Raw genomic sequence first — 55,588 nt, forward strand, 5'->3', positions numbered from 1 at the left:
AGGCGTCCGGGCTCGATCCCGGATGTGCTGCCCCCGCAACGGTGCGCATGCGCCCGGCTCAGGCCGGCGCCCGCCAGCCCGATACCAGCCTGCTTCGATACCTGACACCGCCCGGCATGGCCCGGCCCTCATCGAGGACGCAGCGTGGCCCCGGGTGTTTTTCAAGACTGGCGTGCGGGGACGCGCGCCAAACAGGGCCTCATCATGCTTCCTCCCCTACCGCGTCGCCTCGCGACCGTCTGCTGTCTTTTCCCCCTGGCCGCCACGGCCCAGACCTCCACCAACGCCCCCTCCGTGCCTGCGCTGCAGGACATCATCGTCACGCCCAGTCGCAGCCCCGAACCGATGACGGACGCCATCGGCGACGTCTCCGTCATCGACCGGGACCAGCTGGCGGCGGCGCGCGGCGACAGCCTGGCGGAGATCATCGGCCGCGCGCCGGGCATGCAATTCACGAACAGCGGCGGGCCGCAGACGCAGACCAGCCTGTTTCTGCGCGGCGCGAATTCGACGCATACGCTGGTGCTGATCGACGGCATGCGGATCAACGGCTCCACCGCCGGCGGGGTCAATTTCCCCGCCATCGACCCCGCCATGGTCGAACGCGTCGAAATCCTGCGCGGCGCGGCCAGCAGCCTGTACGGCTCGGATGCCATCGGCGGCGTGGTCAACATCATCACCAAAAAGGGCGAACAGGACCGGCCGCTGTCGACCTGGTCGAACGTCGGCTACGGGACGAATGAAACCGCCCGGTCCAGCCTGGGCCTGTCGGGCGCTGCGCAAGGCTGGGACTACAGCTTTTCGGCCAGCGCGGCGCGCAGCAAGGGGTTCGATGCCCAACGCCCCGCCTATTCCAATGGCATTCCCAATGACATGCACGCCCCGGACAGGGACGGCTATCGCAGTCATGCGGTATCGGGCACGCTGGGGTATCGCTGGGCGCCAGGCCATCACATCGGACTGAGCGCCTACAACGGCTACACCGATGGCGATTTCGACGCGTCCTATTTCGATCCGACCACCTACAGCAGCCGTCCGCTGGGCAATGTCTACAGCCTGTACCGGCAACAGGCCTACGCCCTCACATCGACCGATCGCATCACGGATGCCTGGGACAGCGTGCTGCGCTTTGGCTGGAACAAGGATGCCACCGAGTCCCGCGACCCCATGGCCACCAACCTCACTGCCAGCCTGCGCCGCACGTTCTCATGGCAGAACAACTGGCAACTCCTGCCGCAGCACCGCCTGTCTCTGGTGACCGAGCGCATCGAAGAACGGATCCAGAGCGACACCCGTTATGACCGGACAGACCGGAACACGAACGCCGTCGCCCTGATCTACAAGGGCCGTATCGACCGCCTGCGCACCCAGGCCGGCATCCGCAACGACCACTACACGGACTATGGCAATCAGGCCACCGGCAGCCTGGGCATGGATCTCGACCTGACGGACAACTGGCAGATCGGGGTGGCGGGCAGTACCGGCTTTCATGCGCCGACTTTCAACGACATGTACTATCCGGGCTCGATCAACCCGGATCTCAAGCCGGAAAAATCGCGCAACATCGAGGCCCATGTCGCCTACATCGGCGAACAGACCCGGGCCCGGCTGACCCTGTTCCAGAACAAGATCCGCGACCTGATCGTCTGGGACAATGCGGCCTTCAAGTCCAACAATCTCGACAGCGCGACCATCCGCGGCATCACCCTGTCGGGCGAACATGACTTCGGCCACACCACGTTGCGCGCCAGCGCCGACTTCCTGGACCCGCGCAACGACGATCCCGCACCCGGCATCAACAGTCAGTTGATCCGCCGCGCCCGCCAGGTGTTCCGCGCGAGTGTCGAGCACCGGATCCAGTCGCTGAAACTGGGCGCTGAATACCAGTACACCGGCGACCGGTACGACAACGTCTACAACGCCGCCACTTTCAAGACGGAGCAGACCCGCCTCGGCGGATTCGCCCTGATCAACCTGACCGCCGCCTACGACTTCAGCAAGTCACTGGGTGTGCAGGTGCGCTGGAACAATGTGCTGGACAAGGACTACGTCCTAGTCGACGGCTACGATACGCCGGGCTCCAACGTGTTCATCAACCTGTCCTGGCGGATGTAGGCATGGCACGACGGGCAGCCAACGGCTGCGGGCGCGCGCGACGGCAAACGCACCGCCTGGCGGCGGCCCTCTGCCTGAGCCTGATCGTCGCCTGGGCCGGTCTCGCGCGACCGGCCGCCGCTCAGGCGCGGACCGCGCCCCCGCCCCGCATCGTCACCCTGGCGCCCAGCGCCACTGAACTGGTCTATGCCGCAGGCGCTGGCGCCGACATCGTCGGCACCGTCCTGCGCAGCGACTACCCGGCCAGCGCGCTTGCCATCCCGCGCATCGGCGACGGCATCCAGTTCAGCGAGGAGGCCATTCTGGCCCTGCGCCCGACCCTGGTGGTCGGCTGGCAGCCTTCCGATGCCTCGCGCGCCCTGGCGCAACGCCTGGCTCCGCTGGGCGTGCCCCTGGTTTATGCCAATCCGAAATCGCTGGACGAAATTCCGGCCCTGATCCGCGACCTGGGGGCGCGCCTGGATACCCGGGCCGCAGCCGACCAGGCCGCGCGCGGGCTGACGCAACGCATCCGCGCATTGCGCCCGGCCAGCCTGCCGCCACAGACCATCTTCATCGAAATCAGCGCCGACCCGTTGTACACCCTGGGACGGGATCCTCTGACCAACGACCTGCTGCAACGCTGCGGCGGCCTGAATCCCTACGCGGGCCGCGCCGTCGCCGCCCCGCAAGTCAGCGTGGAATCCGTGCTGGCCCTGAATCCGAATGTGCTGATCATGTCGCCTTACGGCGGCGAGACCCTGACCGCACGGCGCGCCTGGTGGGCGCAACATGGCCTGACGGCGGCCCGCACGGGCCGCATCTACGCTATCGATCCCGACCTGCTGCACCGGCCCGGGCCGCGCCTGGTCGACGCAGCCGAGGCGATCTGCGCGGATCTGCGGCACAGCCGCGGCCTGCCGTGACGTCCTCCCGCCTGAGATAATGGCGCAGGCGATCGACGACGTGCAGCGGCTCGTCGATCTGGCGATGCAGCGCTGGGGACGCATCGACGCGCTGGTCAATTCCGCAGGACACGGCCCACGCGCGGGCATTCTCGACATCACCGACGAAGACTGGCACACGGGCATGGAGGTCTATTTCCTCAGTGCCGTGCGCCCGGCCCGGCTGGACCGACAGCCTGCCGGCAACCAATGCGCGGCGAGACAGCGTGCCGATGAAACGCTACGGCAAGACCGAGGAAATCGCCGCCACCATCGCCTTCCTGCTGTCGGACGGCGCGGGCTACATCACCGGCCGGAACATCCGGGCCGACGGCGGCCTGACCCGTGCCGTGTGACCCCCGGCCACCCGTCCGAACGACGCGGCACAGACGCACAGGACCTATTTCTCCACGCGGACCTGCGTGAGGACAAGCCTTTGCAAAACGCAGATCGGCAAATCGATTATCCTTGTAAAAGATTGTCTTTTCGTGCTCCCCCCGCCCCCGGATTCTCACACGCTCATGACCTCCCCAGACCTCCTCACCATTGCTGATCGCGTCTTCCACTCCCGCCTGGTGGTCGGCACCGGCAAATACCGCGACTTCGAACAGACCCGCGAAGCCATCGAGGCCAGCGGCACCGAGATCGTCACGGTCGCCATCCGCCGCACCAATATCGGCCAGAATCCGGGTGAACCCAATCTGCTGGATTTCCTGCCACCGGACCGCTACACCATCCTGCCGAACACGGCCGGCTGCTACACCGCGGACGACGCCGTGCGCACGCTGCGCCTGGCGCGCGAGCTGCTGGATGGCCATAATCTGGTCAAGCTCGAAGTTCTGGGCGACAGCGGCAACCTGTTCCCCGACATGCCGGAAACCCTGGCCGCCGCCCGTACGCTGGTGGCCGACGGCTTTCAGGTCATGGCCTATTGCAGCGACGACCCGATCCAGTGCCGCATGCTCGAAGACATCGGCGTGGCGACGGTCATGCCTCTGGCCTCGCTGATCGGTTCGGGCATGGGCATCGTCAATCCCTGGAACCTGCGCCTGATCATCGACCAGGCGAGCATCCCCGTCCTGGTGGATGCCGGTGTGGGCACGGCCTCGGATGCCACCATCGCCATGGAACTGGGCTGCGACGCCGTCCTGACCAACAGCGCCATCGCCGGCGCCCGCGACCCGATCGGCATGGCGCGCGCCATGCGCCTGGGCGTGGAAGCCGGGCGAGAAGCCTACCTGGCCGGCCGCATCAAGCGCAAATACTACGACGCAGACCCCAGTTCACCGACCGAAGGCCTGCTGCCCTCGACCCGGGCGGCCTGAGTCTTTTCCTCGCGCGCCGGCGCGGACCGCCCGCTCCGGCAGCCCCATCCGCACGGAGCCTGCGATGATCCCCAATACCCTGTCGATTGCCGGCGTGGACCCCTCGGGCGGGGCCGGCGTCCTGGCCGACGTCAAGACCATGAGCGCCCTGGGCGCCTACGGCATGGCCGTGATTGCTGCCCTGACGGCGCAGAACACCCAGGCTGTCACGGGCATTTCCCCCGTGCCTCCGGAATTCGTCGCCGCCCAGATCGATACGCTGTTCGCCGATGTGCGCGTGGACGCCGTCAAAATCGGCATGCTCGGCCAGGCCGGCGTCACCCGGACCGTGGCGGACCGCCTGGCGCACTGGAAACCGGCGCACCTGGTGCTCGATCCCGTCATGGTCGCCAAGAGTGGCGACCATCTGCTGGAGCGTCAGGCCGTCGATGCGCTGCGCGAAGGCCTGATCCCGCTGGCCACTGTCATCACCCCCAACCTGCCCGAGGCCGGCGTGCTGCTGGAGCAGCGTTCGGCCGACACCCTCAAGGACATGCGCCGCGTCGCCGAGCGGCTGCGCCGGTTGCTGGCCGATGACGGCGAACGCTGGGTCTTTCTGAAAGGCGGCCACCTGCCCGGAGACGACACCATCGACCTGCTGCACGACGGCGACCGACTGATCGAGCTGCCGGGCCGACGCATCGATACCCCCAATACCCACGGCACCGGCTGCACGCTGTCGGCGGCCATGGCCGCCTTGCTGCCACGTACCCCGGGCGTCCCCGACGCCGCGCGGCACGCCAAAGCCTGGCTGGAGCGCGCCATCGCCGCCGCCGACCAGCTGCAGGTCGGCGCCGGACACGGACCGGTGCATCATTTCCACGCCGTGTGGCCGGGCCTGCAGACCTGACCCCGCACGCGTTCCGCCCGAGGCGCCTGCTTCGCCGCCGCCACCGTGCGGCTGGTCTTGCGACGCTGACCGGGGCGGACGGCTGGCCTATAATGGGTCGCAACTCAACCCGACTGCCTCACGCGACATGAACGTCAACGACATCACCGACGCCGATCGTGCCCGGTTCAACATGGTCGAACAACAGATCCGCCCCTGGAACGTCCAGGACGAACGGGTCCTGCAAGCCGTGTTCGACATGCCCCGCGAACGCTTCGTCCCGCCGCAACTACGCGCGCTGGCCTTCGCCGACACCGAACTGCCGCTGGTGATCGATGGCGTCGACACGCGCGAGACCATGCTGTCCCCCAAGGTCGAGGCCAAACTGGCCGAGGACCTGCAATTGCAGCCCACGGACTGCGTGCTGGAAATCGGCACGGGCTCCGGCTACCAGGCCGCGCTGCTGTCGCGGCTGTGCCAGCAGGTCACCAGCATCGAACTCGAAAGCCGCCTGTCGGCCTTCGCCCAGGCCAATCTCGCCCGCAACCAGATCGACAACGTCACCCTGGAAACCGGCGACGCGCATGCCGGCTGGGGCACCGCCGAATTCGATGCCATCCTGATCACCGGCGCCGTCCCCTCGGTGCCCGACGCGCTCAAATACCAGCTGGCCGTAGGCGGCCGCCTGGTGGCCATCGTCGGCCAGTACCCGATCATGACGGTATGCCGCATCACGCGCACCAGCGCCGCCAACTTCGACACGGCGTATCTGTTCGACACGTACGTCAAACCCTTGCGCGGCACGGCAAAATCCCGCTTCAAGTTCTGACGCGCACAACGCGTCATCTCATTGCGTACGCCTCGCATGTTGTCGTGCGGGGCGTATTCGTCCGAGGGGACGTATTCCTCTACGGGGACGTGTTCCTCCGAGGAGCGTGCTCGTCGTCTCAGAGGCGTCGAGTACGACGGGACGCGGCGGGCCTCAAGGCGCGCGATCAGGCCCTGATCTTGCGCAACAGTGTCGTGGTCGAGCGCTGATGCTCGAACGGAATCGCCACGGCATCCCCGCCCCAGCCACGCACCACGGGGGTTTCCGGCAACGTATCCATGTCGTAGTCACCGCCCTTGACGATCATGTCGGGCCGCAGGGCCTGGATCAGCGCCAGCGGCGTGTCCTCGGCAAACAGCACCACCCCGTCGACACAGGCCAGCGCGGCCAGCAACGCCGCCCGGTCATCCTGGCTGTTCAGGGGCCGGTCGTCGCCCTTGCCCAGGCGGCGCACGGAATCATCCGTATTCACCCCCACGATCAGCGAAGCGCCCAGCCGGGCCGCCTGATCCAGGTAGGTGACATGCCCGCGATGCAGGATGTCGAAGACCCCGTTGGTGAAAATCAACGGGCGCGGGAAACGGCCTTCGCGCACAGCCTGCACGCAGGCCTCGCGATCGAGGATCTTGGATTCGAAACGCGCCGGCACCGTCATCAGAAACCGCCTCCTCGCGTCAACGCCCAGATGGCCACTCCCAGCCCGACCGCCAGAATCCCGCACAGCACGGCCAACAAGTGATTGGACCGGTTCTGGGCACGGCGCAGCCGTTCCAGCTCAGCCCGCATGGCCGGCCCCGCGTCGGGGTGATTCAGGCGCGCATACGCCAGCCGCGGAATCTGAGGCAGAATCTGCGCCCACTGGCTGGCCTCTTGATCGAGACGCTGGCGCAGACCGCGCAGACCCACGCGCTGATGCATCCATTTTTCGAGGAAAGGCTTGGCCGTCTGCCACAGATCCAGATCCGGATCCAGCTCGCGGCCCATGCCCTCGACATTGAGCAGGGTTTTTTGCAGCAGGACCAGTTGCGGCTGGATTTCGACATTGAACCGCCGCGAGGTCTGGAACAGGCGCAGCAGCACCTGCCCGAGGGAGATTTCCGCCAGTGGCCGGTCGAAATAAGGTTCGCAGACCGCCCGCACGGCGCCTTCGAGTTCCTCTTCGCGCGTGGTGGGCGGCACCCAGCCGGACTCGATGTGCAACTGCGCAACCCGGCGATAGTCGCGCCGGAAAAAAGCGAGGAAATTCTGCGCCAGATAGTTCTTGTCGAACTCGGACAAGGACCCGACAATGCCGAAGTCCAGGGCGATGTAGCGTCCGAGGGTTTCCGGGTCGTCGGACACGTAGATATTGCCCGGATGCATGTCGGCGTGGAAAAACCCGTCCGAGAATACCTGCATGAAGAAAATCTCGACCCCCTGGCGGGCCAGCAGCGGAATGTCCACACCCAACGCGCGCAAACGGGCAACCTGACTGACCGGCACCCCGCGCATGCGTTCCATGGTGAATACCTGACTGGCGCAGAATTCCCAGACGACTTCGGGCACCCTCAGCAGATGGGCGCGGCCGGTCTCGGGACCGAAATTGCGCCGCAACTGGCTGCAATTCGCCGCCTCGCGGATCAGATCCAGCTCGTCGTGCAGGTATTTGTCGAACTCGGCCACGACCTCGCGCGGCTTGAGTCGACGACCGTCAGGCACCAGGCGCTCGACCAGGCCGGCCAGCGCCCGCAGCAGCAGCAGATCCCGCTCGATGGCTTCGCGCATCCCCGGCCGCAGCACCTTGACGGCAACTTCGCGGCCATCGTGCAGCACAGCAAAATGCACTTGGGCAATGGACGCCGAGGCCACAGGGTCCCGCTCGAACCGGGCGAACAGGCGCTCCGGCGTATCGCCCAGGGACTCCCGGATGATGTCGGCGGCCTGATCGGAGGGAAACGGCGGCACGCGGTCCTGCAACCGGGCCAGTTCGTCGGCGATATCCTGCGGCACCAGATCCCGGCGCGTGGACAGGACCTGGCCGAACTTGACGTAGATCGGTCCGAGGGTCTCCAGCGCCAGCCGCAGGCGTTCGCCGCGCGGCCGGCGCGGGCGGTGTCCCAGGCAGACGATTCTGAGCAGCGCATGCGCCCAGGTGTGCTGAATGCCGGACAGGACCAGCTCATCGAGCCGATAGCGCAGGCCGATCCACAGAATGTAGGTCAGGCGCAGGACAGTCATCATGACCCGTGCTCCAGCTTGCGCACACGGGCATCGAGCTGGCTCAGACGAGACTCGAGGGCCTGATGGTCCGCCATCCAGGCACGCAGATCAGCCCCCGGCGTCCCCATGCCGGATTCCTCGCCCAGATATTCCGCCAGGTTGTCCTGGGCCCGCTGCACGGCCAGTTTGAGGCTGCCGGACAATTCGCGCGCGCCCCGGGTCAGGCGCACGGCCGCCACATCGCCCACGACGCGGGACAGGTCGTCCTCGACATCCCAGCGCAGTCCCTGCGCCAGCTCGGACACCAGATGCGCCAGGCCGGCGTCCCCCTGGATCCGGGCCAGGCTCGTGATGCCGGTCAGCCCCTCGTCGCGCCAGACGCCGGGCAGGTCGCGGCGACGCTCCGGCGGGATGGACAGGACAACATCGGGCACGATCGACCGGTCGCAGGCCTGCAAGGTGCCATCGGATGCGATCGTACCTTGCAGGGACCAGGGCTCACCCGCCGTCAGCCGCACAGATTTTCCGGCCTGGGCGGCCAGCCGTTCGCATGCCCAGGGCTCGCGGCGCAACAGTGCGTTCAGGCCACGCAGCAGGACATCGGCAGGCGCGGGAAAGGGCAAGGGGAAAGGAAAGGAAAGAGACATGATCATGGACAACAGGGCCGGGCACACCGGTCGGGCGCAAGTCCCAGTTTACCGGTTTTGCACGTTCCGTACGCACGTCGGGCAATAGACCCCGGCCCGGGGCAGGCCAGGAAAAAAAGGCCGACCACCCCAGAGCACGGGGTGGTCGGCCAGGAGAACCGGCGCGACGGATCAGCGCGCGTTGGTCTGCTGGATGCCGGCCAGCAGCCAGCCAGCGTCCTGGGCCTTGTACAGGTTCCAGACCTCCTCGAAATGGAAGGCCTCGGCGCCAGCCGACTCGCGCAACATGCCGGAATAGCGCACACTGGCCAGGTGGCCGCCCGCCACGGTCTCGATCCCCAGCAATTCGGCATTCAGCAGGATCACATCGGTGCGGTTGCCTTCCTCGGGGCTGGGCAGGCGCGGAGAAATCTCGGCCAGCAGATCATCGGTCAGGAACTCGCGCAGACCATCGCGATTCCCCGTGTCCCACAGGGACTGCACGTGCCGGAACTGCTGCTTGGCCTGGTCCAGGAAGGCCGGCACATCGAAGCCCTGGGGGATGAACCAGGATGGATCCTGAACCTGCACGGAAGGCGCCGCCTCGATCACCGGGGCGCGGGATGCGTCCGGGGCCACCCCCGACGCCGGTTGACCCGGCATGTCGAAACCCGCCTCCCGGACGGATGACTGACGGTAGCTATGACCCGATGCGGTGCCGGCGGCCGCCAGCGGCCGCTGGGCGCCGCGCAGACGACGCACCAGGAACATCACGGCAAAAACCACCAGGCCAATCAACAGGGCGCTGGAGAGGAATTCGAGGAATGCGCCGGACAGCCCCAGGCTGGACAGCAGGGCGGCAATCCCCAGACCGGCGGCGATCCCGGCGATGGGGCCCAACCAGCGGGACATGCCCGATTTGGCCGCGCCGGCGGCGGCCGTGCCCGCTGCAGCGCCGGCCGCCGGCGGCGCAGCGCGCGGTGTCGTCTGGGCGGCCGGCGGCGTGACCGCCTGACGCTGCTTGATGACATTGGAGGACTGACGGCCGAAATTCAGACCACCGCCCATGCGACGGGCATGCGCGTCCTGAGTGACGGCCAGCAGCGTCAGGACTGCGATCAGCATCACGGAGGCGAGGGCCCAGCGGGGCAATCGAAAGCTCATGGAGTCTCCTGGGGAGTAACAGGGCCGAGGCAAATTTCGGCAACCTGACAGAAAGCTGAACAAGATTGAAAGTTACCACAGAATCCGCGACATCGCAGAACGGAAACATCTACTTGCAACCTGAAGGCGTGACTCCCGTTTGCCGCTGACGCCGTGACCTCTGCCCCTGGATGGCGAGACGTCCTCCTGCCCACGGACACGCGCGATGTCACAGCGCGGACATGCAAAGACCACCCATCAGGCGGCCTGTCAGCATCCGGAAAGGTCTCCGGCCCTAATCCAGGCGCACACCCTCGTGCAGCGCCACCACGCCAGCCGTCATGTTGAAATACTGCACCCGGCCCAGGCCCGCCTCGCGCATCATGCCGGCCAGGGTCTCCTGGTCCGGATGCATGCGGATGGACTCCGCCAGGTACCGGTAGCTGGCCTCGTCACCAGCCACCAGTTGCCCCATTTTGGGCAGGACATTGAAGGAATACCAGTCGTAGGCCGGCGCCAGCGCCGGCGCCACACGGGAGAATTCCAGCACCAGCAGCTTGCCGCCGGGCTTGAGCACGCGCCGCATTTCCGCCAGCGCGCGATCCTTGTGTGTCATGTTGCGCAGGCCGAACGCCACTGACACCCGGTCGAAATACCGGTCCGGAAACGGCAGGCACTCGGCGTCACAGACCGCGGTCGGCACGACCGCGCCGCGATCGAGCAGGCGATCCCGGCCCACGCGCAGCATGGAATCATTGATGTCGGTCAGCCAGACTTCGCCGGAGGCTCCGGCGCGCTGCGCAAAGGCGCGCGCCAGATCGCCGGTGCCACCAGCGATATCCAGCACCCGCATGCCGGGCCGCACCTGCGCGCGGCTGATCGTGAAGGTCTTCCAGATGCGATGCATTCCGGCCGACATCAGGTCGTTCATCACGTCGTAGCGCGAGGCCACGGAATGGAAGACCTCGGCCACACGGCGGGCCTTGTCCGTTTCATGGACGGTCTCGAAACCAAAATGGGTCTGCGGCCCCTGGCCAGCGTCTGATGCAGGTGTGTTCATGATGCGCATATCGTACCGCATCGGACCACCGGATCGGGCAAAGCGGCGCGCAGCGCGCCTCTTCCCTCACACCGCGCACACTGGAGAAGACCGTGACGGACCCTGCGGCCCCCTCCGCCATGTGACAGTGTCACATCAATGACACAATGCGACCGTATGATGACATTCGATAACATTCGCCTCTGAACGCGCCCCTCGTGCCCGGAACGGCACGGATCCACCGCATTCCGACGCTTTGCGAGACTTGCCTCATGCCCGCCACCATTCTGCTGATCGAAGACGAACCCGCCATCCAGGAACTGCTGACCATCAATCTGCAGCACGCCGGCTACAGCGTGCGCAACGCGCTGGATGCGCGCCAGGCGCTGGAACAGATCCAGCAGGTCCTGCCCGACCTGATCCTGCTGGACTGGATGCTGCCCGATCAGCCCGGCATCCGCCTGGCCCGCCAGCTGCGCGGCGACGCCCGCACCCACGACATCCCACTGATCATGCTGACCGCCCGCAGCGCCGAACAGGACAAGGTGGACGGTCTGGAGGCCGGTGCCGACGACTACATCACCAAGCCCTTTTCCCCGCGCGAGCTGCTGGCGCGCATCAAATCCCTGCTGCGACGCCGGGCGCCACAGCTCACCCCCGACCCGGTCGAGGCAGGCGGACTTCTGCTGGATCCCGACACGCGGCGCGTCAGCGGCAACGGTCAGCCACTGACCATGGGGCCCACGGAATTCCGCCTGCTACACTTTCTCATGACGCATGCGGAGCGCGTCTACAGCCGGAGCCAATTGCTGGATCAGGTCTGGGGCGATCATGTTTTCGTCGAGGAACGCACCGTGGACGTCCACATCCGCCGCCTGCGCAAGGCCCTGTCGCCCGCAGGCCTGGAGGGCACCATCCAGACTTCGCGCGGGGCGGGCTACCGTTTCAGCACGACACACCCACAATGAGCAAGACTCTCGTTTCCATCGCGATCTGGGCACTGGGCGGCTGGCTGCTGGGCACTTGGCTGGGTGCCGCAGCCGGCTGGGCCCTGTTCGCCCTGGGCCTGCTGATGATGATTCTCGTCAGCGGCCTGCAACTGTCTCGCATCGCCCATTGGGTGCGCGATATCGATGCGCCGCCCCCGCCCTCGGTCGGCCCGTGGGACGAGGTCCTGGCGCCCATCTACCGCAAGCTCAAACAGAACCGCCTGGACCTGCAGGATCGCACACGCAGCTTCCAGCGCGCCCTGATGGCCGCCGAGGCCCTGCCCGATGGCGCCCTGACCCTGACGCCGGACAAGTCCCTGCTCTGGTGCAACCAGACGGCGGCCCGCCACCTCGGTCTGGACCTGGAACGCGACCGGGGCCACAGTATCTTCAACATCCTGCGCGCACCTGAGTTCACCCGCTATGCGGACCAGGACGCCTGGGATCGGTCCCTGACCCTGCACCTGGGCGGCGAGGGCCACGCCCGCACCCTGTCGCTGCATCTGGCCCCTTACGGCGTCGGCCAGTTCCTGCTGGTCTCGCGCGACATCACGCAGATCGAACGGCTGGAAAACACCCGCAAGGATTTCGTCGCCAACGTGTCACACGAAATGCGTACGCCGCTGACCGTGCTGTCGGGTTTCGTGGAAACCCTCCAGGACCTGCCCGACGACGCGCTGACCGACGAACAGCGGCGCCATTACCTGGACCTGATGGCGCAGCAGGCCCACAACATGCAGGCGCTGGTAGCCGATCTGCTGACACTGTCCTCACTGGAATCGACGCCCAACCGGGAAGGCGGCCCTGTGCCCGTAACGGCGCTGGTGCGCACCGCCCTGACCCAGGCCCAGGCGCTCTCGGGCGGGCGGCACACATTCGACGTCAGTCTGGACGAAAACCTGCGCATCCGCGGCCAGGACACCGAACTGGCCTCGGCGGTCGGCAATCTGCTGACCAACGCCGTGCGCTACACCCCTGCGAACGGCGCCATCACGGTACGGTGGGAATCGACCGCCGACGGCGGCGCCGCCTACCGCGTGCGGGACACCGGCATCGGCATCGATCCTGACGACATTCCGCGCCTGACGGAACGGTTTTTTCGAGTCGACCGGGGACGTTCACGCGCCACTGGCGGCACCGGCCTGGGCCTGGCCATCGCCAAGCACGTCGCCATGCGCCACGACGCCCGGCTGGACATCCAGAGCACCCCGGGCAAAGGCAGCGTCTTCAGCATCCTGTTCCCGGCGGCGCGCGTCTGCCCTTCAACCGACGCCTGAAGCCTAAAGAAACAGACGATAGGCCGGGTTCTCGGTCTCGTTCCAGCACGGATAGCCCAGCGTGGACAGGAATGCCTTGAAGGCCTTCTTGTCGGCGGGCGGCACCTGGATTCCCACCAGGATGCGTCCATAGTCATCGCCCTGGTTGCGATAATGAAACAGGCTGATGTTCCAGTCCGGATTCATGGCGCCCAGGAATTTCATCAGGGCGCCCGGACGCTCGGGGAACTCGAAACGGTACAGCACCTCGTTTTCGGCCAGCCCCGAACGCCCCCCCACCATGTAGCGCAGATGGGTCTTGGCCATTTCGTTGCTCGTCAGGTCCAGCGTGGGAAAATTCTGCTTCTGGAAATGCGCCGCCAGTTTTTCGATTTCGGATTCCGAGCGGATCTGCAGGCCGACATAGACATGCGCCTGCTCGGCATCGGAAATCCGGTAGTTGAATTCGGTCACGGCCCGCTGGCCCACGGCCTCGCATAGCCGCAGGAAACTGCCGCGCTGCTCGGGCAGCGTGATGGCGAACAAAGCCTCGCGCGCCTCGCCGACATCGGCGCGCTCGGCCACGAACCGCAAGCGGTCGAAATTCATGTTCGCACCGCTGGTGATCGCCACCAGCGTCTTGCCCTTCCATTTGTGCAGGGCGGCATAACGCTTGGCGCCGGCCAGCGCCAGCGCGCCAGCGGGCTCCAGCACGCTGCGCGTGTCCTGGAACACATCCTTGATCCCGGCACAGATCGCGTCGGTATCGACCGTCACGAAGTCATCCACATATTCACGCACCAGGCGGAAGGTCTCCTGGCCCACCTGCTTGACCGCCGTCCCGTCCGAGAACAGGCCCACATCGGCGAGCCGGACCCGGCGGCCGGCCTGAACGCCGCGCACCATGGCGTCGGAATCCTCGGTCTGCACGCCGATGATCCTGACCTCGGGACGCAGCTGCTTGATATAGGCCCCAATGCCAGCGATCAGGCCGCCGCCGCCAATGGCGACGAAAACCGCATCGAGCGGCCCCGTATGCTGTCGCAGGATCTCCATGCCCACGGTGCCCTGGCCGGCGATCACATCGGGATCGTCGAACGGATGCACGAAGGTCAATCCATCGCGGGCCTGGATTTCAGCGGCATGCTCGGCGGCATCGGTGAAACTGTCGCCAAACAGCACGACCTCGCCGCCCAGCGCGCGCACAGCATCGATCTTGACCAGCGGGGTGGTCACCGGCATGACGATGACCGCACGGCATTTGAGCCGGTCCGCCGCCAGGGCAACCCCTTGCGCGTGGTTGCCGGCCGACGCGGCGATCACGCCACGCCCACGTTCGTCCTCGCTCAGATGCGCCATCTTGTTGTAGGCCCCGCGCAGCTTGAAGCTGAACACGGGCTGGGTGTCCTCGCGCTTGAGCAGCACGGTGTTGCCGATCCGCTTGGAAATTCGGGGCGCCGGGTCCAGGGAAGTCTCGTGGGCGACGTCATAGACTTTGGACGTCAGGATGCGTTTCAGATAATCGACGGACATGGCGCGGGGGGGAGGTGGGCGGGAAATCGAAAAGAATATCATAGGGCTCTTCGTGGCAAGTACACTCCTCCCACCATGGAAGCCTGGCTGCAATCTTCGATCCAAACCCTGTTGGCCTTGTTCGCGCTGCCCAAGGTCGGCCTGCCTGCGATCTTCCTCATCAGCCTGGTGTCGGCCACGCTGCTGCCGCTGGGGTCGGAGCCCGCCGTCTTCGCCTATGTCCAGATCGTGCCGCAGATGTTCTGGCCCGCCGTTCTGGCAGCCACGGCGGGCAACACGATCGGCGGCGCCATCAGCTACGCCATGGGCGCCGGCGCGGAGGTCGCCTGGCATCGCTGGCGCGCCCGGCAGACCGCCCGCCAAGCCGACTCCACTGCCCGTCCGGGCGCGCGCGGCCTCTCCCCTGACGGGGCAGCGGTCCCGGTGGAGGCGCGACATACGACACCGACACAGCCTGCGGCGACCTCGTCGCCCGGCGGCCGCTGGCATGCCCTGACCACCCGCTGGTTCCAGCGCTTCGGCCCGCCCGCGCTGCTGCTGTCCTGGCTGCCCGGCATCGGCGATCCATTGTGCGCCGTGGCCGGCTGGCTGCGCCTGCCCTTCTGGCCCTGCGTTGCCTACATGGCCATTGGCAAATGCCTGCGCTACATCCTCATGACGACCGCCCTGCTGCACGCCTGGCCATGGCTGAGCGCACAGCTTTGAGCCTCCCCGGCCCGGCCGCTCATAGCCGCCGGCTATAAGCTCATCCCGATCCACGGGCGTTTTGCCCTTAAACTAAGCGATTGCCCCTCGGACTCCAGGGGCACCGATCCCTCGACATCTCCATGAACGCCCCTGTCGCCCGCGAACTGCTTGCTTCTCTCCAGGCGCCGCGCCTGCGTGAAATCCCCTACAACTACACCTCCTGGTCGGACCGCGAAATCGTCTGCCGCCTGCTGGGCGAGGCCTCCTGGCAGGTCCTGTCGGACTTGCGCGCCCAGCGGCGGACCGGCCGCTCGGCGCGCATGCTGTTCGAGGTGCTGGGCGACATTTGGGTGGTGCTGCGCAATCCCTATCTGCAGGACGACCTGCTGGACGACACCAGGCGCCGTCACCTGCTGATCGAGGCCCTCGAACACCGGCTCTCGGAAATCGACCGCCGCCGGGATGACGACCAGGGTCCGCGCGATGCGCAGGTTCAGAAACTGCTGGTGGCCGCCCGGACCGCCGTCGCCGATTTCGAAGCCCGGTTCGTGGAAACCGCGGAACTGCGACACGCCACGCTCAAGAAACTGTCCCGCCTGACCCGCCGCGACAACATCCGTTTCGACGGCCTGTCGCGCGTCTCGCACGTCACCGACGCCACCGACTGGCGCGTGGAATATCCCTTCGTCGTGCTGACGCCCGACTCCGAGGATGAGATCGCCGCCCTGGTGCGCGCCTGTATCCGCCTGGGGCTGACCATCATCCCGCGCGGCGGCGGCACCGGCTACACCGGCGGCGCGATCCCCCTCTCTTGGCGCTCGGTGGTCATCAACACCGAAAAGCTCGATGCCATCGGCCCGGTCGAAGCGATCGCCCTGCCCGGTGTCGAAGCCCCCGTCCACACTATCCTGACCGGCGCCGGCGTGGTGACGCGCCGCGTCGCCGAAGCCGCCGAGGCCACCGGCCGCGTTTTCGCCGTGGACCCGACGTCTGCCGACGCGTCCTGTGTGGGCGGCAACGTGGCGATGAACGCCGGCGGCAAAAAGGCCGTGCTCTGGGGCACCGCGCTCGACAACCTGGCCTGGTGGCGCATGGTGGACCCGCAGGGGAACTGGCTGGAGATCACCCGACTGGAACACAACCTCGGTAAGATTCACGAGGTCGACCGGGCGCGATTCGAGCTCAAATGGTTCGACGGCGCCAAGCGCCCCGGCCAGGCCCTGCTGAAAACTGAAATTCTGGATATCGAGGGACGGTGCTTCCGCAAGACGGGCCTGGGCAAGGATGTCACCGACAAGTTCCTCGCCGGCCTGCCCGGCGTCCAGAAGGAAGGCTGTGATGGCCTGATCACCGCCGCGCGCTGGGTCCTGCACCGCATGCCTACGCATACGCGCACCGTCTGCATGGAATTCTTCGGCCAGGCCAGACTGGCCGTCCCCTCGATCGTCGAAGTCAAGCAATACCTGGACACCCAGGGCCGCAGCCAGGGCGTGCTGCTGGCCGGCCTGGAGCATCTCGACGAACGCTATCTGCGCGCTGTCGGCTACGCCACCAAAAGCAAACGCGGCACCCTGCCCAAGATGGTCCTGATCGGCGACATCGTCGGCGACGACGAGCATGCTGTGGCTCTGGCCGCCAGCGAGGTCGTGCGCATCGCCAATTCGCGCCACGGCGAGGGCTTCATCGCCACCAGCCCCGAGGCTCGCAAGAAATTCTGGCTCGACCGCGCCCGCACCGCCGCCATCGCCCGCCATACCAACGCCTTCAAGATCAACGAGGATGTCGTGATCCCGCTGGCGCGCATGGGTGAATACACCGACGCCATCGAGCGCATCAACATCGAGCTGTCCACCCGCAACAAGCTGCGCCTGACCGACGCCCTGGAAACCTACCTCGACGGCGACCTGCCCGCCAGCAAGGTCGAAGACCCCGACGATGCCGAGCAGGCCCGGGACACTCTCCTGTCCACCCGCCGCCGCGACGCGCTGGAGACCCTGGCCGCCGTGCGCCGGCGCTGGGCCTGGCTGCTGGACCACCTGGACGATGCGCTGGCCGACAGCCTGGACATCCTGTCCTCCCTGGGCCTGGACGAGCGCCAGCCCGAGCTGGAGGCGCGCCTGACCGCCGAGCCGGGCGCGCGCATCATCGACCTGATCCAGGATCACACCCTGCGGATCTCATGGAAAACCGACATCCGCAGCGCCATGGAACGCCATTTTGCCGGCGCCGATTACGCCGCCATCCTGGCCGGCCTGCAGGCCACCCACGACCGCGTCCTCAAGAGCCGCGTCTTCGTGGCCCTGCACATGCACGCGGGCGACGGCAATGTCCACACCAACATCCCCGTCAACTCCGATGACTATGAGATGCTGCAAGAGGCCAATGACGCGGTGGTCCGCATCATGGGCATTGCCCGGGATCTGGACGGCGTGATTTCAGGCGAGCACGGCATCGGCCTGACAAAATACGAATTCCTCGGCGAGGCCGAACTGGCGCCTTTCCAGGACTACAAGCGCCGGATCGACCCGGAAGGCCGCTTCAATGCCGGCAAGCTGATGCCCGGCGCCGATCTGTCGCGCGCCTGGACGCCCAGCTTCAACCTGCTGGGCTATGAGTCGCTGATCATGCAGCGCAACGAGATCGGCGCCATCTCCAATGCCATCAAGGACTGTCTGCGCTGCGGCAAGTGCAAACCGGTCTGCGCCACCCATGTGCCGCGGGCCAACCTGCTCTATTCACCGCGCAACAAGATCCTGGCGACCTCCCTGCTGATCGAAGCCTTCCTGTACGAGGAACAGACCCGGCGCGGCGTCAGCATCCGCCACTGGGAGGAATTCGAGGACGTCGGCGACCACTGCACGCTGTGCCACAAATGCTTCAATCCCTGTCCGGTGGACATCGACTTCGGCGACGTGTCCATGGACATGCGCGCCCTGCTGCGCCGCATGGGCAAAAAGTCCTTCAACCCCGGCACGGCCGCCTCGATGTTCTTCCTCAACGCCAAGGATCCGCGCGTCATCAAGGCCACCCGCACCGCCATGATCGGCATGGGCTACAAGGCCCAGCGGCTGGCCCACGATCTGCTCGCGCCCGTGGCAAAAAAACAGGTCGCCCACCCGCCCGCCACCGTGGGCAAAGCGCCCATCCGCGAGCAGGTGATCCATTTCGTCAACAAGAAAATGCCCGGCGGTCTGCCCAAGCAGACGGCCCGCAAGCTGCTGGACATCGAAGACCCGCACATCATCCCGATCATCCGCAATCCGGCCACCACCGCGCCCGACACGGAGGCCGTGTTCTATTTCCCGGGCTGCGGCTCCGAACGCCTGTTTTCCCAGGTAGGACTGGCGACCCAGGCCATGCTGTGGCATGTGGGCGTGCAGACCGTGCTGCCGCCCGGCTACCTGTGCTGCGGCTATCCCCAGCGCGGCAATGGCCTGGCCGACAAGGCCGAGCAGATGGTCACGGACAACCGCGTGCTGTTCCACCGCATGGCCACCACACTGAACTACCTGGACATCAAGACGGTGGTGGTCAGCTGCGGCACCTGCTACGACCAGCTCGAAAGCTACCAGTTCGACAAGATCTTCCCCGGCTGCCGGCTGATCGACATTCACGAATATCTGCTGGAAAAAGGCGTGGACATCGCTGGCGTGCAGGGCGTGCGCTACATCTATCACGACCCCTGCCACACCCCTATGAAACAACAGGATCCGATGAAGACGGTGAAATCCCTGCTGGGCGCGGACAAGGCCATCAAGACCGATCGCTGCTGCGGTGAATCGGGCACGCTGGCGGTCTCGCGGCCCGACGTCTCCACCCAGATCCGTTTCCGCAAGCAAGAGGAACTGGCCCGAAACACCGCCGCCATCCGCGCCGACGGCTTCCAGGGCGAGGTCAAGATGATCACATCCTGTCCGTCCTGTCTGCAGGGTCTGGCGCGCTACGAGCAGGACACTGGGCTGTCGGCCGATTACATCGTGGTGGAAATGGCCCGGCATCTGCTCGGCGAGGACTGGATGCCGGCCTACGTGCGGGCGGCCAATGCGGGCGGCATCGAAAGGGTGCTGGTGTAACGACGCGCGGGACCGGCCACCGGGCGCGATCCTGCGTCCGGGCTCATTGCGTCTCGAACTCGCACACCGTGTACACCGGCAGGCCCGAGTCCCGGACGGTCTTCGAGCCGCCCAGTTCGGGCAGATCGATGATGGCGGCGGCCTCGGCCACATTGGCGCCCAGGCGCTGCAACAAGCGGGAGGCCGCCATCATCGTGCCGCCGGTGGCGATCAGGTCGTCGATGAGCAGAACGCGCTGGCCCGGACGCACGGAATCCGTGTGCATTTCCACGGCGGCATTGCCATATTCCAGCGCATATTCCTCGGCCACCGTGCGAAACGGCAGCTTGCCCTGCTTGCGCACCGGCACGAATCCCAGGTTCAGCTCATAGGCCAGCACCGACCCCACAATGAAGCCGCGCGCGTCGATGCCCGCCACCAGATCCAGACGCTGGCGTATGTAGCGATAGACGAACAGGTCGATGAGCACACGGAACGAACGCGGGTCCTGCAGAACCGGAGTGATGTCGCGAAACTGCACGCCGGGCTTCGGCCAATCGGGTACCGTGCGGATCGTGTCACGGATGTACTGGGCCGGATCGGTTTGCATGAATAGGTCCTGTGGCGGGGCATGAAGGCGCGCACAGTTTAACAAGCCCGCCTTGCCAGGCACACCCCCTGACCCAGACGTCCTTTCCGCTTAAAATCACGGGATGCATGCCCAACCTCAAGCCAGTCCGGAGGCGATCCGCGCCAGCGCCGATCGCACCTTCGCCGTCGAAATCCAGGCCCTGCAAGCCCTGCAAGGCCGCCTCGACGCGCGCTTTGCCCAGGCCGTCGACCTGATCCTGGCCTGTCCGGGCCGCGCCGTCGTCACCGGCATCGGCAAATCCGGCCATATCGCCCGCAAGATCGCCGCCACGCTGGCATCCACCGGCACGCCCGCCTTTTTCATGCATGCCGCCGAGGCCATCCACGGCGACCTGGGCATGCTGACCGGCCAGGACATCCTGCTGGCAATCTCCTATTCCGGCTCCGCCCAGGAACTGATCACCATCATTTCCGTGGCCAAGCGCATGGGCACGCGCATCATCGCCCTGACCGGCCACGCCGATTCCGAACTGGCCCTCAGCGCCGATCTGTCGCTGGACGCCGCCGTGGACCAGGAGGCCTGCCCCCTGAACCTCGCGCCCACCGCCAGCACCACGGCGGCGCTGGTGCTGGGCGACGCCATTGCCGTCGCCTGCCTCGAGGCGCGCGGCTTCAACCGCGAGGACTTCGCCCGCTCGCACCCGGGCGGGGCCCTGGGCCGCCGGCTGCTGACCGCCGTGTCCGATGTCATGCGCACCGGCGCGGCCCTGCCGCGCGTCGCGCCCAGCACGCTGATCCCCGACGCCCTGACCGAAATGTCCACCAAGGGGATGGGCATGACGATCGTCCTCAAGGACAATCGTCCCGTGGGTCTGTTCACCGACGGCGACCTGCGCCGCATGATCGCCCAGCACGGAGACATCCGCGCCCTGCCCGTCTCGGCCGGCATGAGCCATCACCCCCGCTCGATCGCTCCCGATGCGCCCGCCATCGAGGCCGCATCGATCATGGATCAGCACAAGCTCAACCAGATGCTGGTTCTGGACAGCGACGGGCTATTATTGGGGGCTCTGCACATGCACGACCTCCTCGCCGCAAAGGTCATCTGATGAACGAACTGCCCGGTTTCTCCCATCCCGCCGAAGCCCAGATCCTGGCCCGCGTCCCGGAAATGGTCCGCAACCGGGCCCGCGCCGTGCGCATGATGGTGTTCGACGTGGATGGCGTCCTGACCGACGGCAGCCTCTGGTATGGCGAACATGGCGAGGCCGCCAAGCCTTTCAACGCCCTGGACGGCCACGGCCTGCGGCTGCTGCTCGAACAGGGCATCCGCGTCGCCTGGGTCAGCGGCCGCAAGAGCGCCATCACCGCCCGCCGGGCGGCGGAACTGGGCATCTCTCCCGCGCTTCAGGGCATCCACGACAAGATCACCACGGTCGAAGACCTGGCCCGCGAGGCAGGTCTGTCGCTGCAGGACATGGGCTACATGGGCGACGACATCATCGACCTGCCCGTGCTGCAACGGGTCGGTTTCGCGGCCAGCGTGCCCAATGCGCCGCTCTACGTCGGCCAGGCGGCGCACTGGCTCAGCACCCTGCGGGGCGGCTCGGGCGCCGTGCGTGAATGCTGTGACCTGATCCTGGCCGCCCAGGGCCGCCTGGGCGCCTGCTTCACGACCCCCCTGTCCCCGTTGGGCGGAGCCATCCAGTGAAAGAACGCCTGCCCAGTCTCGTGGCCGTGCTGCTGCTCGGTCTGCTGGTGCTGGGCACCTGGTGGGCCTCCGACTACACCCTGCGTTCGATCCAGGTCGATCCGCCCAGGCGCCTGACGCACGAACGCGATTCCTGGTCCGACCGGTTCACCATGGTGCGCAGCGACCCGGACGGGCGCGCCATCAACCGGCTCGAAGGCGCCTCCATGGAGCATTTCCCGGACACGGGCGCCTACGAGATCATCGCGCCGCGCGCCGTCGGCAACCAGCCCGGCGCCCCCATCACCGAAGGCACCGCGGACAACGGCACGCTGGACGAGCACGGCGACCGCATCGTGCTCAATGGCAATGCCCACATCAAGCGCCTGCCCGACGCCGATCATCAGTTGCTGGATGTGCGCAGCACCCAACTCATCATCGAACCCGCCCGCGACCTGGTCTACACGGATCGCCCGGCACTGGTCATCAACGGTAATTCCACGATGCGCGGCACGGGCATGCGCTACGATAACCGCACCCGTCAGCTGACCGTCTCGGCCGCCAGCGACGTCAAGATCTCGGGCGAGGATCAGGCTGCCCGCAATGCCGGACCCGAAAAGAGCGCACAACCATGAAAACCCCGTCTTCAGCCCTGATTGCATCGATCGCCGCCTGCGCGCTGACGCTGGCCGCCCAGACCGCCCGCGCGCAGACACAGCCCGCCGCCGAGGATGAGCCCGATACGGTGATCCTGTCCGACACGCTGCACTACGACGACGTCAACAAGACCAGCACCTTCACCGGCAACGTGCTCCTGACCCGAGGGGCGATGACCCTGCGCGGCGACAAGCTCGTCACCCGCGAGGATGCGCAGGGCAACCAGTTCGGTACCGCCACGGCCGCCAACGGCAAGATCGTCACCATCCGCCAGGAAAACCCCGAAAAATTCGAGACGCTCATCGCCACCGGCCTGCAGGCCGACTACGTGGGCACCTCGGGCGACATCACCCTGACGGGGCAGGCCACCGTCACCCGCCAGATCTGCGGCAAATCTTTTGACAACGTCCGCGGCGCCCGGATCATCTACCACCAAAAATCCGGCACTTACGAGGCCTTTGGCGGACAGAACTCGGCCGCCATCGGCGGGCGCGTCCGGTCCCTGGCCCAACCCCAATCCCGCATCGACCAGGCCATCGCCCAGTGCAAGGCCCAAAAATCGGGACGTCCATAATCTCCATGCCGACACACGCATCCCATTCCGCTGCGACCGAATCCACGCGCACCTCCGGCAGCCTCCAGGCCATCGGCCTGGGCAAGACCTTCGGGCGCCGCTCCGTCGTCCAGGATGTTTCCCTGGAGGTGGACAGCGGCGAAGTCGTCGGCCTGCTCGGCCCCAACGGCGCGGGCAAGACCACCAGCTTTTACATGATCGTGGGGCTGATTCCGGCCGACACGGGCCGCATCGTGATCGACCAGCACGAGGTCTCGGGCATCCCCATGCATCAGCGCGCCCGGCTGGGCCTGTCCTACCTGCCCCAGGACGCCTCGGTGTTCCGCCGCCTGACGGTTGAGCAGAACATCCGCGCGGTGCTCGAACTGCAACGCGACGCCCAGGGCAATGCCCTGTCGGCCAGCGCCCTCGAAGAACGTCTGGAATCCCTCATCGACGAATTGCAGATCGAACACATCCGCCGCAACATGGCGATCTCGCTCTCGGGCGGCGAGCGCCGCCGGGTCGAAATCGCCCGCGCCCTGGCCACGCATCCGCGATTCATCCTGCTGGACGAGCCTTTTGCCGGGGTGGATCCGATCGCCGTGATCGAAATCCAGCGCATCGTGCAATTTCTCAAGGGTCGCAACATCGGTGTGCTGATCACCGACCACAACGTGCGGGAAACCCTGGGGATCTGCGATCGCGCCTACATCATCAGCGAGGGTCGCGTCCTGACCAGCGGTCATCCCAACGAGATCGTCGACAACGAGGCCGTGCGCCAAGTCTACCTGGGCAAGAACTTCAGAATGTAAGGCTGGGGAGGCCGCCGACCAATCTTTCTATCTTACACCGGAAAACGGTGCTTGATGTGGCGGCGGCAATAGGTACACTGATCCTGTCATCCAACTGTCAGGAAGGAGGTCAATCCCGTCCGTACCTGGTTCCTCCTGGAACCTCCCCACGTCTTTTCCGCAAGGAGTCTGCATATGAGCCTGACCATCACCGGTCGCAATCTGGAAATCACCCCGGCCATCCGCGAATACGTCCACACCAAGACGGCACGCGTCCTGCGGCACATCGATCAGGTCATCGACACCCAGATCATGCTCTCGATCGAACCCCTCAAGCACACCGCCGAAATCACCATGCGCCTGCGTGGCAAGGACCTGCACTGCGAAGCCTCGGATGAAAATCTGTATGCGGCCATCGATCTGCTGGTCGACAAGGCCGACCGCCAGGTCATCAAATACAAGACCAAGGCTCAGAATCACGTTCACGAACCGCTCAAGCGCCAGGAGATGACTGCCTGATCGCGCCCTGTCTGGCCGACCCGTTCGGCCAGGACCGACATATGGCCCCGAGATGATCATCCGGGGCCATATGCCATTCAGGGGCGTCGCCATGGTTCCGCGCGCCGACACCGCCATGGAACACCCGCTGGCACCGGCTGGCCGGCGGCGCTGCCAGCCGGCGCACAGGGGCGTTTCATCCATGGCCCATTTACCTATAATGGACGCCATGAATCTCACACCCCGCATCCTGCCGTCCGACAATATCGTCCTGGACCTGGCGGCCACGAGCAAAAAGCGCGCCTTCGAGCACGCCGGGCTGCTGTTCGAAAACCACCAGGGCGTGGCGCGCACGGCGGTTTTCCACAGCCTGCTGGCCCGCGAGCGGCTGGGGTCGACTGCGCTGGGACACGATGTCGCCATCCCCCATGGCCGGCTCAAGGACCTGCGCGAGCCGCACGCCGCCTTCATCCGGCTGGCCGAACCCGTGCGCTTCGACATCAATGACGGGCGCACCGCCCGCCTGCTGTTTTTCCTGCTGATCCCCGAAACCGCCACCCAGACCCACCTGGACCTGCTGGCCGGCATCGCCCGCCTGCTTTCCGACACCGGCATCCGCCAGACCCTGACGCAATCCACGGATCCCCAGGAAATACACCAACTGATTCTCACCGGCACGAGCGCCCCGACCTCTGAACATGCTGACCATCCAAGAGCTGATTCGTGACAACGCCGAGAAGATCGTCTTCTCCTGGATCGCCGGCAAGGAGGCCGCCGCCCGGCGCCTGGTGCCCGATACCTGTGGCGCCGCCGCCGACCTGATCGGCCATCTGAACCTGATCCATCCCAGCCGCATCCAGGTCTTCGGCGCCGAGGAGATGGCCTACTACCTGCGGCTCGACCTGCGCCGCCGCCAGCACCACCTGGACGAGCTGGTGACCGGCGGCGTGCCGGCCATCTTCCTGGCAGCCGGCGCGCAGGCCACCGAGGATCTCCAGGCCTACTGCCAGGAACACGAGATCCCGCTGCTGTCCACACCGACTGACGCCGCCTTGCTGATCGACCTGCTGCGCATCTACCTGGGCAAGCGGATGGCACCCAAGGCCACCGTGCACGGCGTGTTCATGGACGTGCTGGGCCTGGGGGTCCTGATCACCGGAGAATCGGGCCTGGGCAAGAGCGAACTGGCCCTGGAACTGATTTCCCGGGGCCATGGCCTGGTTGCCGACGACGCCGTCGAACTCTCGCGCACCGCGCCGAATTTCATCGAGGGCCAATGCCCCCCTTTGCTGCAGAACCTGCTGGAAGTCCGCGGCCTGGGGCTGCTGGACATCCGCACGATCTTCGGTGAGACCTCGGTCCGGCGCAAGATGAAGATCAAGCTGATCGTCCATCTGGTGCGCCTGACGCCCGACAACTTCGAGCGGCTGCCGACCCAGGACGAATACCAGGACATCCTGGGCATCCCGATCCGCCGGGTGATGCTGCAAGTCGCGGCCGGCCGCAACCTGGCCGTGCTGGTCGAAGCCGCCGTACGCAACACCATCCTCAGCCTGCGCGGCATCGACACCATGGGCGAATTCATCGAACGCCAGGCGCTGGCCATCATGGAAGGCTCCCGGGATCTCCGTCCATGAACATCCGCCCGCCCTTCAGGCCCCCCCTCGCTCCCACACCATGCTGAATATCGTCCTCATCACAGGGATCTCCGGCTCCGGCAAGTCCGTGGCCCTGCGCATGCTGGAAGACACCGGCTACACCTGCGTCGACAACCTGCCGGTGCGATTCCTGCACGAATTCATCGCCAGCACCCAGGACAGCGGCCTGGAACGGGTGGCCGTCGCCATCGACGTGCGCACGCCCGGCGACCTGGACGACCTGCCCGGCATCCTGACGAGCCTGCGCGCCATGGGCACGGCACTGCATGTGATTTTCCTCGACGCCGACGACAACACCCTGATGCAGCGCTATTCCGAATCCCGGCGTCGCCATCCCCTGACCGACCGCCTGCAGCTCGAGAACCCCGACGCCTCGCTGCAGGACTGCATCACCCGCGAACGCGAGCTTCTGTCGCCGCTGCGCGACCAGGAACATGTCATCGACACATCGGACCTGACGCCCGGCCAGTTGCGCGCCTGGGTCCGCGATCTGGTCCAGACCGATCGTCCCTCGGTGATCCTGACCTTTGAATCCTTCGCCTACAAGCGCGGCGTGCCGCACGACGCCGACCTGGTCTTCGACGTGCGCTGCCTGCCCAACCCGCACTACGACGCGCAGTTGCGCCCCCTGACGGGACGCGACGCTCCGGTCGCTGCCTGGCTGGCCCAGTTCGGCAGTGTCGAGACCATGATCGACGACATCGCCGCCTTCATCCGCAAATGGCTGCCCCTGTACATGCAGGACACCCGCAACTACCTGACCGTGGCCATCGGCTGCACTGGCGGCCAGCACCGCTCGGTCTACGTCACCGAACAGCTCGCCCGCCGCTTCGCCGACCACTCTCCCCTGCTGGTGCGCCACCGCAACCCCAAAGTCCAGGAGAGCAAGGCATGAGCCCCAAGACGGGCGGCGATCTGCGTCTGTGGCAGCGGCTGGCGCTCGGCCTGCTGGGCGCCTCACTGGTGGCTCTGGCCGGCTGCGCCTCGCGCTCGGGCGGCTACTACAAGGACGACGGGCCAGGCAGCGACATCCCGGCCGACATCGCCGCCATCCCCAACGCCGTGCCGCGCATCGAGCAGCACGCCCCGGCCAATTTCCGCCCCTACGAAGTCTTCGGCGTGCGCTACACCCCCATTGCCGAAGACCAGTCCTACCGCCAGGAAGGCGTCGCCTCGTGGTACGGCCGCAAATTTCACGGGGAAAAAACCGCCAACGGCGAAACCTACGACATGTACGCCATGACGGCGGCGCATCCGACCCTGCCGCTGCCCAGCTACGCGCGCGTGACCCGGGCGGGCACCAACCGCTCGGTCATCGTGCGCATCAACGACCGGGGACCATTCCACCCGGGGCGCATCATCGACCTGTCCTATGTCGCCGCCGCCAAACTGGGGCTGATCGGCCCCGGCAGCGGCCGGGTCATCGTCGAAGCCATCACCAACGCCGACATCCGCGCCGGACGCTACCCGGCCACGCCCCGAACGGCTTCGGCGCCGGTACCGGTCGACACCGTCCAGACCCAGCCCGTCTCCCAACCGGCCGAACCCGTCGCCGCCGCCACGCCGCTGGCGCCCGTGCCCGCGGTCACCGAGCCGCCACGCGCGGGCGGCATCTACCTGCAATTCGGCGCATTCTCGTCGGCCCAGAACGCCCAGGCCCTGGCCCAGCGCGTCAACATCGAGGCGGCGGGTCAGGCCGAGCCCGCCACCGTCACGCACCAGCCGCCGCTCTACAAGGTCCGCATGGGCCCCTACCTGTCGCGCGACGAAGCCGCTCAGACCGCCTCGAGGTTGGCGGAATCCGCCGGGCTGAATCCCGTCATCGCGCTGGACCGGGGCCTCTAGGGCCGGTTCACACGCCTCAGGATGTCTCCCGCGCCAGCGCCCAGGCATACAGCCGGTCGCGCGCCAGCCCCGTGATCCGGGCACCGATCCGGGCCGCATCGCGCACGGACAGATCCTCCAGCAGCACCTCCATGACCCTGCACTGCTCCGGCGACAGCGCCTCGCCCGGGGCGTCGACCCGTTCGTCGGCATGCACCACCAGCACGAATTCCCCCTGCTCGCGATGCGCATCCTCATCCAGCCAGACCAGGGCCTCCCCTGCCGGCAGGGTCCGGATCTCCTCGAACCGCTTGCTCAATTCGCGCGCCACCGTCACGCGCCGGGCGGGACCGGCCGCAGCCAGGTCCCGCAGCGCCGCCCGCAGGCGGTGCGGCGTCTCGAATATCACCACCGGCACCGGCCAGGCCAGCCACCGTTCCAGCCACTTGCGTCGCGCCTGCGCCTTGGACGGCATGAATCCGGCAAAGGCAAAGCCGGGATCCTCATCGCCGGTCGCGCCGCTGGCCATGAGGGCGGCGACGACGGCGCTGGGCCCCGGCAACGGCACGACGCGGTAGCCAGCCGCCTGGACCTCGCGCACCACCCGCGCGCCCGGATCGCTGACGGCGGGCGCACCGGCATCGGACACCAGCGCAATGCGCTCTCCCCGGGACAACCGCCGGATGACGGTCTCGGCCGCCTCGCGCTCGTTGTGGCGGTGCGCCGCCAGCAATGGCGTCGCGACTCCCCAGGCCTCCAGCAGGGCCCGGGTGGTGCGGGTATCCTCGGCCGCAATCGCATCGCAGCGGCGCAGCGCCTCCCAGGCGCGCAGGCTCAGGTCTCCCAGATTGCCGATCGGCGTCGCCACCACGTACAGGCAGCCCTCTGGCCAGGACTGGGCCGCCACCAGATCAGCGTGACGTTTCCATGTCGGCCCGGTCTTTTCCCAGTCTGCGCTGTCCGTCATACTCGATCCTTCCTCATTGTGATCCCTGATTCCCGCCCATGCGGATGTGACCGCCATGCCCGCCGATCCCTACGAAACCGCCCGGCAGGCCCAACGGCTGGCGGTCACGCGCCGTCGTCGTCGCCGCGCTGACCACCCCGCCCCCGTCAACGCCGCCTCGCAGAACGACCAGGCCGGTTCTCCGACCCAGCGCCAGGGACGCCGGGCCGAGGCCCGGGCCGCGCGCTACCTGGAAACGCACGGGGTCCGCATTCTGGCGGCCAACCTGCGTTGCCGCGCCGGGGAAATCGATCTGGTCGCCCGCGAAAACACCCTGCTGCTGTTCATCGAGGTGCGGGAGCGCCGCCATCCCGGATTCGGCGGTGCCGCCGCCAGTGTAAACCGCGCCAAACAGACCCGGTTGATCCGGGCCGCCCGCCACTTCCTGCCCGGCATCGTCCGGCGGCATTTCAATGGCCAGCCTCCGGCCTGCCGCTTTGACGTGGTGGCATTCGACACGGACCGACCCCGCTGGATCCGGGACGCCTTCCATACCTGAGCGGGTCCGCAAACTGTTACGTTCGCGGGTTCTTTGACCGCACGCTCATGCGATAATCGGCCCCATGGACATGACCTCCCGCATGACGTCGCATTTCGACGACGCCGTCGACACGTTTCGCGCCAGCACCCTCGAACTGGCGCCCGCTCTCGCGGCTGCCGTCGATCTGCTGTTCGGCGCGCTGACCAACAATGCGCGCATCCTGGCCTGCGGCAACGGCGGCTCGGCCGCCGACGCCCAGCACTTCATCGCCGAACTCGTGGGGCGCTTCGAGCGCGACCGCCTGCCACTGGCCGGCATCGCGCTGAACACCGACACCTCCATCATGACCGCCGTGGGCAACGACTACGGCTTCAACGCCGTCTTCGAGCGGCAGGTGGCCGCGCTGGGCCAGCCGGGCGATCTGCTGGTGGCCATCACCACCAGCGGCAACTCGCCCAATGTCCTGCGCGCCATCGAGGCCGCCCACGAACGCGACATGCAGATCATCGCCCTGACAGGCAAGGGCGGCGGCCAGGTCAATTCGCTGCTCTACGAAACCGATATCCACCTCTGCGTCCCGCATGACCGCACCATGCGCATCCAGGAAGTCCATATCCTGCTGCTGCATGCCCTGTGCGACGGCATCGACGCCTTACTCCTGGGAGACCCGCTCTGATGTCCTCGTCCGCCCGTTTCTACGCCCGACTCCTGATCTGCCTTGCCAGTCTGGCCACCCTGTCGGGCTGCGGCCTGTTCATCGTGGGCGGTGCGGCCACCACGGCCGTCGTCGCCACAGACCGCCGCACGGCCGGCGAACAGGTTGACGACCAGACGATCGAACTGCGCGTCAACAACGAGATGGAAAAAGCCTTCGGCGACAAGGCCCGTGTCTCGGGCATGGCCTACGCGGGCCGGCTGCTGCTGGTGGGCGACGTCGCCACGGATGCCGACCGGCAACAGGCCGAGACCATCGCCAAAGGCATCATCAAGGTCCGCTCGGTGGACAACTTCATCCGGATCGGGGACATCACCGCGCTCAGCGTGCGCACCAACGATACCTGGCTGACCTCCAAGGTCAAGAGCCAGCTGGTCACCACAAAAGACGTGCCCTTCCGCACCATCAAGGTCACGACCGAGCGCGGGATCGTCTACCTGATGGGCAAGGTCACCGACGAAGAAGGCACACGCGCCGCGACGGTCGCCTCCGGTATCTCGGGCGTCAACAAAGTCGTAAAATTGTTCACGATCGTGGCGCGCGAAAGCCTGATCACCGAATCCGGCACACAGGATTCCGCGACGGCCACTGACTCCAGTTCATCCGACGCCTCCGCGTCGTCGCCTGCGGGCGGCGACAGTGGCGCCCAGACCATGCCCGTGCAATGAAAAAGATACTGATCGGCCTGGCGGCCGTCGTCGCGATCGGCGCCGCAACCCTCTGGCAATCCCAGAGCTCCGCCCAGGCGGCGCCTGACGTCGCCTTCACCGACCTGAACGGCAATATCGTGACCATGCAGGAACTGCGCGGCAAGGTCGTGCTGGTCAAATTCTGGGCCACCAGCTGCACCACCTGCGTGGCGCAGATGCCCGCCACCATCCGTCATTACCAGGAACTGAAGGCACGGGGGTTCGACACCATCGCGGTGGCCATGCAATACGACCCGCCCAATTACGTCAAGAATTTCACCGACACACGCCAACTGCCCTTCCGGGTGGTCATCGACGCTCAGGGCAAGCTCGCCCAGGCCTTCGGCGACGTGAGCCTGACCCCCACGTCCTTCCTGATCGACAAGCAGGGCAACATCATCAAACGCTATCTCGGCAACTACGACGAAAAGGCCTTCATGGCCACCATCGAACAGGCGCTGGCATCCTGACATGACGAATACTGCCCAGGACACTCCTTCCCAAACATCGGCCTCCCTCAAGGCCGAGGTCCTCTCCGAGGCCCTGCCCTACATCCGCCGTTTCCACGGCAAGACCGTCGTCATCAAGTACGGCGGCAACGCCATGACCGACGAACACCTGCAACGCAGCTTCGCTCACGACGTGGTGCTGCTCAAGCTCGTCGGCCTGAACCCGGTGGTGGTGCATGGCGGCGGCCCGCAGATCAACAGCGCGCTCAAGCGCATCGGCAAGGAAGGCACCTTCATCCAGGGCATGCGCGTCACGGACGCCGAGACCATGGAAGTCGTCGAATGGGTGCTGGGCGGCCAGGTGCAGCAGGACATCGTCATGATGGTCAACGAGGCCGGCGGCAAGGCCGTGGGCCTGACCGGCAAGGACGGCGGCATGATCCAGGCGCACAAAAAACTCATGCCCGACCCGGAACACCCCGGCGAGATGCTGGACATCGGCTTCGTGGGTGACATCGAGCGGATCGAACCGGCGGTGGTCAAGGCGCTCCAGGATGACCAGTTCATCCCCATCATCTCATCCATCGGCTACGGCGAGGATGGCCAGGCCTACAACATCAACGCCGATGTCGTCGCCGGCAAGATGGCCGAGGTCCTGGGCGCCGAAAAACTCGTCATGCTGACCAACACGCCCGGCGTGCTGGACAAGAACGGCCAGCTGCTGCGCAGCCTGTCGGCCCAGACCATCGACACGCTGTTCCAGGACGGCACCCTCTCGGGCGGGATGCTGCCGAAAATCTCCTCGGCACTGGACGCCGCCCGCTACGGGGTGAACTCCGTGCACATCATCGATGGCCGGGTTCCGCATTGCCTGCTGCTGGAGATCCTGACGGATCGCGGCGTGGGCACCATGATCAGTTCGCACTGATGATGCTGCCGCGCCTGACCCGGCGGCTTGCATGAGCCCGTTGCGCGCGCCCAGCACCCTGCGGCGGCGGCGGGCGCTCCAGCCCGACGATCCGGTCTGGCTGTTCGACCTGGACAACACGCTGCACGATGCCTCACGCGGCATCTTCCGGGCCATCGACCAGCGCATGGGCGCCGCCGTTGCCCAGGCGCTGAACGTGCCCGCGGACGAGGCCGATGCCCTGCGCCTGCGCTACTGGCAGCGCTACGGCGCCACCGCCATCGGTCTGTCGCGTCATCACGGCGTGAACCTGCGCCAGTTCCTGGCGACCTGCCACGATTTCGACGTCGCGCCGCTGGTGCATGCGGAAACCGGCCTGGCCGCCCGCCTGCGCAGCCTGCCGGGCACGCGCATCGTGCTGACCAATGCCCCGGCCCACTACGCCCGCCGCGTGCTGAGCGCACTGGGCATCCTGCAGGAATTCGATGGCCTGTGGGCCATCGATCACATGATGCCGATGGGCCTGGCGCGTCCCAAGCCCTCGCAGGGCCTGATGCGCATGGTGGCCGCCCGGCTGGGTGTGCCCGCCCGCCGGATCATTCTGGTCGAGGATACCGAGCACAACCTGAAACCCGCCCGTCAGGCCGGCATGCGCACCGTCTGGCTCTATCATCCGGGCACGCCGTTTTCCCGCCAGCGGCGCGGCCGCAACCTGTACGTGGATGCGCGCTTCAACCGTCTGGGGTCGTTGCTGATGCAGGCGCGCGCCGGGCGCATACCGGGCAGGCAGGGTCGCGCCTGAAACGGATCGTATGCCACTGCATGCGCAGGGCATCGACCGACAGCAACCGCCCCACCAGAGGCTCGCCCATGCCGATGATGAGCTTGAGAGTCTCGGCGGCCTGCACACTGCCCACCATGCCCACCAGAGGCCCCAGCACCCCCGTGGTGGCGCAACGCAGTTCCTCGACATCATCGGCCTCGGGGAACAGGCAGTGGTAGCAGGGCGCTTCCGCGTCCCGCAAGTCGTAGACGCTGACCTGACCGGAAAATTTGATCGCCGCGCCGGAGACCAGCGGCTTGCGGGCCGCCACGCAGGCGCGGTTGATGGCATGCCGGGTGGCAAAATTATCGCTGCAATCGAGCACCACATCCGTCTCCAGGATCAGTTCGCGCAAGCGTGACTCACCCAGGCGTTCCACCAGCGCCTGTACCTGAACATCAGGATTCAGCGCCCGCAGGGCATCCCGTCCCGACTCGGCCTTGGGTCGCCCCAGCCCATCCATGGCATGCAGGATCTGGCGCTGCAGATTGCCGAGCTCGACGACATCGTCGTCGACCAGCGTCATCCGCCCGACACCGGCGGCGGCCAGATACAGCGCCGCCGGAGAGCCCAGCCCGCCCACGCCGACGATGAGCACCCGGGCCGCCAGCAGACGCTCCTGCCCCTCGATGCCCAGATCGTCGAGCAGAATGTGCCGGGCATACCGCGTCAGCCGTGCATCATCCAGGACGGGCGCATCCTCCATCACGGCACCTTGATCAGACCGTCTGGCGTGACGCGGTAGCGTTCGACCCCGTCTCCGCCAGCATCATTCAGGGTTTTTTTTTCTCGCTTGGCGGGCTTGCCGGCCGCATCGTTGCCGGTTTCAGTCGCGGGCCTGGCCGCCGGACCCGAGGCCGCCGCCGTGACGCTGGGCGGCTTGACCTGCGCGGGATCGGACTTCAGGATCGGGCGGCCCTGCAGGGCATTGACGGCCTGGCGCAGCTGCCAGTCGTCGGCGCCGCCGAATTCGAACATCCTGATCTCGCCCTGGACGAAGTCGCCATCATCCGGCTCGTCCGCCTCCGGGGACTCGGTCTGGCTTTCCAGGTGGCGCTTGAGGTCGACCTCGCGCTGAATGCGGAACAGATTGCCAGCGGCGCTGTCGTCCACGACAACATCGGGAGAGACCCCCGTGTTCTGGATCGAGCGGCCGCTGGGCGTGTAATAGCGCGCCGTCGTGAGCTTGATGCCCGTGTCCTTGTCCAGTTGGAGCACGGACTGCACGGAGCCCTTGCCGAATGTCCGGTTGCCCATGATGCGGGCGCGCCTGTAGTCCTGCAAGGCCCCGGCCACGATCTCCGACGCCGACGCCGAGCCGACGTTGACCAGCACCACCATCGGCACGGTCCGCGTCCAGGCAGGCAGTTGGTCGCCCTCCTCGACACCATGGTTGCTATTCAGGGAACGGGCATAGAACTCCTCGTTCGAGGAGGGAATACGGCCCTTGGTGGACACGACCAGCTTGCCGGGCTCGATAAAGGCGGACGTCACCCCGATGGCGCCGTCCAGCAGGCCGCCGGGATCGTTGCGCAGGTCCAGCACCAGCCCCTTGGGCGCCTGTTTCCTGGACAGCGAGACCAGCATCCGCACCAGATCAGCGGTGGTCCGGTCCTGGAACTGGCTGATGCGCACGTAGGCAATGCCGTGGTCGAGCATTTTGCCGCGCACGCTGCGGGTCTTGATCATTTCCCGCACGATATGGAATTTCAGGGGCTTGGGACTGCCGGCGCGCTGAATCGTCAGATTGATCGCCGTACCGGGTTCGCCGCGCATTTTTTTCACCGTATCGTTCAGGGTCATGCCTTTGGTGGGCTCGCCATCGACATGCGTGATCAGGTCGCCGGTCAGGATGCCGGCGCGGGCTGCCGGCGTGTCCTCGATCGGCGCGATGACCTTGGGCATGCCGTCCTGGGTGCCGATCTCGATGCCCAGCCCACCGAAACCACCACGCGTGATGTCCTGCATCTGTTTGTAGGCTTCTTCGTCCAGATAGACCGAATGCGGGTCCAGATCCGCGAACAGACCCTTGATGGCATCGTCGATCAGCATCTGGTCGGTGACGGACTCGACGTAACTGGATTTGATCGCACCATAGACATTGGCGAACTGCTGCAACGCCTTGAGCGGCAGGGGTTCGCCCTTCTGGGCAACGGCCGAAATCCCGAGACTGACCAGGATGCCCCCCAGAAAGCCCGCCAGAACCCAGCTCAACGATCGTTTGTTTCGAGTGCTCATGCACGTTCCTAAGCGATGATCGGTTCGTCACGACAGCGCCATGCGCACATCGGACGACGGATGGTACATAGTACAGAAATTAAGCACGGAATTGGCTGCGGAAGACGCTTGCAGGCCGTTCGGATGAGCTTGCATGCCGCTCGGATGAAACAGGCGCGAAGTAGTCCGCAGGGACTATTTCATGTCCTATTTCATCCAGATTTCCGGGTTGATGGGGGCGCCCTGGTAGCGTAATTCGAAATACAGGCCGGGCTCGACCTGGCCACCGGTGGCGCCGACCCGGGCCACTTCGTCGCCACGCGCCACGACATCGCCGACCTGACGCAACAGGGTCTGGTTGTAGGCGTAGATACTGAGATACTGTTTGCCGTGATCGACGATCAGCAGGTTGCCGAAACCGCTGAGCCAGTGGGCGTACACCACACGGCCGGCGGCCACGACGCGCACCGGGGTGCCGGCCGCCGCGCGCAGCACGATCCCCCGCCACAGACCACCTTCGGGCCGCTGCGTGCCAAAACGGCCCTGGACCTCACCCGCGACGGGATGCGGCAGTCCCTTGCTCAGTCCGGCAAAACCGCCCTCCGGCACGCTGCGGACAGCGACAGCATTCTTTGACCCCTCGTCTTCAGGGGGAGGAGGCTCGTCCGGTTTTTCGTCCGGTTGTGTCGCATGCGTGCCCCCATCGCGCGCCTGACGCGCCTGCTCGGCAGCCCGCGCCTGCGCAAGACGTTCTTTTTCGGCCCGGACACGTTCGGCCTGCTCTCGCGCCCGCCGCTCGGCCTCGGCTTTCAGGGCAGCCTGACGCCTGGCCTCGGCGCGGGCAATCTCGGTATCCAGATTCTCGATCAGATCGCCCAGGCGCGCATCGCGCGCCTGGAGCCGCCTGGCCCGGCCGCGTTCCTCGTCGAGCCGGGCCCGGATCTTGTCCAGCACCTCACGGCGCTGCGCCTGCTGAGCCTGCAACGCCTGACGGCGCGTCTGGACATCCGCCCGGACCGTCTCCAGATCCCGGCGGCTCTCATCGGTCTGCTGCCTCAGCTTGGCCAGCCGGTCCAGCGTGGCCTGCAAGGCATCGAGCGCTTCGGTGCGGGATCGGGTGACATAGGCCAGCCAGGCCAGCTCGCGGCCGATCTCCTGGGGATCCCGTCCGGAAAGCAGCGCGGTCCAGGGCGACAGGCCACTGGCGTACTGGGCGCGCAACTGGGCGGCCAGCGCCTCTTGCTGCAAGCGGAGTTCCTCGGACTGCTGTCCACGGGCGGCATCCAGCCGGGTCAGCGTGCTCTCCAGCGCCGTCTGCCGCTGATCCAGCTCGACCAGCTCGCGGCTGATGTCCGAAATGGCCTGTTCGGAGGCCTGCAGCGCCCGGCTGGCATCCTCGCGCGAGGACTCGGACGACTCGATGCGCTTTTGCAGCGCATTGATCTGTTCACGCAAGGCAGCCCGATCCTCGCGGGCGCGCGCCTGGCGGGATTCCAGGTCGGAGGGCGCCGCAGCCGCCGAAGTGGCCAGGGCGGCGGCCAGGCACAACATCAGTCCCGGCCGGCCGCACAAGCGCAGCACATCGACGACACGCATGCTCGGGCGCAGGCCGGCCCAGGCGATGAGGTTCATGAACCGGGTCCTAGCCCGCCTGCGCCTTGCCCTGATTGGCCACTGCCTGCATCGCGGCGCGGATCTGATCCTCGTCGCCCAGGTAGTAGTGGCGCAAGGGGCGCAGTTCGTCGTCCAGCTCGTAGACCAGCGGCTGACCCGTCGGAATATTCAGGTCGATGATGTCCTCGTCCGAAATCCCGTCCAGATGCTTGATCAGCGCGCGCAGGCTGTTGCCATGCGCCGAGATCAGCACCCGCCGCCCGGAACGGATCGCGGGGGCGATGGACTCGTTCCAGAACGGCACCACCCGCTCGACCGTGTCGCGCAGGCACTCCGTGGCCGGGAGCTCGTTGGCCGGCACCCGGCGGTAGCGGGCATCGAAACGGGGGTGGCGCGGATCATCCTCGGCCAGAGGCTCCGGCGCGATCGCGTAGGCGCGCCGCCATTGCAGCACCTGGGCCTCACCATAGCGGGCGGCCGTCTCGGCCTTGTTCAGGCCCTGCAGCGCTCCGTAGTGGCGCTCGTTGAGCCGCCAGTGCAGACCGATGGGCGTGTGCATGGCGTCCATCGCATCCAGCGCGATCCACAGCGTGCGGATGGCCCGCTTGAGGACCGAAGCATAGGCCAGGTCGAACACATAGCCCTGGGCGCGCAGCAGTTCGCCCGCCAGACGCGCCTGCTCGCGACCGGTCTCCGTGAGGTCCACATCGGTCCAGCCCGTGAAGCGGTTTTCGAGATTCCATTGACTTTCGCCATGGCGCATGAGTACCAGTTTGTGCATGATGGGCAAACCCGCAAAGTCCAAAACTGCCGACCATTTTATAATCCCCGGGCTTTCTTTTTTTCCGATCCCTGTCACAGGAACCGTCGTGGACTTCTTACTCAGCCAGAACAACCTCTGGATTCTGCTCATCGCCCTGGCCTCGGGCGGCCTGTTGCTATGGCCCAGCCTGTCCAAAGGCCGCTCGACCGGACGCGTCACCCTGGCCGAGGCCATCCGCCAGGTCAACCAGGAACAAGGCCTGTTCGTGGACATACGCCCCGCCGATCAATTCAAGACCGGCGCCATCCCTCAGGCCCGCAACATCCCCCTGGATACGCTGGACGCGCACGTCAACAGCCTGCCCAAGGACAAACCGCTCGTTCTGATCGACGCGCATGGACGCGACGGCGCCAAAGCCGTGTCCCAATTGCGCAAGCATGGCTTCGATCGGGTATCCTGCCTCGACGGCGGGCTGAACGCCTGGACCGAAGGCGGTCTGCCCCTGAAAAAATCCTGACAGGAATCCATCTCCATGGCCCAAGTCACCATGTACTGCACCGCAGTGTGCCCCTATTGCGTCCGCGCCGAAATGCTGCTCAAACAGCGCGGCGTCACCGACATCAACAAAATCTTCATCGACCGTGACCCGGCTCAGCGTTCCATCATGATGGAACGCACGGGCCGTCGCACCGTCCCGCAGATCTATATCGACGAGCGCCACATCGGCGGATTTGACGATCTCTCGGCCCTGGACCGCGCTGCCGGCCTGCTGCCCCTGCTGCAGGCCTGATCCAGCGCGGCGCCCAGCCGCCCCACACCCCTCATCACACCGGAGTCTCTCATGACCGACGAAAACCAAACCCAGAACAGCGACGCCCCCAGCTTTGGCCTGCAACGCACCTACGTCAAGGACCTGTCGCTGGAAATGCCCAACGCCCCGGAGATCTTCCTCGAACAGGAAGGCCCGACCGTCGAGGTCTCCATCCAGGTCGGCGGCCAGCGACTGGCCGAGACCGTGTTCGAATCCTCGGTGACCGCCACCGTGACCACCCGCATCGGCGACAAGGTCCTGTATCTGATCGAACTCACCCAGGCCGGCATTTTCGAGGCCGCCAACATTCCGGCCGACCAGCTCGACCCGCTGCTGGGCATCGTCTGCCCGACCATGCTCTACCCCTACCTGCGTTCCAGCGTTGCCGACGCCATCACGCGCACCTCGCTGCCGCCGCTGCACCTGAGCGAAATGAACTTCCAGGCCCTGTACGAGCAACGTCTGGCGCAACAGCAGGCCGACGCGCCGGCCCAGGAACAAGACGCCGGCCTGATCCTGCCTCCCGGCGCGCGCAACTGATCGACAGGATCCGCACGCCATGACGCCGGTCCGGCTCTGCGTCCTGGGCGCGGGCAGCTGGGGTACCGCCCTGGCGGCCCTGGCCTGCGCGCGATCCAACACCCTGATCTGGGCCCGCGACCCTGATCAAGCGCGGGCCATCGACCAGCAGCACCGCAATCCGCGCCACCTGCCCGACATCGCTCTGCCGCCCGCCCTGCGGGCGACCGGCGATTTCGACGCCGCACTGGCGCATGTGCTGGACGGCCCCGAACCAGCCGACCGCCTGATCGTCCTGGGCGTGCCGATGGTGGGGCTGACCGACGTCTGCCAGCGTATCGCGCAGGCGCTGCCAGCCCGCACGCCGGACACTTCGCCGGTCCATCTCCTGTGGACCTGCAAGGGCATCACGCCCGACACCCGCCAATGGCCACATCAGATCGTGGCCCGGACGCTGTCCGGCATCGCCGGCTTGCGCACGGGCGTCCTGTCCGGCCCCTCCTTCGCCCGCGAGGTCGCGCAAGGCCTGCCGGTCGCGCTGACGGTAGCCGGCCACGACCCGGACACGGCCCGCGCCGCCCAGGCAGCATTCCATGGCACCCGGGCGCGCATCTACGGCACCCGGGACGTCATGGGGGTGGAGGTCGGCGGCGCTCTGAAAAACGTCATGGCCATTGCCTGCGGCATCAGCGATGGCCTGCGGCTGGGCACCAATGCCCGGGCCGCCCTGATCACGCGCGGGCTGGCGGAAATCCAGCGTCTGGGCGTGACCCTGGGCGGCCAGGCGGACACCTTCACCGGTCTGACGGGGCTGGGCGATCTGGTGCTGACCGCCACCGGCGAGCTGTCCCGCAACCGCCAGGTGGGGGTCGCCATCGGCCAGGGCCGGACATTGGACGAGATCCTGGCCGGTGGAATGACCGCCGAAGGCGTCCGCTGCGTACGCGCCGCTCAGGCGCTCGGCCGTCAGCACGGACTGGATCTGCCCATCACCGATGCCGTCTGCAGCGTTCTGTTCGACGGCGTCGCGCCGCCCCAGGCCGTCGCCGCCCTGCTGGCCCGCGACCCGCGCGACGAGTGATGTCCCCTGTCGGGTCCGCAAACAGGGTTTCAATCGACAGAACCGGCGCTGCAACAGCGCCCCGAATGAATGTACTTGCAGATCGTTGCCGGACAGCACCGCGTCGTAGTTCAGCGCCAGATCGAGCACCGGCTGCAGGCTTTGCAGCGTCTGGCCATCCACGCCCGGGTTCTGGCTGGTGGGGCCGCCCTTGTCATCATCCAGGCCATCGGGCCAGGCGCAGGGCAAGCCCAGCGAGGGCGTGAAGGTGAGCGCCGAAGTCATGGGCTTGCCCCGCTCCTGCGGACAGATCAGCTGGCATGATGATGCCTGGAGAACGAAGCCCTTGGCAACGGGGCACCAACGAAAATACGAATCGACTTGTCCGACAACAGCTTATATCTTGTCACCGTAGTGTCGGGTTAATTTGAGGTCAACACAGCGAAAAGCCATGCCTGACACGGGCTACACTCCGCCCGCATAGCCCGTCTGCCGCCAGGCCTCAAAAACCGTAATCGCCACGGCGTTGGACAGGTTCAGACTGCGCTGCTGCGGCTGCATGGGCAGGCGGATGCGCTGCGCCGGGGGAAAGACGGCCAGCTGCCCAGCCGACAGGCCGGCAGTTTCCCGCCCGAACACGAACACATCCCCCGGCCGGAATGCATGCCCGCCGATCGGAGACGATCCGCGCGTGGTCAGTGCAAAGCGACGCGCCGGATCCCCGCCGATCGCCGCCAACGCTTCGTCCAGGCCGTCGTGCACCCGTATGCGCGCCCACTCGTGGTAATCCAGGCCCGCGCGCCGCATGCGCGCATCGTCCAGCGCAAACCCCAGAGGCTGCACCAGATGCAGCCAGGTCCCCGTATTGGCCGCCAGGCGGATCACATTGCCAGTGTTGGGAGGAATTTCGGGCTCGACGAGAACGACATGGAACATGAGACAGAATCGACTGAAATGAGACGGGATCGACAGGAGCGGCACGACGGGTCGCGATGGCCCGGAAAAGCGCCGTACTCGTTTGCATCGCACGGCGGGCCAACCAGCGGAATCTATTGTAAGACCCGACTATCTGGTGATCTGCAAACGCGCAGGCTCACGGCACGGGCCAGCACCCAGCCCTCGACCTGTGCGGCTCCTGCTGCCTTCAACGTCATCGCCACCGCCTGCAGCGTCGCGCCCGTGGTCAAGACGTCGTCCACCACCGCGATCCGCCGACCCGCCAACCCACCCGCGATGCCGCAGGCAAATACGTCCGCCTGGGCCTGCAGGCGCAGCGCGCGATCTCGCCCCACCTGCCGCGTCCCTTCGCGCAGCCGCCGCACGCCGTCCAGACGATAGCGCAGCCTCAGCCGCCGGGCCAGCAGGCGGGCGACCTCGGCGGGCGGGCTGAAACCGCGCCGCCGCAGCCCCTCGCGTCTGGCGGGCACCGGCACGATCCAGTCCGGCCAAGACATGCGCGGCCCGGCAGCGCGCACAGCTTGCACCAGCCGATCCGCCAGCAGCCACGTCAGGGCCAAGTGGCCATGAAACTTGTAATCGTGGATCAGGTCCCGGCCCAACCCGACATAGTCGAACGCTGCCACGACGCTGTCGCAGGCCATGGCCACGGAGCCGCAATCAGGGCAGTGCCCGCCAATCAGCGGATGCGCACAGCGCCGGCAGCGAGGCAACGCCCTGTCCGGCTGCAGGCGTGTCAGACAGGCGGAACACAAGCTCTGACCGGTCATGCGCCGTCCACACCCTGGACAATCCGCCGGAATCCAGTCGCGCCAGCGGTACAGCGGCAGATGCAGCATAATGCACGTGTCCTTTTGCAGGAAATCTCCATCACAGCACGCTTCGGACCGCTCCGGAGCCAGCCTTGATCGTTTATGCCACAGCTTCCCCGTTTGCCCATCGACTCCCGGACCGTGACGCGCCAGTTCGCCCGGCGCGCGCCGCTGGACGCCCCGCAATTCCTGTACGGTGAAATCGCCCAGCGCATGCTGCGCCGCCTGAGCTACATCCGCATCCAGCCGCACAACATTCTGGACGCGGGTTGCGGCGCCGCTCACGCGCTGGATCCGCTGCGCGCCCGCTATCCCGAGCAGCACTACATCGGCCTGGACGCCTGCGGCGCGCTGCTGGACACAGCGCGTGAGCGCTACACAGCCAAGCCCGGTTTCTGGCACCGGCTCCGGAACAAGCCCACCCCGGCGGCCGATTTCCGTCAGGCGGACCTGGCCGAGACCGGACTGCCCGACGAAAGCCAGGATCTGATCTGGTCGAACCTGGCCCTGCACTGGCACCCGGAGCCTCATCTGGTGCTTCAGGAATGGCGCCGCGTCCTGCGCAACGACGCGCTGGCGATGTATTCCAGCCTGGGACCCGGCACCTTCCGCGAACTGCGCGAAGCCCTGGCCGAGGCCGACCTGGACACGCAACCCATGGCGTTCGTGGATATGCACGATTTCGGCGATCTGATGCTGCAAGTCGGTTTCGCCGATCCCGTCATGGATCAGGAAATCATCACCCTGACCTACCGCACTGCCGACAAACTGCTGCAAGACGTGCGCGCGCTGGGGGGCAACCCGCACCCCGGGCGCCGCCGCGGTCTACCGGGCCGCGCTTGGCGCGAACGCCTCATCCAGGCCCTTGAGCGCCGCCGCCACGCCGACGGCACGATTCACCTGAGTCTGGAAATCGCCTACGGACACGCCTGGCGCGTGGCCGCGCGGCGCGGCGTGTTCGGCGACCTGCCCGTGACCACGTTCAAGCGCGCTCAGCCGCTGACGCCCGGCAAGCCGCCCCCCCGCGTGGTGCCGCGCAAGCCGGACGAAAAAAGCTAAGGCCCTGTCCGTCCGGTTCAGACCGGCACCCCGTACAGGTCGTATTCGTCCGCGTCCTCGATCCGCACCTGGATCAGGTCACCCGGGGCGCGGCCCACCGCATCGCGCAGCAGCACACTGCCATCGATTTCCGGCGCGTCGGCCATGGACCGCGCCGTGGCGCCGCCATCCGCATCCACATCATCGACCAGCACCGTCAAGGTGCGGCCGACCCTGGCCGCCAGACGCTGGGTCGAGATCGCCTGCTGATGCGCCATGAAACGCGCCCAGCGCTCGGCCTTGACCTCGTCGGGCACGGGATCGGCCAGCTCGTTGGCGCACGCACCCTCGACCGGCGAATACTGGAAACAGCCGACGCGATCGAGCTGCGCCTGCGTCATCCAGTCCAGCAGGTACTGGAAATCCTCCTCCGTCTCGCCCGGAAAACCGACAATGAAGGTGGACCGCAGCGTCAAGTCCGGACAGGCTTCCCGCCACTGGTGAATGCGCGCCAGGGTCCGGTCCTCGAAAGCAGGACGTTTCATGGTCCGCAGAATGCGCGGACTGGCATGCTGAAAGGGAATATCCAGATACGGCAGGATGCGGCCTTCGGCCATCAGGGGAATCAGTTCGTCGACGTGGGGGTAGGGATAGACATAGTGCATCCGCACCCAGACACCGAACTCTCCCAGGGCGCGCGCCAGCGCGGCCAATTGCGTCTTGACCGGGCGACCGTCCCAGAAGCCGGTGCGGTACTTGATGTCCACCCCGTACGCGCTGGTATCCTGGGAAATCACCAGCAGTTCCTTGACGCCGGCATCCACCAGACGCCGGGCCTCGCCCAGCACATCGCCGATTGGACGGCTGACCAGGCGGCCACGCATGGACGGAATGATGCAGAAGCTGCAATTGTGATTGCAGCCTTCCGAGATTTTCAGATAGGCATAGTGACGCGGCGTCAGGCGGATGCCCTGAGGCGGCACCAGATCCACATACGGGTCGTGCGGCCGCTCGTGCGGCGCGGCTTCGTGCACGGCGCGCACCACCTGCTCGTACTGCTGCGGCCCGGTGACGGCCAGCACGGCCGGATGCACGGTGCGGATCATGTCGGCCTCCACCCCCAGGCAGCCCGTGACGATGACCTTGCCGTTCTCCACGATGGCTTCGCCGATGGCGTCCAGGGACTCCGCCTTGGCGCTGTCGATGAAGCCACAGGTATTCACCACCACGACGTCGGCCCCCTCATAGTCGGGACTGATGGTGTAGCCGTCGGTGCGCAGCTGGGTCAGAATGCGCTCGGAATCGACCAGGGCCTTGGGACAGCCCAGACTGACGAAACCGACGCGGGGGGATTGGCTCATGAAGGACCTCGACGGGATAGAGCGACAACAGGATGGAGCGGGAAAACCCTTAATTTTATCCAATCGATGCTAAAGTCCCTGGACTCCTCTCTTTCTCCCCCTCGTTCTGGATCTCTTTCGTGCCGGAATCGCCACAATCTCCCGCCTTGTCCGCACAAATGCTGGCCGCCGCGCGCGCCATCCGGGCGGTGCTGGGCGGCCAGTCCCTGTCCGACGCGCTTGAATCGGCGCCTGCGGCACTGCGTCCCGCCGCTCAGGCGCTGTCCTTTCACGCCATGCGCCGGCTCGGCCATGCCCGGGCCGCGCGCGAGCAACTGGTGCCGCGTCGGCCGCCGGAGCGCCTGGTCGAGGCCCTGATCCTGCTGGGCCTGAGCCTGCTGGAGGCCAGCCTGAAGCAGGCCGAGGGCGAACACCCGCCCCCCGGCACGCCGATCTACCCCGAACATACCCTGGTCCATCAACTGGTCGAGGCGGCCATCGCCGACCGCCGCACACGGCCGGCCAAAGGCCTGATCAATGCCGTGCTGCGCCGCTACGGACGCGAACGGACGACCTTGAACGCCACGCTGCGCCAACAGCCCGAGGCCGAATGGAACCACCCCGAATGGTGGATCGAGACCGTGCGGACCGCCTGGCCGGACAGCTGGCAGACGATCCTGGCATCGGCCGACCGCTCCCCGCCCATGACGCTGCGCGCCAACCGCCGGCGCATCGATCGACACACCTTGCAGGCGCGCCTGGGCGAGGCCGGCCTGGACGCCCGTCCAGCGGGAGAGGACGGACTGATCCTGGACACGCCCCGTCCCGTGCGCGAAATCCCTGGCTACACCGAGGGCTGGTGGTCGGTGCAGGACCTGTCGGCCCAACTGGCCGCGCGCTTGCTGCCGCTGCGAGATGGCATGCGGGTGCTGGACGCCTGCGCGGCGCCCGGCGGCAAGACGGCCCACCTGCTGGAGCGCCATGCCTTGCGCCTGACGGCCCTGGACAGCGATGCCCAGCGGCTCGGGCGCGTCGCCGAGAACCTGCAACGCCTGGGACTGGCTTCACCCGATGTGTCCCTGCGCCATGCCGATGCCGCCCGGCCCGCCGACTGGCGGGCCACTCAGCCCTACGACGCCATCCTGGCCGACGTCCCCTGCACGGCATCGGGCGTGGTGCGCCGTCACCCCGACATCCGCTGGCTGCGCCGCGCCGACGATCTGACGCGCACAGCCGCCCTGCAGGCCCACATCGTGGACGCGCTGTGGCCCCTGCTGGCCCCCGGCGGCCACCTGCTGTATGCCACCTGCTCGATCTTTCCCCAGGAAGGCGAAACCCAGATCCGCGCGTTCCTGGACCGGCATCCACAGGCGCAGCGGTTGCCGGCGCCAGGCCATATCCTGCCGGCCGGCCCGGACGGCGGCGATGGCTTCTTCTACGCCCTGTTGCGCAAGCCGGCATGAAACGCAACGCCACTCGGGCGGTCTGCCCCCTCCCATACCCGATGCCCTCACGCGCGAAGCCGGTCGCGAGACTGGCGGCAGGCTGTCGCGGCTTGCGCTTTGGCGCCGGCTCAACAATACTGCGACTGTCTGAGACCTTCCGCGCCCTCGTCGCCAGCGCATGACACGCTTTCTGTTATTCCTGACCTGCAGCCTGCTGTTCCTGGCGTCCGCGACCGTCCGGGCCAACGACGAGCAGGTCGTCCGCATCGAGCCGATCCTGCGGCAAGGCCAGCTCCTGCTGGAGGCCGACATCAATTTCACCCTGAGCGATGAACTGCACGATGCCGCCCGCAAGGGACTCCCGCTGTATTTCACAGCGGACCTGGATATCGAACACCCGCGCTGGTGGTGGTTCGACAAGACGATCGTATCGCTCAGCCAGACCTGGCGCATCCAGTACAACGCCCTGACCCGCCAATGGCGGGTCGGCACCGGCGATCTGTCGCTGCCGGCCACTTCGCTGGACGAAGCGCTGGACCTGGTCCGCCACATCCGCGACTGGCCCCTCGCGAACGCCGACCAGTTCTCCCCCGGCCAGACCTACCAGGGCCGGTTGCGGCTGAGGCTGGACACCTCCCGCCTGGCCCGCCCTTTTCAGGTCGACGCGCTCAATAGCGCAACCTGGTCCCTGACGACCCCATGGAAAGACTTCACCTTTTCGATCTCAACCACAGCCCCCCGCGACTGATCCGCTGGGCGCTGCGTTCCGCGCTGCTGGTCGCCGCCGCCAGCGCGATCGCGCTGCTGGGCCTGCTGGTCTGGTCGACCGGCAACGCCTCGCGCTACGCCCAGCAGTACGACACGCTGCTGCTGCTCAACGGTGTGCTCGCCATCGCCCTGATGTCCTGGGTGACCATGCTCTCGATCCGGCTGGTGCGCCAGATCCGGCGGCGCCAGTTCGGCGCCCGGCTGACTGCTCGATTCACCCTGTATTTCACGCTGATCGGCATTCTGCCTGGTGTCCTGATCTACGTGCTGTCGGTGCAGTTCATGTCCCGGTCGATCGAGTCCTGGTTCAACGTCCGGGTCGATACCGCCCTCGAATCCGGCCTGAATCTGGGGCGCGCCGCGCTGGATGCCCAACTCACCGAGCTCAGCGGCCGGGCGCACACCATGGCCCTGCGGCTGAACACCGCCAGCGACGCCGAGACCGCCCTGCTGCTGACCACGCTGCGAGCCACCAACGAAATCGACGAGGCGATGGTCTTCACGGGCAACGGCCGCCTGGTCGCCTTTTCCTCGTCGGCCTTTGGTCAGTTGCTGCCGGATCTGCCGCCCAGCAGCGTCATGAACCAGTTGCGGGTCGCCCAAAGCTACGCCGCGGCCGAGGCAGACCCCGCCCTCGGCGACGGGCCGACCACCGACCAGTTGCACCTGCGCGTCGTCATTCCGCTGGCCTCATCGACCTCGGACCGGCTGGGCAACCCCATGAGTCTGGGCGGCGATTCGCGCTGGCTGCAAGTGATCCAGAGCGTACCCGAGCGGATCTCTCACAACGCCAATCAGGTTCAGCAGGGCTTTCGCGACTACCAGGAACTGGCCCTGTCGCGCCTGGGGCTGCGCAAGCTCTACGGCATCACCCTCACCCTGGCGCTGATCCTGGCGGTCTTTGCCGCCGTGGTCGCCGCGCTGGCCGTCTCGCGCCGGCTGGTCCGGCCCCTGCTGTCTCTGGCATCAGGCACCCAGGCCGTCGGCGTCGGCGACTACCGTCCCCTGCCCGAACCCCCGGCGCGCGACGAGGTCGGTCAGTTGACACGATCTTTCAATGCCATGACACGGCAGCTGGACGAGGCCCGCCAGATGGTCGACCGCCATCGCCGCCAGCTGGAACAAAGCAATCTGTACCTGGAATCGGTGCTCAGCAATCTGTCCTCCGGGGTGCTAGTGTTCGACCAGGCCTTTCGCCTGACGCTGTTCAACCAGGGCGCGCAGACCATCCTGGGCCTGGACCTGCGCACCGTCCAGGGCCGGCCCCTCGAAACTGCCGACGGCGCCCTGCCGCTCGCCAACCTGATCCGCCAGGCATTCTCCGCCCACGAGGCGGTCGAATCCACACGCCCCTATTGGCAGCAACAGTTCGAAGTCGAGCTCCAGTCGGCCCCCGACAATGAGCGCAAAAAACACATCGTCACACTGCTGGCCCGAGGCACCCGGCTGCTCATGGACGGCCATGAGGGCGGCTACCTGGTGGTGTTCGACGACATCAGCGAGGTGATCTCAGCCAACCGAACGGTCGCCTGGGGCGAGGTTGCCCGGCGGCTTGCCCACGAGATCAAGAACCCGCTCACGCCCATCCAGTTGTCCGCCGAGCGGCTGGCCATGAAACTGAACGACCGGCTGGCGCCGGACGATGCCGCCGTCCTGCAACGGTCCACCCAGACCATCGTCAACCAGGTGGCCTCCCTGAAACGCATGGTGGACGATTTCCGCGAATACGCCCGCACACCGCCCGCGCAGATGCAGGACATCGACCTGAACGCGTTGCTGACCGAGATCCTGACGCTGTACGGTTGGGACCCCGCCGAATCGACGACGCCGCCGGCGGCCCCTGGCGCAGCCCATGTCGACGCGCTGCTGTCGGCTGATCTGCCACTGATCCAGGGAGATCCGGCACAATTGCGCCAGGTGATCCACAATCTGCTGGCAAACGCCCGCGATGCCGCCTGTCAGCACGCCGCGCCCGGCACAGCCGAAATCCGTGTGCAGACCCGCCTGATCCGTCCTGCTGACGCATCAGGCCAGGCCAGCGTCCGGCTGACCGTCTCGGACAATGGCCCCGGGTTCGCCCCCGAGGTCCTGCATCGCGTCTTCGAGCCTTACGTGACGACCAAACCCACCGGCACCGGACTGGGGCTGGCCATCGTCAAGAAGATCATCGAAGAACACGCCGCCCAGGTGGACATTTCCAACCGGGCCGAGGGCGGTGCCCGCATTTCCATCCTGTTTTCCCGACTGGCAGCGGAACCGGAGTCGCTGGACGCGCCAAAACAAGCACAGGATAATACGCAAAACATTGGGTGAGGTGATATGGCCAGAATTCTGGTGGTGGATGACGAGATCGGCATCCGCGAACTGCTGTCTGAAATTCTCTACGACGAAGGTCACACGGTCGAACTTGCTGAAAACGCCGCGCAGGCCCGTGAATCCCGTCTCCGTCAACGCCCCGATCTGGTGCTGCTGGACATCTGGATGCCCGATATCGATGGAGTCAGTCTGCTCAAGGAATGGTCCAGCCAGGGGCTGCTGAACATGCCTGTCATCATGATGAGCGGCCATGCCACCGTGGACACGGCCGTCGAGGCGACCCGCATCGGCGCAGTCGACTTCCTGGAAAAACCCATCACCCTGCAGAAACTGCTGAAGACCGTGGCCGCCGGTCTCGCGCACCCCGTGATCCCGGCCTCGATGCGCAGCCGCACCGAGCGACCGGTAATGCCCGCAGCCGACCCGGTCTTCACCCAACCGCCCGCGCTGGCCGGCAGCCCCGCCATCGCGCCACCCGCACACACGACGCCCGTCGCAACCGCTCAGGACGATTCGCACCTGGGCCGGATCTCGCTCAACCAGCCGCTGCGCGAGGCCCGCGACGAATTCGAGCGGATCTACTTCGAATACCACCTGCTGCACGAAAATCACAGCATGACGCGGGTCTCCGAGCGGACCGGCCTGGAACGCACTCACCTGTACCGCAAACTGAAACAGCTCGGCATCGACACGTCACGCAAAAAATCCTCGAACGGCTGATCGGCCCGCGCCGGATCGGCCCACGGCGAATCGAGACGCAACAAGTCGGGGCGCACGCCATGCGCGTTCCCCGCGCACGGCCCAGCACTACCCGCGATACGCGCGCATGAATTCGGCCACCGGCTGGCGCCGGCCACCGGGCTTTTGCAATGCCGTCACACGCAGCACCCCCTCGGCCGTCATCACATCGATACCCTCGGGCGTCATGGCCCTGATCAAGCCCGGCGCAGTCTCCCCGGACCCGGCCGTGTCGGCAGGAGCCGGCAGCGCCCGCGACGCCCAGACCTTCACCGGCTGATCGAAACCCGGCAACATCATCGTCGTCCCGGGAAAAGGATCAAAGGCCCGGACCCGCCGGGCCAGTTCCTGCGCAGGCCGTGAAAAATCCAGCGCCGACTCGGATTTCATCAATTTGTCCGCGTAACGCACCCCGGCCTGCGGCTGCGGTACCGGCTCCGGCGGGTCTCCGGCTTCCAGGCGCGCCAGAACGTCCACGATGGCCTGTGCGCCATCGGCCGCCAGGCCATCATGCAGGCTGGCGCCGGTTTCGCCCTGCGCCAGTGGGCGCTCCACCCGGTACAGCATGTCGCCCGTGTCCAGACCGGCATCCATCTGCATGATGGTCACGCCGCTGACGGAATCCCCCGCCTCGATCGCGCGCTGGATGGGCGCCGCGCCGCGCCAGCGCGGCAGCAGGCTGGCATGGATGTTCAAACAGCCATGACGCGGCAGATCCAGCACCCATTGCGGCAGGATCAACCCATAGGCCGCCACGACCAGCGTCTCGGGCGCCAGCCCTTGCAGCGCATCCCTGACGGCGCGGGCGTCTTCCGGATATTTGCCGTCCAGCCGCAGACTGCGCGGTTGCAGCACGGCGATCCCGGCCCCCAGAGCCGCCTGCTTGACGGGGCTGGGCATGAGCTTCATGCCGCGCCCCGAAGGCCGGTCCGGCTGGGTCAGCACACAAACCACCTCGTGTCCCGCCCTGATCAGGGCGTCCAGGGCCTGCCGGGCAAATTCAGGCGTACCCGCAAAAGCAATGCGCATTCAGTGTCCTATGGGGTTGGCTTGGCGGCTCGCCCCCGCGGGCCCGGGTCTGTCAGGCCAGGCGCCGAAAGCGAGCGCGCGAATCGGTCTGGCGGCGCGCTAAGCCCCGGCGGCTTCGCGCTGGGCCTCGCGCTGCTGCTTGCGCAGCCGCGTGCGGATGCGGTTCTGCTTGAGCACCGACAGGTATTCGACGAAGACCTTGCCCAGCAAATGATCGAGTTCATGCTGCACGCACACGGCCAGCAGGCCCTCAGCGTCGAATTCGTACGATTCGCCGTGCTCGTCCAGCGCGCGCACGTGGATCCGCGCGGAACGCTCGACCTCGTCATAGATCCCGGGCACCGACAGGCAGCCCTCTTCGTAGACCTGAAGTTCTTCGCTTTTCCAGGTGATCTCGGGATTGATCAACACATGCAGATCATTGCCGTCCTCGGACACATCGATCACCACCACCCGCTCGTGGACGTCCACCTGCGTCGCGGCCAGACCGACGCCGGGCGCGGCGTACATGGTTTCGGCCATGTCGCGCACCAATTGGCGGATGCGCTCATCCACCTGCTGGACCGGCGCAGCAACCGTGTGCAGCCGAGGATCCGGATATTTCAGAATAGGAAGCAGTGCCATGTCAAAAACGGTAACGCTCATGCAAAGCTCTATGATAAATCAGGAGTCTGACTCAGGACAGGAACATCCCGCCCGCCACGAATTCCGGCTGTATTCATGGCACACTGACGACATGCCCCTGAACGCCCCGGAAACCGAACTGCGCGCCTGGATCCGCCTGAGCCTCGAACCCGGGCTGGGCGCCGCCCGGATCCGCCTGCTGCTGTCGGTCTTCGGCATGCCGCAGGACATCATGGCGGCCACCACCGGCAACCTCGCCCGCTATCTGGATTCCGCGCTGGCGGCCCGTCTGCGCCAGCCGCCCGAGCCCGAACGGCAAGCCGCCATCGACCAGACGCTGGACTGGCTGCAGGCGGATCACCATCGTCTGCTCACTCTGGCCGATCCCCAATACCCGCGCACCCTGTACGCACTGACCGATCCGCCACCGATCCTGTACGCCCACGGCCGGCTGGACATCCTGAACCGGCCCATGCTGGCCATCGTGGGCGCGCGTCACGCCACCGTGGACGGAACGCGCAACGCCCATGCCTTCGCGCGCCATCTGGCCTTGCAAGGCTGGTGCGTGGTCAGCGGCCTTGCCGACGGGATCGACGGTGCGGCCCACGCAGGCGCTCTCGATGCCGGGGACGCGGGCGGCGGCACCCTGGCCGTCCTGGGCACCGGCATCGACCGGGTCTATCCGTCCAGCCACCATGCCCTGGCCCACCGGATCGCCGATCAGGGTCTGCTGCTGTCCGAACTTCCCTTGGGGGCCCCTGGCCTGCCCTTCCATTTCCCGCAACGCAATCGCATCGTCGCCGCCCTGAGCCAGGGCGTGCTGGTGGTCGAGGCCGCCGCGCGCAGCGGCTCATTGATCACCGCCCGGCTGGCCGGCGAGTTGGGGCGCGAGGTCTTCGCCATCCCCGGCTCCATCCATTCTCCGCTTTCGCGCGGCTGCCACGCCCTGATCCGCCAGGGCGCCAAGCTGGTCGAATCCGGCCAGGACATCATCGAGGAACTCCGGCAGACCGCGCTGCCCGGCATGCCCGCGCATACGCCCGCAGTCCCGGCCTCGTCGCGCGACACGGCCTCATACGCCCCGGCCGGCTCCGGGCAGGACACCGCAGACACCTCGAATACCGCAGACACAGCAGATCCCTCGGACACCGCAGACGCTGCCGCTCCCCTCGATCTGAATTCAGCGATCAGCCTGACCGACACCGACACCGACACCGACACCGACACCACAACCGACCCGGACAGCGGCGCGCTGTTGCGCCTGATCGGTCACGATCCGGTCGATCTCGACACCCTGCAAGCGGAACTGGGCTGGTCCATCGACCGCCTGATGGCCCAGCTGACCCGGCTGGAAATCTCCGACCGGATCCATCGCACCGCCGATGGCCGCTACCGGCGCTCGACCTGAACCCGGCTGCGCTATGATGAATGCCGGTTTCGCATCACAGACTCAACCGGACGCACCTTCATGACCGAATACATCAAGATCGTCGAAGTCGGGCCGCGCGACGGCCTGCAGAACGAAAAGCAGTTCGTCGACACCGCCATCAAGGTCGAACTCGTCAACCGGCTGGCGGCGGCAGGCTTCGCCAACGTCGAAGCCGCGTCCTTCGTCTCCCCAAAATGGGTGCCGCAGATGGCCGACGGCGCCGAGGTCATGGCTGGGATCGGGCGCAGCCCAGGGACGATCTATTCCGTCCTGGTGCCCAACCTGCGCGGCTTCGAGGGCGCACTGGCCGCGCGCGCCGACGAGGTCGTAATCTTCGGCGCCGCCAGCGAGGCCTTCTCCCAGCGCAACATCAACTGCTCCATCGCTGAATCCATCGCCCGCTTCGAGCCCGTCGCCGCCGCCGCAAAAGAAGCCGGGTTGCGCCTGCGCGGCAGCATCAGTTGCGCGCTGGGCTGCCCCTACCAGGGCGAAACCCCGGTGGCCGCCGTGGTCGATGTGGCCGAACGCATGCTGCGCCTGGGCTGCGACGAAATCGACGTCGCCGACACCATCGGTGCGGGCACTGCGGCACAGGTCGGCCGCGTGCTGCGCGCCGTCGGCCAGGTCACCGACCTGGGCTCCCGGGTCTCGGGACATTTTCACGACACTTACGGGCAGGCCCTGGCCAACATCCTGGCGGCGCTGGAATGCGGCGTGCGGATCTTCCACAGCTCGGTCGCCGGGCTGGGCGGCTGCCCCTACGCCAAGGGCGCCACCGGCAACGTCGCCACCGAGGACGTGCTCTATCTGCTCCATGGGCAGGGCCTGCACACCGGCGTCGACCTGGATGCCGTCGTGGATATCGGCCAGTGGATTTCCGAACAGATCGGTCGGCCGACATCCAGCCGCGCGGGTCGTGCCCTGGCGCTGAAGAAAGCCTGACGCATCCCGCCCCACCATGCCCCGGCCCGGTCGGGGTTTCCCAACCACGCCGCCGCGCAGCCCGATCCGAACTGTCCGCATGAACCTCCCGACCTCCATTTTCGGCCGTCCCTCCCCCGAAGAACACGACGCCCTCCTGGCCCAGATCGGTCCGCTGCCGCTGCGCGGCCGCGCCTGGCCACGCTGGATCGCCGCCATCGCCTGGCTCATCATGGCCGTGATCGCCGTACGCCTGGTCATCGTGCTGCAGCTCTCGCCAGAACGGGCGCTGCCCATGCCGGTCATCGCCAGCATCGTGGTGTGCTTCGGCGCCCTGCTCTGGATGAGTGTCCACATGTGGACCTCGGTCACGGAGGTCTCCGACTGGGGCATCCGCCAGTCCTGGATCACGCGCCGCGAGGTGCCCTGGACCGAGATCCAGTCCACCAAGTTCATCCCGCTGTTCGCCTCGAAGAAGCTGGTGTGCTTCGTGCAGAAGGGCCGGCCCGTGATCTTCCAGGCCGGCACGCCGGAACTGCAGGCGGCCTTCGCGCGGATCAGCCTGGTCTATCGCAAAAGGACGATGTAAAAAGCCTGCCTCACGAAGGAGGCAGGCTTTTTACGGACCAAGGCGCACGACTTACCGGATCGGCAGCGGATACAGCAGGCCGCCGTCCTTCCAGAGGGCATTCAGGCCACGCTGGATCTGCAAGGGACTGCTCATGCCCACATTGCGCTCGAACGACTCGCCATAGTTGCCGACCTGCTTGATGATGTTGTAGGCCCATTTCTCGTCCAGGCCCAGGTTCTTGCCCGCGCTGCCGCTCACGCCAAGCAGCCGCTGCACATTGGGATCGCTGCTGGTGAGCTTGTCGTCGATGTTGGCCGAGGTGATGCCCAGTTCTTCGGCGCCCGCCATGGCGTTGAAGCTCCATTTGACGACGTTCAGCCAGGCATCATCCCCCTGCCGCACGAAGGGGCCGAGGGGTTCCTTGGAGATGATCTCCGGCAGGATCACGTAGTCGTCCGGTTTGGACAGCTTGGAAATACGGATCGAGGCCAGGCCGGAGGCATCCGTGGTGAACACATCACAGCGGCCGGCCGAGAAGGCGTTGACGACCTCGTTGAACTGCTCGATCACGACCGGGGTGTATTTGACCTGATTCGCGCGCGCCCAGTCAGCCATGTTCTGCTCGTTGGACGTGCCCGTCTGCATGCAGACCGTGGCGCCGTTCAGGTCGCGGGCCGACGTGATCCCCAGGGACTTGGGGATCATGAATCCCTGGCCATCGTAGAAATTGATGGCGGCGTGAATGGCCCCCAGCGCGGTATCGCGAGACTGCGTCACGGTCGTGTTGCGCGCCAGCAGATCGATTTCGCCCGATTGCAGGGCGGTGAAACGCTGCTGCGCGTTCAGCGGCACGATCTTGACCTTGGAGGCGTCTCCCAGCACGGCAGCGGCCACGGCGCGGCACATATCCACATCGAGGCCTTTCCATTCGCCCTTGGTGTCGGGCGCCGAGAACCCCGCGAATCCGGTCGTGACGCCGCACTGGACGGCGCCGCGTTCCTTGACCACGGACAAGGTATCGGCCTGAGCCAGAGGCACCCCGGCACCCAGCAGCACAGCCAGGCCGGCCATCAATTTGAATCCACGCATGGAAGAGTCTCCCTCAGTCTGCTTTATGAATGCATACATAGTAACTGAGGGCGCCGGAAAATCCATCCGTTCCTTATGCCCGAACGGCATATGTCCGCAGCCAGACCATCAGTCGTAGCGCCGCACGTCCTCGATGACTTTGCCGTCGTTGGGCAGGCTGCCGGCGGCCACGACCTCGATCGAGGCCCGCAGCTTGGTCTGCTCGCGCACCGTGGCGGCCACAGCCTCGGTATCGAGCGCCTCATTGGCTTCGACCCGAAGCGTCATGATGTCATGACCGGTCTCTCCCGAGACCACCAGGCGGGCGCGACCGATCTGCGCATGCCGCGCCAGCACGCGGGCGATCTGCTCGGGATGCACGAACATGCCGCGCACCTTGGTCGTCTGGTCGGCGCGACCCATCCAGCCCCGGATGCGCACATTGGTTCTCCCGCAGGGCGAACTCCCCGGCATCAGCGCCGACAGATCCCCGGTGCCGAACCGCAGCAGCGGATAATCCGCGTTCAGCGTCGTCACCACCAGTTCGCCGACCTCTCCCTCGGGCACCGGCTGACCCGTCCCTGGCCGGACGATTTCGAGGATCAGATCCTCGTTGACGACCAGGCCTT

Annotated in this window: 56 protein-coding genes and 1 pseudogene (1 of these 57 running past the window's edge); 38 read left to right on the top strand and 19 right to left on the bottom strand. The window is 66.6% G+C overall.

Annotated features, from left to right (window positions below; all coding sequences use genetic code 11):
* The first annotated feature begins 204 nt into the window (after positions 1-204).
* The 6 genes and pseudogenes from ACK5JE_RS02825 to ACK5JE_RS02850 all read left to right on the top strand — a co-directional run bounded on the left by ACK5JE_RS02825 (position 205) and on the right by ACK5JE_RS02850 (position 6,060).
* Positions 205-2,115, top strand: coding sequence for a TonB-dependent receptor plug domain-containing protein (locus tag ACK5JE_RS02825; protein WP_416800199.1), 1,911 nt, complete (start codon positions 205-207; stop codon positions 2,113-2,115).
* 2 nt (positions 2,116-2,117) lie between these two features.
* Positions 2,118-3,020 carry a cobalamin-binding protein gene (locus ACK5JE_RS02830; RefSeq protein WP_416800200.1) on the top strand — a complete coding sequence of 301 codons (903 nt, stop codon included), beginning with the start codon at positions 2,118-2,120 and terminating at the stop codon, positions 3,018-3,020.
* A 25-nt stretch (positions 3,021-3,045) separates the two neighbouring features.
* A pseudogene (locus tag ACK5JE_RS02835) lies at positions 3,046-3,394 on the top strand (SDR family oxidoreductase); the annotation flags it as partial.
* A gap of 165 nt (positions 3,395-3,559) precedes the next feature.
* On the top strand, positions 3,560-4,363 hold the full coding sequence (locus tag ACK5JE_RS02840) for a thiazole synthase (RefSeq protein ID WP_416800201.1): 804 nt from the start codon (positions 3,560-3,562) through the stop codon (positions 4,361-4,363).
* A 64-nt stretch (positions 4,364-4,427) separates the two neighbouring features.
* On the top strand, positions 4,428-5,252 hold the full coding sequence (gene thiD, locus ACK5JE_RS02845) for a bifunctional hydroxymethylpyrimidine kinase/phosphomethylpyrimidine kinase (protein ID WP_416800202.1): 825 nt from the start codon (positions 4,428-4,430) through the stop codon (positions 5,250-5,252).
* A 127-nt stretch (positions 5,253-5,379) separates the two neighbouring features.
* On the top strand, positions 5,380-6,060 hold the full coding sequence (locus ACK5JE_RS02850) for a protein-L-isoaspartate O-methyltransferase family protein (RefSeq protein ID WP_416800203.1): 681 nt from the start codon (positions 5,380-5,382) through the stop codon (positions 6,058-6,060).
* 166 nt (positions 6,061-6,226) lie between these two features.
* On the opposite strand, the gene rfaE2 is transcribed toward ACK5JE_RS02850, so the two are convergent.
* The 5 genes from rfaE2 to ubiE form a co-directional block, all read right to left on the bottom strand.
* Positions 6,227-6,715 carry a D-glycero-beta-D-manno-heptose 1-phosphate adenylyltransferase gene (gene rfaE2, locus ACK5JE_RS02855; RefSeq protein ID WP_416800204.1) on the bottom strand — a complete coding sequence of 163 codons (489 nt, stop codon included), beginning with the start codon at positions 6,713-6,715 and terminating at the stop codon, positions 6,227-6,229.
* Entirely contained in the window at positions 6,715-8,280 is a 1,566-nt protein-coding gene (ubiB, locus tag ACK5JE_RS02860; RefSeq protein WP_416800205.1) for a ubiquinone biosynthesis regulatory protein kinase UbiB, read from the bottom strand. The genes rfaE2 and ubiB overlap by 1 nt, the downstream gene beginning before the upstream one ends.
* Entirely contained in the window at positions 8,277-8,912 is a 636-nt protein-coding gene (locus tag ACK5JE_RS02865; RefSeq protein ID WP_416800206.1) for a ubiquinone biosynthesis accessory factor UbiJ, read from the bottom strand. Before ACK5JE_RS02865 ends, ubiB begins: the two co-directional genes overlap by 4 nt.
* A gap of 165 nt (positions 8,913-9,077) precedes the next feature.
* A complete protein-coding gene (locus ACK5JE_RS02870; RefSeq protein ID WP_416800207.1) occupies positions 9,078-10,049 on the bottom strand; it encodes a Tim44 domain-containing protein in 972 nt (323 codons plus the stop codon).
* Positions 10,050-10,323: 274 nt separating this feature from the next.
* Positions 10,324-11,097 carry a bifunctional demethylmenaquinone methyltransferase/2-methoxy-6-polyprenyl-1,4-benzoquinol methylase UbiE gene (ubiE, locus tag ACK5JE_RS02875; protein WP_416800276.1) on the bottom strand — a complete coding sequence of 258 codons (774 nt, stop codon included), beginning with the start codon at positions 11,095-11,097 and terminating at the stop codon, positions 10,324-10,326.
* A 242-nt stretch (positions 11,098-11,339) separates the two neighbouring features.
* On the opposite strand from ubiE, the gene phoB reads away from it, so the two are divergent.
* Positions 11,340-12,035, top strand: coding sequence for a phosphate regulon transcriptional regulator PhoB (phoB, locus tag ACK5JE_RS02880; protein ID WP_416800208.1), 696 nt, complete (start codon positions 11,340-11,342; stop codon positions 12,033-12,035).
* Positions 12,032-13,333 (top strand): phosphate regulon sensor histidine kinase PhoR, encoded by a 1,302-nt coding sequence (gene phoR, locus ACK5JE_RS02885; RefSeq protein ID WP_416800209.1) that lies wholly within the window; start codon positions 12,032-12,034, stop codon positions 13,331-13,333. Before phoB ends, phoR begins: the two co-directional genes overlap by 4 nt.
* 3 nt (positions 13,334-13,336) lie before the next feature.
* Here the strand turns inward: phoR and ilvA are convergent, their stop codons facing one another.
* Positions 13,337-14,845: a threonine ammonia-lyase, biosynthetic gene (gene ilvA, locus ACK5JE_RS02890; RefSeq protein WP_416800210.1), complete on the bottom strand. Its 1,509-nt coding sequence runs from the start codon at positions 14,843-14,845 to the stop codon at positions 13,337-13,339.
* Between the two features lie 75 nt (positions 14,846-14,920).
* Between ilvA and ACK5JE_RS02895 the strand changes: the two genes are divergently transcribed.
* A complete protein-coding gene (locus ACK5JE_RS02895) occupies positions 14,921-15,550 on the top strand; it encodes a YqaA family protein (protein WP_416800211.1) in 630 nt (209 codons plus the stop codon).
* Between the two features lie 122 nt (positions 15,551-15,672).
* Positions 15,673-19,605, top strand: a complete 3,933-nt coding sequence (locus ACK5JE_RS02900; RefSeq protein WP_416800212.1) for a DUF3683 domain-containing protein — start codon at positions 15,673-15,675, stop codon at positions 19,603-19,605.
* 43 nt (positions 19,606-19,648) lie between these two features.
* Here ACK5JE_RS02900 and ACK5JE_RS02905 read toward each other — a convergent pair whose 3' ends face one another.
* A complete protein-coding gene (locus ACK5JE_RS02905; RefSeq protein WP_416800213.1) occupies positions 19,649-20,194 on the bottom strand; it encodes an adenine phosphoribosyltransferase in 546 nt (181 codons plus the stop codon).
* Between the two features lie 103 nt (positions 20,195-20,297).
* Here ACK5JE_RS02905 and ACK5JE_RS02910 point away from each other — a divergent pair, with 103 nt between their 5' ends.
* The 10 genes from ACK5JE_RS02910 to ACK5JE_RS02955 all read left to right on the top strand — a co-directional run bounded on the left by ACK5JE_RS02910 (position 20,298) and on the right by ACK5JE_RS02955 (position 27,870).
* Positions 20,298-21,284: a KpsF/GutQ family sugar-phosphate isomerase gene (locus tag ACK5JE_RS02910; protein WP_416800214.1), complete on the top strand. Its 987-nt coding sequence runs from the start codon at positions 20,298-20,300 to the stop codon at positions 21,282-21,284.
* The gene (locus ACK5JE_RS02915; protein WP_416800215.1) at positions 21,284-21,886 is read left to right on the top strand and encodes a KdsC family phosphatase; all 603 of its coding nucleotides are present in this window, start codon (positions 21,284-21,286) and stop codon (positions 21,884-21,886) included. Before ACK5JE_RS02910 ends, ACK5JE_RS02915 begins: the two co-directional genes overlap by 1 nt.
* Positions 21,883-22,500, top strand: coding sequence for an LPS export ABC transporter periplasmic protein LptC (lptC, locus tag ACK5JE_RS02920; protein WP_416800216.1), 618 nt, complete (start codon positions 21,883-21,885; stop codon positions 22,498-22,500). The genes ACK5JE_RS02915 and lptC overlap by 4 nt, the downstream gene beginning before the upstream one ends.
* Complete coding sequence (lptA, locus tag ACK5JE_RS02925; RefSeq protein WP_416800217.1) at positions 22,497-23,096, top strand: lipopolysaccharide transport periplasmic protein LptA; 600 nt, start codon at positions 22,497-22,499, stop codon at positions 23,094-23,096. Before lptC ends, lptA begins: the two co-directional genes overlap by 4 nt.
* A gap of 5 nt (positions 23,097-23,101) precedes the next feature.
* Positions 23,102-23,890, top strand: a complete 789-nt coding sequence (lptB, locus tag ACK5JE_RS02930) for an LPS export ABC transporter ATP-binding protein (RefSeq protein WP_416800218.1) — start codon at positions 23,102-23,104, stop codon at positions 23,888-23,890.
* A gap of 174 nt (positions 23,891-24,064) precedes the next feature.
* Positions 24,065-24,388 (top strand): ribosome hibernation-promoting factor, HPF/YfiA family, encoded by a 324-nt coding sequence (gene hpf, locus ACK5JE_RS02935; RefSeq protein WP_416800219.1) that lies wholly within the window; start codon positions 24,065-24,067, stop codon positions 24,386-24,388.
* 208 nt (positions 24,389-24,596) lie between these two features.
* Positions 24,597-25,094, top strand: coding sequence for a PTS sugar transporter subunit IIA (locus ACK5JE_RS02940; RefSeq protein ID WP_416800220.1), 498 nt, complete (start codon positions 24,597-24,599; stop codon positions 25,092-25,094).
* The gene (hprK, locus tag ACK5JE_RS02945; RefSeq protein ID WP_416800221.1) at positions 25,066-26,004 is read left to right on the top strand and encodes an HPr(Ser) kinase/phosphatase; all 939 of its coding nucleotides are present in this window, start codon (positions 25,066-25,068) and stop codon (positions 26,002-26,004) included. The genes ACK5JE_RS02940 and hprK overlap by 29 nt, the downstream gene beginning before the upstream one ends.
* Before the next feature lie 40 nt (positions 26,005-26,044).
* Entirely contained in the window at positions 26,045-26,920 is an 876-nt protein-coding gene (gene rapZ, locus ACK5JE_RS02950) for an RNase adapter RapZ (RefSeq protein ID WP_416800222.1), read from the top strand.
* Positions 26,917-27,870: a septal ring lytic transglycosylase RlpA family protein gene (locus tag ACK5JE_RS02955; protein WP_416800223.1), complete on the top strand. Its 954-nt coding sequence runs from the start codon at positions 26,917-26,919 to the stop codon at positions 27,868-27,870. Before rapZ ends, ACK5JE_RS02955 begins: the two co-directional genes overlap by 4 nt.
* Before the next feature lie 16 nt (positions 27,871-27,886).
* Here the strand turns inward: ACK5JE_RS02955 and rsmI are convergent, their stop codons facing one another.
* Positions 27,887-28,816: a 16S rRNA (cytidine(1402)-2'-O)-methyltransferase gene (gene rsmI / locus ACK5JE_RS02960; RefSeq protein WP_416800224.1), complete on the bottom strand. Its 930-nt coding sequence runs from the start codon at positions 28,814-28,816 to the stop codon at positions 27,887-27,889.
* Between the two features lie 55 nt (positions 28,817-28,871).
* On the opposite strand from rsmI, the gene ACK5JE_RS02965 reads away from it, so the two are divergent.
* The 6 genes from ACK5JE_RS02965 (at position 28,872) to ACK5JE_RS02990 (ending at position 32,898) form a co-directional block, all read left to right on the top strand.
* Positions 28,872-29,354: a YraN family protein gene (locus tag ACK5JE_RS02965; protein ID WP_416800225.1), complete on the top strand. Its 483-nt coding sequence runs from the start codon at positions 28,872-28,874 to the stop codon at positions 29,352-29,354.
* Between the two features lie 64 nt (positions 29,355-29,418).
* Positions 29,419-30,012, top strand: coding sequence for a phosphoheptose isomerase (locus ACK5JE_RS02970; protein WP_416800226.1), 594 nt, complete (start codon positions 29,419-29,421; stop codon positions 30,010-30,012).
* The gene (locus ACK5JE_RS02975; protein ID WP_416800227.1) at positions 30,012-30,719 is read left to right on the top strand and encodes a BON domain-containing protein; all 708 of its coding nucleotides are present in this window, start codon (positions 30,012-30,014) and stop codon (positions 30,717-30,719) included. The genes ACK5JE_RS02970 and ACK5JE_RS02975 overlap by 1 nt, the downstream gene beginning before the upstream one ends.
* On the top strand, positions 30,716-31,210 hold the full coding sequence (locus tag ACK5JE_RS02980) for a peroxiredoxin family protein (RefSeq protein ID WP_416800228.1): 495 nt from the start codon (positions 30,716-30,718) through the stop codon (positions 31,208-31,210). The genes ACK5JE_RS02975 and ACK5JE_RS02980 overlap by 4 nt, the downstream gene beginning before the upstream one ends.
* Before the next feature lies 1 nt (position 31,211).
* Positions 31,212-32,117 carry an acetylglutamate kinase gene (argB, locus tag ACK5JE_RS02985; RefSeq protein WP_416800229.1) on the top strand — a complete coding sequence of 302 codons (906 nt, stop codon included), beginning with the start codon at positions 31,212-31,214 and terminating at the stop codon, positions 32,115-32,117.
* Positions 32,118-32,148: 31 nt separating this feature from the next.
* A complete protein-coding gene (locus tag ACK5JE_RS02990) occupies positions 32,149-32,898 on the top strand; it encodes a pyrimidine 5'-nucleotidase (protein WP_416800230.1) in 750 nt (249 codons plus the stop codon).
* Here ACK5JE_RS02990 and ACK5JE_RS02995 read toward each other — a convergent pair.
* The 4 genes from ACK5JE_RS02995 to gpmA form a co-directional block, all read right to left on the bottom strand.
* The gene (locus ACK5JE_RS02995) at positions 32,828-33,625 is read right to left on the bottom strand and encodes a HesA/MoeB/ThiF family protein (RefSeq protein ID WP_416800277.1); all 798 of its coding nucleotides are present in this window, start codon (positions 33,623-33,625) and stop codon (positions 32,828-32,830) included. The genes ACK5JE_RS02990 and ACK5JE_RS02995 overlap by 71 nt on opposite strands.
* Entirely contained in the window at positions 33,625-35,157 is a 1,533-nt protein-coding gene (locus ACK5JE_RS03000) for a S41 family peptidase (protein WP_416800231.1), read from the bottom strand. Before ACK5JE_RS03000 ends, ACK5JE_RS02995 begins: the two co-directional genes overlap by 1 nt.
* 186 nt (positions 35,158-35,343) lie before the next feature.
* Positions 35,344-36,768 (bottom strand): murein hydrolase activator EnvC family protein, encoded by a 1,425-nt coding sequence (locus ACK5JE_RS03005; RefSeq protein ID WP_416800232.1) that lies wholly within the window; start codon positions 36,766-36,768, stop codon positions 35,344-35,346.
* A 10-nt stretch (positions 36,769-36,778) separates the two neighbouring features.
* Positions 36,779-37,531 carry a 2,3-diphosphoglycerate-dependent phosphoglycerate mutase gene (gpmA, locus tag ACK5JE_RS03010; protein WP_416800233.1) on the bottom strand — a complete coding sequence of 251 codons (753 nt, stop codon included), beginning with the start codon at positions 37,529-37,531 and terminating at the stop codon, positions 36,779-36,781.
* Positions 37,532-37,619: 88 nt separating this feature from the next.
* Between gpmA and ACK5JE_RS03015 the strand changes: the two genes are divergently transcribed.
* Genes ACK5JE_RS03015 through ACK5JE_RS03030 form a run of 4 tightly spaced genes read left to right on the top strand, consistent with a single transcriptional unit; the run spans position 37,620 to position 39,924 of the window.
* Positions 37,620-38,030 carry a rhodanese-like domain-containing protein gene (locus ACK5JE_RS03015; protein ID WP_416800234.1) on the top strand — a complete coding sequence of 137 codons (411 nt, stop codon included), beginning with the start codon at positions 37,620-37,622 and terminating at the stop codon, positions 38,028-38,030.
* Between the two features lie 15 nt (positions 38,031-38,045).
* A complete protein-coding gene (grxC, locus tag ACK5JE_RS03020) occupies positions 38,046-38,303 on the top strand; it encodes a glutaredoxin 3 (RefSeq protein WP_416800235.1) in 258 nt (85 codons plus the stop codon).
* Between the two features lie 51 nt (positions 38,304-38,354).
* Positions 38,355-38,864, top strand: a complete 510-nt coding sequence (gene secB, locus ACK5JE_RS03025) for a protein-export chaperone SecB (protein WP_416800236.1) — start codon at positions 38,355-38,357, stop codon at positions 38,862-38,864.
* Between the two features lie 19 nt (positions 38,865-38,883).
* Positions 38,884-39,924: an NAD(P)H-dependent glycerol-3-phosphate dehydrogenase gene (locus tag ACK5JE_RS03030; RefSeq protein WP_416800237.1), complete on the top strand. Its 1,041-nt coding sequence runs from the start codon at positions 38,884-38,886 to the stop codon at positions 39,922-39,924.
* A gap of 444 nt (positions 39,925-40,368) precedes the next feature.
* On the opposite strand, the gene ACK5JE_RS03035 is transcribed toward ACK5JE_RS03030, so the two are convergent.
* Together ACK5JE_RS03035 and ACK5JE_RS03040 are read right to left on the bottom strand one after the other, a co-directional pair.
* Positions 40,369-40,839, bottom strand: coding sequence for a tRNA (cytidine(34)-2'-O)-methyltransferase (locus ACK5JE_RS03035; protein WP_416800238.1), 471 nt, complete (start codon positions 40,837-40,839; stop codon positions 40,369-40,371).
* A 113-nt stretch (positions 40,840-40,952) separates the two neighbouring features.
* Positions 40,953-41,699 carry a ComF family protein gene (locus ACK5JE_RS03040; RefSeq protein ID WP_416800239.1) on the bottom strand — a complete coding sequence of 249 codons (747 nt, stop codon included), beginning with the start codon at positions 41,697-41,699 and terminating at the stop codon, positions 40,953-40,955.
* 75 nt (positions 41,700-41,774) lie between these two features.
* On the opposite strand from ACK5JE_RS03040, the gene ACK5JE_RS03045 reads away from it, so the two are divergent.
* Complete coding sequence (locus ACK5JE_RS03045; RefSeq protein ID WP_416800240.1) at positions 41,775-42,731, top strand: methyltransferase domain-containing protein; 957 nt, start codon at positions 41,775-41,777, stop codon at positions 42,729-42,731.
* A 17-nt stretch (positions 42,732-42,748) separates the two neighbouring features.
* Here ACK5JE_RS03045 and rimO read toward each other — a convergent pair whose 3' ends face one another.
* Positions 42,749-44,071, bottom strand: coding sequence for a 30S ribosomal protein S12 methylthiotransferase RimO (rimO, locus tag ACK5JE_RS03050; protein WP_416800241.1), 1,323 nt, complete (start codon positions 44,069-44,071; stop codon positions 42,749-42,751).
* 110 nt (positions 44,072-44,181) lie between these two features.
* Here rimO and rsmB point away from each other — a divergent pair, with 110 nt between their 5' ends.
* The 4 genes from rsmB to ACK5JE_RS03070 all read left to right on the top strand — a co-directional run bounded on the left by rsmB (position 44,182) and on the right by ACK5JE_RS03070 (position 49,299).
* The gene (gene rsmB, locus ACK5JE_RS03055; RefSeq protein WP_416800278.1) at positions 44,182-45,513 is read left to right on the top strand and encodes a 16S rRNA (cytosine(967)-C(5))-methyltransferase RsmB; all 1,332 of its coding nucleotides are present in this window, start codon (positions 44,182-44,184) and stop codon (positions 45,511-45,513) included.
* A 160-nt stretch (positions 45,514-45,673) separates the two neighbouring features.
* Positions 45,674-46,243 carry a DUF4390 domain-containing protein gene (locus ACK5JE_RS03060; protein ID WP_416800242.1) on the top strand — a complete coding sequence of 190 codons (570 nt, stop codon included), beginning with the start codon at positions 45,674-45,676 and terminating at the stop codon, positions 46,241-46,243.
* Positions 46,243-48,576, top strand: coding sequence for an ATP-binding protein (locus tag ACK5JE_RS03065; RefSeq protein WP_416800279.1), 2,334 nt, complete (start codon positions 46,243-46,245; stop codon positions 48,574-48,576). The genes ACK5JE_RS03060 and ACK5JE_RS03065 overlap by 1 nt, the downstream gene beginning before the upstream one ends.
* A gap of 6 nt (positions 48,577-48,582) precedes the next feature.
* On the top strand, positions 48,583-49,299 hold the full coding sequence (locus ACK5JE_RS03070; protein WP_416800243.1) for a response regulator: 717 nt from the start codon (positions 48,583-48,585) through the stop codon (positions 49,297-49,299).
* An 87-nt stretch (positions 49,300-49,386) separates the two neighbouring features.
* Here ACK5JE_RS03070 and fmt read toward each other — a convergent pair whose 3' ends face one another.
* Entirely contained in the window at positions 49,387-50,346 is a 960-nt protein-coding gene (gene fmt, locus ACK5JE_RS03075; protein ID WP_416800244.1) for a methionyl-tRNA formyltransferase, read from the bottom strand.
* A 99-nt stretch (positions 50,347-50,445) separates the two neighbouring features.
* Positions 50,446-50,970 (bottom strand): peptide deformylase, encoded by a 525-nt coding sequence (gene def / locus ACK5JE_RS03080; protein WP_416800245.1) that lies wholly within the window; start codon positions 50,968-50,970, stop codon positions 50,446-50,448.
* A gap of 112 nt (positions 50,971-51,082) precedes the next feature.
* On the opposite strand from def, the gene dprA reads away from it, so the two are divergent.
* The 3 genes from dprA (at position 51,083) to ACK5JE_RS03095 (ending at position 53,909) form a co-directional block, all read left to right on the top strand.
* Entirely contained in the window at positions 51,083-52,378 is a 1,296-nt protein-coding gene (gene dprA, locus ACK5JE_RS03085) for a DNA-processing protein DprA (protein WP_416800246.1), read from the top strand.
* 60 nt (positions 52,379-52,438) lie between these two features.
* Entirely contained in the window at positions 52,439-53,341 is a 903-nt protein-coding gene (locus ACK5JE_RS03090) for a hydroxymethylglutaryl-CoA lyase (RefSeq protein ID WP_416800247.1), read from the top strand.
* A gap of 79 nt (positions 53,342-53,420) precedes the next feature.
* Positions 53,421-53,909, top strand: coding sequence for a hypothetical protein (locus ACK5JE_RS03095; RefSeq protein ID WP_416800248.1), 489 nt, complete (start codon positions 53,421-53,423; stop codon positions 53,907-53,909).
* 51 nt (positions 53,910-53,960) lie between these two features.
* Here ACK5JE_RS03095 and ACK5JE_RS03100 read toward each other — a convergent pair whose 3' ends face one another.
* Positions 53,961-54,980 carry an amino acid ABC transporter substrate-binding protein gene (locus ACK5JE_RS03100; protein WP_416800249.1) on the bottom strand — a complete coding sequence of 340 codons (1,020 nt, stop codon included), beginning with the start codon at positions 54,978-54,980 and terminating at the stop codon, positions 53,961-53,963.
* 108 nt (positions 54,981-55,088) lie between these two features.
* Positions 55,089-55,588, bottom strand: partial view of a phenylacetate--CoA ligase family protein gene (locus ACK5JE_RS03105; RefSeq protein WP_416800250.1) — the final stretch only. 772 nt of this gene lie beyond the right edge of the window; 500 of the gene's 1,272 nt are visible here — the last part of the coding sequence; its start codon lies beyond the right edge, outside the window; the stop codon is at positions 55,089-55,091.

Origin of the sequence: Castellaniella sp., from assembly GCF_047971665.1 — a bacterium.
GTDB lineage: Bacteria > Pseudomonadota > Gammaproteobacteria > Burkholderiales > Burkholderiaceae_B > Castellaniella.

Excerpts from the sequence above, each read along its gene's own strand:
- ACK5JE_RS02825 (WP_416800199.1), top strand. The coding sequence starts at position 205 with ATGCTTCCTCCCCTACCGCGTCGCCTCGCGACCGTCTGCTGTCTTTTC.
- ACK5JE_RS02830 (WP_416800200.1), top strand. The coding sequence starts at position 2,118 with ATGGCACGACGGGCAGCCAACGGCTGCGGGCGCGCGCGACGGCAAACG.
- ACK5JE_RS02840 (WP_416800201.1), top strand. The coding sequence starts at position 3,560 with ATGACCTCCCCAGACCTCCTCACCATTGCTGATCGCGTCTTCCACTCC.
- thiD (WP_416800202.1), top strand. The coding sequence starts at position 4,428 with ATGATCCCCAATACCCTGTCGATTGCCGGCGTGGACCCCTCGGGCGGG.
- ACK5JE_RS02850 (WP_416800203.1), top strand. The coding sequence starts at position 5,380 with ATGAACGTCAACGACATCACCGACGCCGATCGTGCCCGGTTCAACATG.
- rfaE2 (WP_416800204.1), bottom strand. The coding sequence starts at position 6,715 with ATGACGGTGCCGGCGCGTTTCGAATCCAAGATCCTCGATCGCGAGGCC.
- ubiB (WP_416800205.1), bottom strand. The coding sequence starts at position 8,280 with ATGATGACTGTCCTGCGCCTGACCTACATTCTGTGGATCGGCCTGCGC.
- ACK5JE_RS02865 (WP_416800206.1), bottom strand. The coding sequence starts at position 8,912 with ATGATCATGTCTCTTTCCTTTCCTTTCCCCTTGCCCTTTCCCGCGCCT.
- ACK5JE_RS02870 (WP_416800207.1), bottom strand. The coding sequence starts at position 10,049 with ATGAGCTTTCGATTGCCCCGCTGGGCCCTCGCCTCCGTGATGCTGATC.
- ubiE (WP_416800276.1), bottom strand. The coding sequence starts at position 11,097 with ATGCGCATCATGAACACACCTGCATCAGACGCTGGCCAGGGGCCGCAG.
- phoB (WP_416800208.1), top strand. The coding sequence starts at position 11,340 with ATGCCCGCCACCATTCTGCTGATCGAAGACGAACCCGCCATCCAGGAA.
- phoR (WP_416800209.1), top strand. The coding sequence starts at position 12,032 with ATGAGCAAGACTCTCGTTTCCATCGCGATCTGGGCACTGGGCGGCTGG.
- ilvA (WP_416800210.1), bottom strand. The coding sequence starts at position 14,845 with ATGTCCGTCGATTATCTGAAACGCATCCTGACGTCCAAAGTCTATGAC.
- ACK5JE_RS02895 (WP_416800211.1), top strand. The coding sequence starts at position 14,921 with ATGGAAGCCTGGCTGCAATCTTCGATCCAAACCCTGTTGGCCTTGTTC.
- ACK5JE_RS02900 (WP_416800212.1), top strand. The coding sequence starts at position 15,673 with ATGAACGCCCCTGTCGCCCGCGAACTGCTTGCTTCTCTCCAGGCGCCG.
- ACK5JE_RS02905 (WP_416800213.1), bottom strand. The coding sequence starts at position 20,194 with ATGCAAACCGATCCGGCCCAGTACATCCGTGACACGATCCGCACGGTA.
- ACK5JE_RS02910 (WP_416800214.1), top strand. The coding sequence starts at position 20,298 with ATGCATGCCCAACCTCAAGCCAGTCCGGAGGCGATCCGCGCCAGCGCC.
- ACK5JE_RS02915 (WP_416800215.1), top strand. The coding sequence starts at position 21,284 with ATGAACGAACTGCCCGGTTTCTCCCATCCCGCCGAAGCCCAGATCCTG.
- lptA (WP_416800217.1), top strand. The coding sequence starts at position 22,497 with ATGAAAACCCCGTCTTCAGCCCTGATTGCATCGATCGCCGCCTGCGCG.
- lptB (WP_416800218.1), top strand. The coding sequence starts at position 23,102 with ATGCCGACACACGCATCCCATTCCGCTGCGACCGAATCCACGCGCACC.
- hpf (WP_416800219.1), top strand. The coding sequence starts at position 24,065 with ATGAGCCTGACCATCACCGGTCGCAATCTGGAAATCACCCCGGCCATC.
- ACK5JE_RS02940 (WP_416800220.1), top strand. The coding sequence starts at position 24,597 with ATGAATCTCACACCCCGCATCCTGCCGTCCGACAATATCGTCCTGGAC.
- hprK (WP_416800221.1), top strand. The coding sequence starts at position 25,066 with ATGCTGACCATCCAAGAGCTGATTCGTGACAACGCCGAGAAGATCGTC.
- rapZ (WP_416800222.1), top strand. The coding sequence starts at position 26,045 with ATGCTGAATATCGTCCTCATCACAGGGATCTCCGGCTCCGGCAAGTCC.
- ACK5JE_RS02955 (WP_416800223.1), top strand. The coding sequence starts at position 26,917 with ATGAGCCCCAAGACGGGCGGCGATCTGCGTCTGTGGCAGCGGCTGGCG.
- rsmI (WP_416800224.1), bottom strand. The coding sequence starts at position 28,816 with ATGACGGACAGCGCAGACTGGGAAAAGACCGGGCCGACATGGAAACGT.
- ACK5JE_RS02965 (WP_416800225.1), top strand. The coding sequence starts at position 28,872 with ATGCCCGCCGATCCCTACGAAACCGCCCGGCAGGCCCAACGGCTGGCG.
- ACK5JE_RS02970 (WP_416800226.1), top strand. The coding sequence starts at position 29,419 with ATGGACATGACCTCCCGCATGACGTCGCATTTCGACGACGCCGTCGAC.
- ACK5JE_RS02975 (WP_416800227.1), top strand. The coding sequence starts at position 30,012 with ATGTCCTCGTCCGCCCGTTTCTACGCCCGACTCCTGATCTGCCTTGCC.
- ACK5JE_RS02980 (WP_416800228.1), top strand. The coding sequence starts at position 30,716 with ATGAAAAAGATACTGATCGGCCTGGCGGCCGTCGTCGCGATCGGCGCC.
- argB (WP_416800229.1), top strand. The coding sequence starts at position 31,212 with ATGACGAATACTGCCCAGGACACTCCTTCCCAAACATCGGCCTCCCTC.
- ACK5JE_RS02990 (WP_416800230.1), top strand. The coding sequence starts at position 32,149 with ATGAGCCCGTTGCGCGCGCCCAGCACCCTGCGGCGGCGGCGGGCGCTC.
- ACK5JE_RS02995 (WP_416800277.1), bottom strand. The coding sequence starts at position 33,625 with ATGGAGGATGCGCCCGTCCTGGATGATGCACGGCTGACGCGGTATGCC.
- ACK5JE_RS03000 (WP_416800231.1), bottom strand. The coding sequence starts at position 35,157 with ATGAGCACTCGAAACAAACGATCGTTGAGCTGGGTTCTGGCGGGCTTT.
- ACK5JE_RS03005 (WP_416800232.1), bottom strand. The coding sequence starts at position 36,768 with ATGAACCTCATCGCCTGGGCCGGCCTGCGCCCGAGCATGCGTGTCGTC.
- gpmA (WP_416800233.1), bottom strand. The coding sequence starts at position 37,531 with ATGCACAAACTGGTACTCATGCGCCATGGCGAAAGTCAATGGAATCTC.
- grxC (WP_416800235.1), top strand. The coding sequence starts at position 38,046 with ATGGCCCAAGTCACCATGTACTGCACCGCAGTGTGCCCCTATTGCGTC.
- secB (WP_416800236.1), top strand. The coding sequence starts at position 38,355 with ATGACCGACGAAAACCAAACCCAGAACAGCGACGCCCCCAGCTTTGGC.
- ACK5JE_RS03030 (WP_416800237.1), top strand. The coding sequence starts at position 38,884 with ATGACGCCGGTCCGGCTCTGCGTCCTGGGCGCGGGCAGCTGGGGTACC.
- ACK5JE_RS03035 (WP_416800238.1), bottom strand. The coding sequence starts at position 40,839 with ATGTTCCATGTCGTTCTCGTCGAGCCCGAAATTCCTCCCAACACTGGC.
- ACK5JE_RS03040 (WP_416800239.1), bottom strand. The coding sequence starts at position 41,699 with ATGCTGCATCTGCCGCTGTACCGCTGGCGCGACTGGATTCCGGCGGAT.
- ACK5JE_RS03045 (WP_416800240.1), top strand. The coding sequence starts at position 41,775 with ATGCCACAGCTTCCCCGTTTGCCCATCGACTCCCGGACCGTGACGCGC.
- rimO (WP_416800241.1), bottom strand. The coding sequence starts at position 44,071 with ATGAGCCAATCCCCCCGCGTCGGTTTCGTCAGTCTGGGCTGTCCCAAG.
- ACK5JE_RS03060 (WP_416800242.1), top strand. The coding sequence starts at position 45,674 with ATGACACGCTTTCTGTTATTCCTGACCTGCAGCCTGCTGTTCCTGGCG.
- ACK5JE_RS03070 (WP_416800243.1), top strand. The coding sequence starts at position 48,583 with ATGGCCAGAATTCTGGTGGTGGATGACGAGATCGGCATCCGCGAACTG.
- fmt (WP_416800244.1), bottom strand. The coding sequence starts at position 50,346 with ATGCGCATTGCTTTTGCGGGTACGCCTGAATTTGCCCGGCAGGCCCTG.
- def (WP_416800245.1), bottom strand. The coding sequence starts at position 50,970 with ATGGCACTGCTTCCTATTCTGAAATATCCGGATCCTCGGCTGCACACG.
- dprA (WP_416800246.1), top strand. The coding sequence starts at position 51,083 with ATGCCCCTGAACGCCCCGGAAACCGAACTGCGCGCCTGGATCCGCCTG.
- ACK5JE_RS03090 (WP_416800247.1), top strand. The coding sequence starts at position 52,439 with ATGACCGAATACATCAAGATCGTCGAAGTCGGGCCGCGCGACGGCCTG.
- ACK5JE_RS03095 (WP_416800248.1), top strand. The coding sequence starts at position 53,421 with ATGAACCTCCCGACCTCCATTTTCGGCCGTCCCTCCCCCGAAGAACAC.
- ACK5JE_RS03100 (WP_416800249.1), bottom strand. The coding sequence starts at position 54,980 with ATGCGTGGATTCAAATTGATGGCCGGCCTGGCTGTGCTGCTGGGTGCC.